The sequence below is a fragment of the Guyparkeria hydrothermalis genome, from assembly GCF_023555375.1.
GTDB classification, from domain to species: Bacteria; Pseudomonadota; Gammaproteobacteria; order Halothiobacillales; family Halothiobacillaceae; genus Guyparkeria; species Guyparkeria hydrothermalis.
This window is the reverse complement of the sequence record NZ_JAJSEE010000009.1, coordinates 1-57,671: the sequence shown is the minus strand read 5'-3', so window position 1 is coordinate 57,671 and position 57,671 is coordinate 1. Positions and strand designations below refer to the sequence as shown.

Genomic DNA, 57,671 nt, shown 5'->3' with positions numbered 1-57,671 from the left:
GTCGATGGTGCCGCTGGTGGTGCCGGAGTAGCCACCGACGCCGCCACCCATGTAGCCACCCATGCTCCAGCCGGCCAGCTGCACCTGGGTGGTGTCGCTGTACTTCTCGGTACGGCCTTCGTTGCGAATGCTGTTACCGATCGACTCCTGGTTGCTGCTCAGGGTGGCGTTGGCTACACGTGCCGTGGAGACCGAGGCCGCCATGGTGTTCTTCTGACCGTTGCCAGTGCCGGCGGCGACGTTGACGCCGATATTGCCCGAGGCGTTCGCGAACGCGCTTTGGCCGATGCTGGCGTTGTTCATCACGCCGCTGTTACGGGTGGTGTTGGCCAGGTTCGTCTGGTCAACGTCGACACTGGCGTAGGACTCACCGAACACGAAACCGGCGTCAACGGCGGCCAGCGCGGCGGCGTTGTCCTGCACGTTGGTGTCACCGGCGGCGACGTTCATGCCGATGTTGCCCGAGGCGCCGTTACCGACGTTGTCACCGATGCTGGCGTTGTTGGTCAGCTTCTTGTTGCGCACGTCGTTGGCGTGAATGAACTGGCGATCGTGTGCCGAGGCACCCGCCGAGGCGTTGATCACGATGTCACGCAACTCACGATCGACGTGGTCGATCTCGTTACGGGTCTTGTTGAGGGTGAGGTTCTTTTCGACGTCCACGGTCTTGTCGACATCGATGTTCTTGTCGACATCGATCTTCACCTTCATGTGGATGTTGTGGTGGCCGCCCTCATGCTCACCGTTGGACTCGGAGGCCATTACCGGGCCAGAGACCAGCGCGGCGACCGCCGAGGCGATCAGGGTCATCTTGAGTTGCGTTTTCATGGCATCTACCTTCTTGTTGGGGTTTCTTCGATCATGAGTTCAGGGTCGGTGGCCGGACATCGAGAAGTGATTTGCCGTCACGTTTCGGCTTCCCGACACCTGATTGATTTGGAGAACCCCTCCGAATCCGCTAAAGGCGGTGTCGGTGACAACCGCGCGATACCGTCCCGAAGAGACCTCCCCCGACTGCCCGTCGTCCCGGGCGGCCGAATCCGACGCCCCAACCGGGTTCACCGGTTCGAGCGTGCGAATCTCCTTGAATCCCTTGCCTGCGGGGGCAAGGGCCATTGAATTGATCTGGGCGTTGCCGTCGCCGGCCACCTGGTTCACTCCCAGCACGCCCTGTCCACGACTGAATGCCTGCCCGTCGATGCGCGTGTTCGTCTCCATCCATGCAGGGCGTGCCTGGCCTGGGTTGTCGATGCGTTGAGTCGCATCGATCGTCCCGTTCAACGCGCGCTGGTTGGTCTGGAGATTTGCCGCGCCGGCGGCCGTATTGACGGACACGTTGCCGGTCGCCCCCTGGGCGAAGTGCTCGCCGATGTGGTTGTCGTTGAGCACGGCGAGCATCCAGTCGTATTCGCCGGGCACGGAGGCCTCGGCGCGGGCGTCGCCGGCAACGATCATCTGGGCGGTCATTGCCAGGGCGAACAGCCCGAGCCCCACCAGCGCAAACCGGATCAGGTGCGTGAAATCGGGCGAATGCTTGCTGCGGCTGGCCATCACCGTGTCCCTCCCTGTCCAAGCAGGCCGGCGCCGGACAGCGCTCCGGTCACGGTCGAGCCAATCGACCCGGTGGCCGAGCCGATCGCCCCGCCGGCTACCGAGGGTGCCGAGTGGCGTCCGTTCGTGGACCCGCCCAGTTGTTGGGTGATCGTGGTGATGGAGCCGCCCATGCCGCCGGCGTGCGACGGGCCGTTACCTGCGCCCGCGGCCACCTGCCCGTAACCGCCCGGGGATATTTCCAGGTGAGACAGGCCCTGTTCCATTTCCGACCTGGGACTCGGATCGATCAGCAAGGCCCGCCCCGGGGGCTGGGCACGGGCGGCATGGCGGGTCGGGACGGCACGCTGGAGCACGATCTCGCCCGGCCTGGCCTCGACCGCGGCCCTTGAGCCGGCGGCAAACGCATCGATCGACCACAGCGAGGCCGCCAGCGTGGCGGTGATGGTCAGGGTCAGCGTGAGGGAGGCCGTAAACGCGGGATTCGGGCGGGACTCGTTAACCGACGAAGGCACGGAGGTCATCCGTGGTGCGGATCGGGTTGGGGTTACCCGAATCCTGTCCCCGGCGATCGAGATGAAATCCTGTTTGCCGAACACGTCGTTCATGACCTGGCTCCCGAAGTGGTGGGGAGCGTCGTGCTCCCACGCCACCCACTGGAGCAAGTCCGGGGCCAAGATTTTGAGTGCCGTAAAATCAGCGGCTTACGAAATAAGCCCCCGTGATCCGGTGCCGAGTGATGCAGGCGTGATACAGCCGGCAATGCGGGGCGCCGCGCGAGTCGCATCCAGGCGTGGTGTCGGCCCGGTCGAACCGTCGCAATCCTGATACAGCGCCAATGGCCGTTGATCCATTCTGGCGCATGGGCGCGTGCACTGACGCCGTTGGCGTTGGGTGCCCGGTGTGACGCGTTAATGCGTGTCGCGTGTTGGAAACGACTCGGCCCCGACCGTGAGCCGAGCGGAAATGACGGGACGGGAACCGGTGAAGGTGGACCTGGCGCCCTCGACGTGGCAACGCCGGGTCAGTCGATCGAGAGGTCGTGCTTGCGGATCAGTCGGTGCAGGGTGCAGCGCGAGACGTCGAGCAGGCGCGCGGCCTCGGTGACGTTGTTGCCCGCGCGGGCGATTGCCTCGGCGATCACCCGTCGTTCGGCCAGTTCCCGGGCGCGGGCCAGGGTGGGGAAATTGCTGTCGTCGTCGTGGTGCGGCCTGATCTCCGGCAGCGAGACCATGTTGCCGTCGGCCAGCACGATGCCGCGGCGCAGCCGGTTCATGAGTTCGCGGATGTTGCCCGGCCAGGCATAGGTACGCAGTGCCGCCTCGGTCGCCGGGGTCAGACGCTTTCGCTTTACTCCCAGCTCGTCGCAAAAACGGGCCAGGTAGTGCTCGGCAAGCTCGAGCACATCGGCACCCCGCTCGGCCAGCGGCGGCATCTCCAGGGGCAGCACGTCGAGGCGGAACAGCAGATCCTCGCGGAACGTGCCCGCGAGCACGGCGCGATTGAGATCGACGTGGGTGGCGGCAATGATGCGGGCATCGACCGCGATCGTGGCGTCCCCGCCAACACGCTGGATCTCGCCCTGTTGCAGGAATCGCAGCAGGTTGACCTGCACGTCCAGTGGCAGATCGCCGATCTCGTCGAGGAACAGGGTCCCGCCCTGGGCCTGCTCCACCCAGCCAATGCGGCGCTTGCTCGCCCCGGTGAACGCGCCCTTTTCGTGGCCGAACAACTCCGACTGGATGAGGTTAGGGCTCAATGTCCCGCAGTTGACCGCAACGAAGGGCTTGTCGGTTCGATCGGACTGATGATGGATCGAGCGTGCGGCCAGTTCCTTGCCGGTGCCGGTGGGCCCGGTGATCAGCACCGGCAGGTGATTGCCGGCATACCGGTGCACCTGGCGCCGGACCGCCTGCATGGCCTCGCTCCTGCCCACCATCTCGTGGGCGCCGTCGCCCAGACCACAGGCGGACTCGTTGGCAACGTGCAGATCGGCCACCCGGGCCATGGTCCAGGCGTGACCGATCGAGAACGTCAGCCGGGTGGGCTCGATCGGGGCAAAGCAGAAATCGAAGAAGTAGGCGTGCAGGAAGCTGGCGTGGGCGGGATTGTCGGCCTGCGGCTTTTCGATGATGGCGACCAGTTGCAGACTGGGAAACTGGTGACAGAAGGCAGGTAGCCAGCTCATTGCCGACTGCATGGCCCCGCGCAGGTCGATCAGTGCCACCCGCACCTGGTCTCGCTTGACCTGGCGGGATAACCGGTCCGGGTCGTCGACGCCCACGATTTCCCAGAAGAACGGCTCGGCGATGCGGCGAACCTCCTCGACCGCCTCCGGCCCGCGCAGGCTCAGCATCGGCAATCGCCGAAACATGCACATCTCGCTACTCATGGCAGCGACGTCCCCAGGGCATATCCATACATCGGTCCCTGCTTGGTCTGGCCCTACCGGTCAGGCGGTGGCCTGACCGGCCCGGCTCACGTGGCGCCCCCTGACCGGGACGCCAAAAAGCCGTTCCCTAACACCCTGACTATATGCCTCTTTTCACAGTTTGCGCATTTTTTGACCACCCTGGCGCCAGGCCATCCCGCCAACGACACCTCCGGTCGCGTTTTCACCGCATGCCCGCTTCCCATACACTTCCCGGCGGACCTCCATTTGCGACCACCGGGAAGACACGACGTCTTGACTGACTCCACGGACGCCCACGCCCCCATCACGCCCGGCTTTATCGTGTTGCAGGGCAATCGCCTCGAGGGCCTGCGCGATCTGCTGGTGGAGTGGCTGCGTCGAGCGCCGCTCGGGCCGCTGGAGGACGAGCGCATCCTCGTGCAGAGCAACGGCATGGCCCAGTGGCTGCGCCTCGCCCTTGGCCGCTCGCAACACGAGGATGGCCGGGGCGGGCTGGGCATCGCCACGGCCATGGACCTGCTGCTCCCGGCCCGCCTGCAGTGGCAGTGCTACCGGGCCGTGCTGGGACGCCAGAACGTGCCCCCCGAGGCCCCGCTGGACAAGGCGCGACTGACCTGGCGCCTGCTCCGGCTGCTGCGAGACCCGGCGATCCGCGCCGATCCGGTCTTCGAACCCCTGGCGCATTACATCGTCGATGACGAACACAGGGCCTACCAGCTCGCCGCCCGCCTGTCCGACCAGTTCGACCAGTACCAGGTCTATCGCGCCGACTGGCTCGAACGCTGGGCGAACGAGGAACTCGCCCTGCCCGGCCCGCTCGGCGAGGCCCCTGACGTTCCGGCCGATTCCCGGTGGCAACCGGCACTCTGGCGTGCGGTGCTCGACGACCTCGTACGCCATCCGCCCGAGACCGAGGACGGCACGGCGCCGGCGGACTTTGCCGGTCGGGCACTGGTGCACCGCGCGTTCCTCGACCGGGCCGCCCAGGCCACCGAACGTCCCCCCGACCTGCCGCGCCGGATCGTCGTCTTCGGTGTCTCCGCCCTGCCGCCGCAGGTCCTCGAGGTCCTCGGCGCCATCTCGCGTTGGACCCAGGTGATCTTCTGTCTGCAGAACCCCTGCCGGCACTACTGGGGCGACATCGTGGAGGACCGTCACCTGTTCCGGCACGCCTACCGACGGATCAGCGCGCGCAAGGTCGACGCGAGCCTCGCCGATCACGACCTCCATCAGCACGCCCACCCCCTGCTCGCCTCCTGGGGAAAGCAGGGGCGTGACCTCGTGCGGCTGGTCGACGCCTTCGACCAGGCACCCGAACGGGCGCGGCACAGCGACCCGCTCAACATCGATCTGTTTACCGAACCGACGACCGACCACCTGCTGGGACAAATCCAGGCCGACCTGCTCGACCTGCGCCCGGTCTCGGAGATGGAGGCGCAAGGACGTCGGCTCGACGCGGCCGACGAGTCGCTGCGGTTCACCATCGCCCACAGCCCGCTGCGCGAGGTCGAGATCCTGCAGGATCAGCTGCTGGCGGCCTTCGATGCCGACCCCGGCCTGCGCCCGCGGGACGTGATCGTCATGGTCCCGGACATGACCGACTACGCCGCCGCCATCAGTGCCGTGTTCGGTCGACTCGACCGCCGTGACCCGCGCTACCTGCCGTTTGCCATCTCCGACCGGCCGGAGCGGGATACCCACCCGATGCTGCGTGCGTTGGAGAGTCTGCTGCATCTGCCGGAGGCGCGACTGACGGCCAGCGAGGTACTGGATCTACTGGAAGTGGACGCGTTGCGCGCGCGTTTCGGGATTGCCGACAGCGAGGTAGCGACCTTGCGTCACTGGATCGACGCGGCCGGCATTCGCTGGGGGCTCGACGGCGATCATCGGCCCGAATTCGGCCTGCCGGCCGGGATCGAGCAGAACACCTGGCATTTCGGCCTCGACCGGTTGCTGTACGGCTACCTCGCCGGCGCGGACGACGACTGGCAAGGCATCGTGCCCGTCGGCGGGATGGAGGGCATGAGCGCGGCGGTCATCGGTCCGTTGCACCACCTGATCGACACCATTGGCCGGTGGCGACACCGATTGGGCGAATGCCGATCCCCCGGCGGGTGGGCCACCCGTTTCGAGGAGCTGGTCGAGGCATTCTTCGATCCCGACGCCATTCCGCCGGGCGAGGATGACCAGGCCAATCCGCTGGCGGCGCGCGAGTCGGCGGTCAACCTGCGTGACCGGGTGCTCGAGGCGATCACGGGCTGGCTCGAGGATTGCCGCTCGGCGGCATTCGATCAGCCCATCGGCATCGAGACGGCCCGCAGCGCCTGGCTGGATCGGCTCGACGAGCACCGCCTCAATCAGCGATTCCTGGTGGGGGCCGTGAACTTCGCCACCCTCATGCCCATGCGTGCGATCCCCTTCCGCCACGTCTACCTGCTCGGCATGAGCGACGAGGCCTACCCCCGGCGCCAGCCGGCCGCCGACTTCGACCTGATGGCCGGTCGCTACCGCCCCGGTGACCGATCGCGTCGCGAGGACGATCGTTACCTGTTTCTCGAGGCCTTGCTCTCCGCGCGCGACCGTTTCTGGATCAGCTGGGTGGGCCGCGACATCCGCGACAACCACGAGCGACCGGCCTCCGTTCTGGTCAATCAGCTGCGCGATCACATCGATCGCGGCTGGTCGCTGACGGACTCGCCCGACGAGACCGCCGCCTCCGATTCACTGACGACCGAGCACCCGCTCCAGCCGTTCAGCCGCGCGTACTTCGGCCCGGAGCGACCGGAGTTGAGCAGTTACGCCACCGAATGGCAGCAGGTGCATGCCGGGCCGAACGTGACCCATACCGCCACATCCGCGCAGACCGAAGACGAGATGGATGCCCCCATCCCCACCCTCGGCGATCTCGCCCAGTTATTGAAACAGCCCTGGCGCGTCTACCTCGGCCGCCACCTGGGGGTGGCACCACGGACCGACATCCGCCTGCCGGAGGACGACGAGCCGTTCGCGCTCGACCCGCTGGGCGAGTCGCAACTCAGCGCCCAATTACTCGAGCTGGTGCGCGCACGTCTGGCCCGCGAGCCGGTCCAATCCCTTTCCGGCGAGCGGCTCGAGGCGATGCTGCCGGAGTGGATCGAGGCCGCCTTTGACCGCCTTGCCGGCACCGGCCAACTGCCGCTGGCCCCGTTCGACGAGGCCCTGCGCCGTGATCATGCTGATCCGCTCGCCCGCCAGCTGACCACCTGGGCGGCGTTCCAGGCCCGGTATCCCGACCTGCTGCCCGCCGTCGATATCGACGCTCGTCTCACCCCCGATGCTGGCAACGATCAAGACACCGTCCTCTCGGGGCAGATCGACGACATCCGGGTCGGCGAGGATCAGGCGGTTCGGCTGCGGTTGCTGCCCGGCGCCCTGCACAAGGGCAAGAACCTCAAGTGGCACCGCCTGGTGGGTGAATGGCCGACCCACCTGGCGGCGCAGTTGAGCGGCCGCCCGGTGACCACCTACCTGATCAGCGAATCCGACGCCCAGCGCGACTCCCTGCTCGAACGCCCGGTCGCAATGGAGCCGGTCGATCCGACCGTCGCGCGCGACCTGTTGACCGCCCTGGTCGGCTGGTGGCACCAGGCCCGCCGCCAGCCGCTACCGGCCGAGGCCCGCACCCAGATCGCCTGGCTCACCGCCAGAGACGACCTCAAGCGCCGCAGCGGCGCACGCGCCGCCTTCGACCACGCCGCCCAGTACGATGCCGACCTGCGTCGATTGTGGCCGGAATTCGCGGCGCTCGAGGCCCACGCCGACTTCGAGGCGGTCGCCAACGCCCTGTACCGGCCACTGCTCAGCGGCACGCGGGGCGAACATCGCAAGGCCCCGGCCACCGAGGGCATGGCAAGCGAGGGAGAGGCATGAACGAACTTGATCCGATCACCTTTCCCCTGCAAGGCAGTCGGCTGATCGAGGCCAGTGCGGGCACGGGCAAGACCTTCACCATCTCGCTGCTCTACCTGCGCCTGGTACTGGGCCACCGCGGACCCGAGCAACGCCACGCGCGTCCGCTCACCCCGCCGGAAATACTGGTCAGCACCTTCACCGAGGCGGCGGTCGCCGAACTGCGTGACCGGATTCGCAGCCGCCTGCAACAGGCCGCCTGGCTGTTTGCGGGCACCCGTGATGAGCACGAGGTCGACCAACCCCTGCGCGATCTGTACGACGAGTTCGATGCCGACGAGCGCGCCCGCGGCGCCTTCCTGCTGCAACGGGCCGCCGAATGGATGGACGAGGCGGCCATCTTCACCATCCACGGGTTCTGCCAACGACAGCTGGCCGAGCACGCCTTCCACAGCGGCGCCCTGTTCGAGCAGGAGCTGATCACCGACCTCGACCCCCTGATCCACGTGGCGGTGCGCGATTTCTGGCGCACGCACGGCTACCCGTTGACCACGAGGGAATCTCTCGCCCGGCAGTTCGCCCGCCTGGTCGACACGCCGGGGGCGCTCAAGGAGAAGGTACGCAACCTGATCAAGCGCGACGGCAGCCGGCTTGCCGTCGGCGAGATCACGGCCGGGTCCACCGGGGAGCTGCCCTCACCCGCCGAGCTACTCGATCGACTGTCCGTCGCGCAAGAGCGCGCGGACACGGCCGAGGGCCGGGCGCGCGAGGCCTGGCTCGCCGATATCGACACCCTGCACGGGTTGTGGAACGGCGTGCGTCCGGGGTTGAGCAAGACGAGTCACGCCGAGGCCAAGACGGAAGACACGTTCGCGGCGTGGCTTGCCGGTGTCGACGACTGGGCTGCCGGTACCGGGACGCTTGGCGAGCCAGACCGGAAGAAGCTCGCGCGCCCGTCAACCAACAAGGGCCACGAACCGCCCGAGCACCCGGCGCTGGATGCCATCGGCGACTGGCACGCCGCCCTTGCCCGCCTGGACGAGCAAGTCGACGAGATCAAGCCCACCGTCCAGGCCTTCGCCGCGCTGTGGATACGCGAACGCATCGCGAGCCTGCTGGCCAGCCGCCGCGCGATGGGATTCGAGGACATGCTGATCCAGATGCGCGATGCGGTCGACCCGGAGCGAAACCCCAACGCCCGGGGCATGATCGAGGCGATCCGTTCCCAGTATCCGGTCGCGATGATCGACGAATTCCAGGACACCGATCCGCTGCAATACGCGATCTTCTCGGCCGTCTACCCGCTCGGGGCGGAGACGCCCGCCTCGGACGAGCACGCCATCGTGCTGATCGGCGATCCCAAGCAGGCGATCTACAGCTTTCGCGGCGCGGACATCCATAGCTACCTCACCGCGCGGCGGGCAACGGCCGGACGACACGCGAGCCTGCCCTGCAACTTCCGCTCGACCGACGCCATGGTCGGCGCGGTCAACGCGATGTTCTCGGTGGCCGATGAACACCCCGACGGCGCGTTTCGCTTCCCCCTCGATGGCGGGGCATCGCCGCTGCCGTTCGAGCCGGTCAAGGCCCAGGGACGCGACGACCGCCTGGTCGACCGGGGCGGTGAACTGCCCGCCGTGACGTTGTGGGCATCGCCTCCCGACGAGGTCTGGACCAGCGGCGCCTTCCGCGACGCGCTGGCCGTCCGGGCGGCCGGGGAAATCGCCGCACTGCTCAATCGCGGCCAGTCGGGCAGCTGCGGCTTTCAAGGCGACGGCGCACTGCGCGGGCTCGAGCCACGCGATATCGCCGTGCTGGTACGAACGCAGGACGAAGGCAAGCTGATGCGCCGGGCACTGGCCGACTTCGGCGTGCCGGCCGTGTTCCTGTCCGAGCGCTCCTCGGTGTTCGCCTCGACCGAGGCGGCCGACATGCTCGTGTGGCTCGAGGCACTGGCCGAGCCGGCGCGCAGCGACCGGATCCGTCAGGCGCTCGCCACGGCCAGCATGGCCCTGCCGCTCGAGGAACTGGAAGCCCTCCTGCGCGACGAGACCCAATTCGACGCCATCTGCCAGCGATTCCACGAATGGCACCGGACCTGGCAATCCCAGGGCGTGCTCGCCGCGATCATGGGCCTGTTGCACCATTTCTCCATCCCGGCTCGTCTGCTCGAGACCGACGCACGCCAGAACCGCCGCGGCGAGCGCCGACTGACCAACCTGCTGCACCTGGCCGAATGGCTGCAACAGACCGACCAGGACGTCGACGGCGAGACCGCCCTGCTCCACCGCCTGCACCTGGCCGTGACCGAGGGGGCCGCCGAGCAGGAGATCCGCCTGGAGCAGGACAACGCCATGGTGCGGATCGTGACCATCCACGGGTCGAAGGGCCTGCAGTACCCAGTGGTGTTCCTGCCTTTCATCGCCCTGCTCGGGGCGGACACGCATCGCCGCGGCGAACCGACCCGCCGTCACCGCGACGATGGCTCGGTCTGGGAGATGGCGCCGACGAAGGAGGCGAACGCGGAGGCCGCCCAGGAGGCGATCGCCGAGTCCATCCGGCTGTTCTACGTGGCCATGACCCGGGCGGAGTACGCCTGTGTGCTCGGTGCCGGGCCGGTCAAGTTCGGTAACGCCAAGGCGTTCAACCCCGGCAAGACGGCCTTCGGGCAATTCCTCGGCTTTTCACCCGACGAGACCTGCGACCGCCCCGGCTACCTCGACAAGCTCGCTCGCTGGGCCGAGCACGCAGCGATCGAGATCGTGGACCTGCCCGAGCCGCTCGATCCTCGCCGCCATCGCTTCACGCCACCGCCGGAACCGGCGCTTCACGGCCCTCGGATACCGCATTTCGAGGCGTTCGAACCGTGGTGGATCTCGAGCTTCTCGGCGCTGACCGCCTCGATCGGCCACCGGGTGCCCCTCCCCGCCCCGGAGGGCGCGCGCGAGGAAGTGCGTCTCGAATCGCAGGCGGAGGCAGTCACCCGGGCCCGGCCGACCGCGGATCACGCGGTGACGGCCAGGACAGACCTCGGGCCAACGGGTCTCCGTACCGACCTGGTGCCGATCGGCATCCACGCGCTGCCACGCGGGGCGCAGATCGGCACCCTGCTGCACGACCTGATCGAGGCGATTGCCGCCGACGGCTTTCATCGTCACGCCCAGCGCCCGGGATCGATCGCCCGTCTGATCTCGCGCACGTCCCACCCGGGGCTGCGATCACTCGACGAGGCGCAGGTCGATGTCGTCGCGCGAAGTCTCGAGACCCTGCTGGCCAGCCGCTGGCGGATGCCGACCGGCGGGGAGCTCGCGCTGGCCGAAACGACCCGATACCAGGCCGAAATGGAATTCTGGCTGGCCGTCGACGACGCCGATCTCGCGCCGCTCGACCGACTCGTGTGCGACCACGTCGCGCCGGGCCGCCCGCGACCGCCCCTGTCCGGGCCGGCCATCAACGGCATGCTCAAGGGCTTTATCGATCTCGCCCTCGAGCGCGACGGCCGGTATTACGTGATCGACTGGAAATCCAACTGGCTGGGTCCGGATGCGGCCGCCTACACGCCCGAGGCACTGGAACAGGCCATGCTCGACTCGCGCTACGACCTGCAATTCGTCCTGTACCTGGTGGCCCTGCATCGCCACCTGCGCGATCGGTTGCCGGACTACGACTACGACCGCCACGTGGGCGGGGCGGCCTACGTGTTCCTGCGCGGGATCGAGGCGGCCACCGACGCCCCCGACAACGCCGGCGTCTACACCTGCCGGCCGGACCGCGTCCTGATCGAGTCGCTCGACCGGCTGTTTGCCGGCGAGGAGGTCGCGGCATGAACCGTCACCCGGCCCTTGCCGACCACGGCAGCCTGCGTGTCCTGCTCGATCGCTGGGTCGGCATCGGCTGGCTGCGCCCGATCGACCGCGCCGTGGCCGATTTCCTGGCCGTTCATGCCCCGACCAATGATCCGTTGGCCGCTTTGGCCGGAGCACTCGCGAGCCACCAGAGCGGCAGCGGGCACGTCTGTCTGGACCTGACCGCGGTGAAGGAAAACCCCGATCTGACGTTGCGGATGCCGCCCGCCGAGCCGACCGGGGCCGGATCGGAAGCCGACACACCGGCAGCCGTGCTCGACGGGGTGAGCGTTGCCGATTGGCAGCAGGCCCTGTCCGAGCACCCGGCGGTGCGCCCGCTGGCCTGGCGGGAGGACCACCAGGCCGGTGATGGCCGACCGCTGGTGCTGGTCGACCCAACGCGCCCCCAACTCTACCTGCGTCGTTACTGGCAGGTGGAGGGACGGGTCGCGGCCGGCCTCGCCGGCCGGACCACGGGTGAACCCGCACCCGCCGCGCGCGTGCGTCCGATTCTCGATGCCCTGTATCCCACCGTCCGGGGCCAGGGATCGGCTCCCGATTGGCAGAAGCTCGCCTGCGCGCTGGCCGCGTACCAGCCGTTCGCGATCATCACCGGCGGCCCCGGTACCGGCAAGACCACGACCGTGGTGCGACTGCTCGCGACACTGACCGCGTTGCATCTCGACGGATCTGACCGCTTGGGCCCGCCCCGCATCGCGCTGTGTGCCCCGACCGGCAAGGCCGCCGCACGCCTGTCGGAATCGATCGGCGACAAGGTGCGCGAGATCGCCGCCCTTGACGACGGGCCAACGAACACCGGGTTCGAAGGCGGATCCTGGGCCCGCGTCGCCGCGCACCTGCCCGATCAGGTCCGGACCATCCATCGCCTGATCGGCACGCGGCCACTGGCCGAACGGCCCCGCCATCACCGCGACAACCCGCTCGATCTCGACATCGTCGTGGTCGACGAGGCCTCGATGATCGGCATGGAACTGATGGCACAGCTCGTCGATGCCCTGCCCGCCCACTGCCGCCTGGTGATGCTGGGCGACAAGGACCAGCTCGCCTCGGTCGAGGCCGGGGCGGTGCTCGGTGAGCTCTGCCGCCATGCCGGTGACAGCGACACCCCGGATTATCCGCGGCCCGTGCACGACTACCTCGAAGCCGCCACGGGGCAATCCCTGCCGGCAGCGCCCCCGCCCGATCTCTTCACCGAGACGACCGACGCGGTCGCCGCCCACATTGCCACCCTGCGCGTCTCGCATCGCTTCGGCGAGGACAGCGCGATCGGGGCGTTGGCGCGGGCAGTAAACCGGGGCGATCCGACCGCCGCGACCGGCGTGCTGGGTCGCCCCGCCGAAGGCCCGATCGCCGAGCGCGAGGTGGCGTGGTTGCTGGACCGAGCCGGCGACGACCCGACCGGCGGTTTCCCCCGGCTGGTCGTCGACGGGCTGCGCCCGTGGCTGTCGATGCTCGCCGAACGGACGGCGGGATTCGATCCGACCGCGCCGGCCGACGAAGCGGACGTGGCCGAACTGTTCCGCCGCCATAACGACTTCCAGCTGCTCTGCGCCCTGCGTCGCGGGCCGGCGGGCGTCGAGGGCCTGAATGCCCGTGTGCAGGACTGTTTGGTCCGCGACGGATTGCTGCCCGCCGCCGAGGGCATGGGCCGATCGACCGGCTGGTACGCGGGCCGTCCGGTGATCGTCACCCGGAACGACGCCCAGCTGAATCTCGCCAACGGCGACATGGGGCTGACCCTGCCCGCGCGTCTGGAAAGCGGGGAGACCGGTCTGCGGGTGGTATTCCCGAACGACGACCCGAATGCCCCGCCGGGACGGCGGTTTCACTGGGTAAGTCCCACGCGCCTGACCGAGGTGGAAACCGCCTTTGCGCTGACCGTTCACAAGTCGCAGGGCTCGGAGTTCACCCGGGTGGCACTGGTGATGCCCGCGTACCGTAACCCGATCCTGACGCGCGAATTGCTCTACACGGCGATCACCCGCGCCAGGCGCCAGTTCACCCTGGTATCGCCCGTTCGCCCGGACGACGGGCACGCGGGCCAGCCGGCGGAGCAGGCGACCATGGTGCTGCGCGCCGCGATCGCCAGCGTCACCCGCCGATCGGGTCACCTGCGTCGTCGGCTGATGTCCCGACTGGCCCTGGACAAGCATAACGACGGGAAGTGGCACGAGAACGGTTGAACCACTAGGGAAGGTCTGCACGCATAGCCAATGTCTCTGGCTTGCCGGCTTGTTCGTCATCAAGGCGCCGATACGAAGGCGGGCTCATGACCCGGCGAGGATCGGAAACACCGATGACGGGCAAGCCGGCCAGCCCCGCAGGGCGGGAACCCTTTGGACCCGCAGAGGCGTTGGATATTCGTGCAGAGTTTCCTTAGTCTAGCGGCCACATCAACCCGGACGGACAGACGCCATGCGCTTGACCCAGGACGATCGCGGCCGCCAATTCGTGATCCGCGGCTTCTCCGAGTCCCACGTGACCGTAAACGACCAGGAGCTGCGGCAGCCCTTCCTGCTCACGCCGGACACGCTGCACGCCGAGGTACCGGTCGACGAGCTCGATGCCCTGTCGGTCGAAGGCGAGTCCCTGCTGCTGCGCGATGAGCCGGAAGTGGTGATCATCGGCACCGGCGCCCGCACCCGGATGGGGCCGGCCAGCCTGTCGGCCGCGCTGATGCGCCAGGGCGTGGGCATCGAGTACATGGACACCGCCGCGGCGCTGCGCACCTACACCGTGCTCGCCTCCGAGCTGCGGCGGGTGAGCCTGCTCGTGTTTCTCTGACCACCCGCTGGTTTCTCCCTTTTCCGCGCCTTTCTCACGGTCCTTTTCACGCCCCACGAGACACGATTCCCGAATGACTGAAACCCTGATCCCCGGCAAGGACGCGCCGCTTGAAGACACCATCGCCCGCGTCCAGGGCCGCCTGAGCGACCTCGGATTCGAGATCGAACCGAGCCTGTGGCGCAACCCGCTACCCAACTGCTGGTCGGTCCATATCAAGGATCGGGGCTGCCCCGCCCTGTTCACCAACGGCAAGGGCGCGACCCGCGAGGCGGCACTCGCCTCGGCGCTGGGCGAGTTCGTCGAGCGACTGGCCTCGCAGTACTTCTTTGCCGACTTCCACTGGCACCAGGAGCTCGCGAGCGTCGATGGCCGCACCCTGCACGACCCGGCCGAACGCTGGTTCACGCTGGGCGCTCCCGGCGAACGCCCCGAGGGGCTGCTCGATGACCGACTGTGGAGTTTCTACGGGGGCGATGCGCTCGAGACCACCGCCGACTGGGCCGATCTCAACAGTGGCGAGGGCGACCGGATCTGCGCGCTGCCGTTCGTCCGCCAACGCGACGGGGCGACGATCTTCTTCCCGGTCAACGTGGTCGGCAACCTGTACGTCTCCAACGGCCTGTCGGCCGGCAACACCCTGGCCGAGACGCACACGCAGGGCCTGTCCGAGGTGTTCGAACGTTCGGTCAAGGAGCAGATCATCACCGAGGGCATTGCCCTGCCGGAAATCCCCGACGAGGTGATGGCCCGCTTCCCGGCCAGCCGGGCGGCACTCGAGGCCCTGAACGAGTCCGGCTTTGCCGCGCGAGCCTTCGATGCGTCCCTGGGTGGGCGCTTCCCGGTGATCTGCGTACTGCTCTACGATCCCGAGACCGGTGGGGTGTTCGCCTCGTTCGGTGCCCATCCGCGCTTCGACGTGGCGCTCGAGCGCACGCTCACCGAGCTGGTCCAGGGCCGTGATCTCGACGACCTGCACGCCTTTCCCGCCCCGACCGCCGACCAGGAACTGGCCGCCGACCCGGACAACATCGAGCTCCATTTCATCGACTCCTCCGGCATCCTGCCGTGGCAGATGCTGCGCGACGAACCGGACTACCCGTTCACCCCCTGGGGCATGGAGCCCGAGGACGTGGCCGAGATGACCCGGCACGAAAAGAACGTCGAGTACGAGAAGGCCTTGATCGCGACGTTCCACGAACTCGGTCACGACGTCTACATCGCCGACTTCGAGCACCTCGGGCTGCCGGCCTGCCGCATCCTGGTGCCCGGGGTCTCCGAGATCTACCCGGTCGAGGAGCTGATCGAGCGCAACAACAACCAGGGGCTTGCCCTGCTGCCCTATTTCCAGCGTCTCGATCGGCTCACCCCCGAGGAAAGCCGCGAGTTCGCCGCGGCCATCGCCGAGCTTGCACTCGACCCGCTCACCCCGGTGTCCGACGTGATCGGCCTGTGCGCCGGGCCGGATTCGGTCTGGGCCGGCACCCGCATTGGCGAGGTGGAGGTGCTCGCCCGCCTGCACGCCCACGCGATCGAGCCACGCGAGAGCGACGAGATCGGCATGGACATCGACTGGCTCGCCAGCGTGCCGCCCCTGCCGGCCGCGCGCCAGCAGCGCTATCGCGCCGCCCAGGTCCTCTGGCAACTCGAGAGCGAGGCGGGCCTCTCCTCCGAGGCGACGCGTCGATCGCTCGAGGCGCTGTTCCCCGGCAAGCGCGTTGACGAGGCCTCCCGGGTGCTGGCCGGTCAATGGGGCTATCATCCCCTCACGCCGCTGGAGCCGGGCTTTCGCAACGAACCCCGCCACGCGGCGCTGATCGATGCCTATCGGCGCGCCTACCAGGCAAAACTGGATCTGGCGGCAACACGACCGCCAAACTGAACCGAAACCGAGCGAGGAGCACCACACCCGCATGGACGCCACCATCTGCCCGAGCATCATCGACCGTACCGCCTCGGTGGTGGTCGGCCAGCGCCCGGCCATTCGCAAGGCATTGACCTGCATCCTCGCCGGCGGGCATCTGTTGATCGAGGACCTGCCGGGCCTGGGCAAGACCACGCTCGCGCACACCCTGGCGCAGGTGCTCGGCCTGTCCTTCAAGCGCGTGCAGTTCACGGCCGACATGCTGCCGGCCGACGTGGTGGGCAGCTCGATCTTCCAGCCCGGGGTCGCCGGCGCGCCCTCGGGCTTTCGTTTCGTGCCGGGGCCGGTCTTCACCCAGATGCTGCTGGCCGACGAGATCAACCGGGCCCCGCCCAAGGTGCAGAGCGCGCTACTCGAGGCCATGGAAGAGCGTCAGGTCACCGTCGACGGCAAGCGCTACCCCTTGCCGGCGGTGTTCTTCGTCATCGCCACCCAGAACCCGCTCGACCAGGCCGGAACCTATCCCCTGCCCGAGTCGCAACTCGACCGCTTCGCCATGGTTATTCGCCTGGGTTACCCGGACGCCCAGACCGAGCGCGAGATGCTGCTCTCCGGTGGCGGGCGGGCTCACCTGAACGAGGTCGAGCCGGTCGTCGATGTGGAGGGATTGCAACACCTGCGAGCCCAGGCGGCGCGGGTACACGTCGCCGATCGGATCGCCGGCTACGTCCAATCGCTGCTGGCGGCGAGCCGCCAGGCGCCGGAATTCCGGGTGGGTCTCTCGCCGCGCGCCGGCTTGACCCTGCTCAACCTCTCGCGGGCCTGGGCGCTGATCGACCAGCGCGATCACGTGCTGCCCGACGACGTCCAGGCCGTCCTGCCGGATCTGGTCAATCACCGCGTCGGGCTGGATGGCCATGACGGACGCGACGCCGCCGACCTGCTGCTCGAGCGCGTGCCGACGCCGTAACGCGGGAGCGATCCGATTCGTGCAGCGCCAGCCCCTGCCCTCATCCCTGCAGATCCGCCCACGCCGTTTTGCCCTCGGGCTGGCGGTGATTACCGCGGCGATGCTGCTGGCCGCGATCAACTACGGCAATAACCTGATCTTCCTGATCGCCTTCATGATGATCGCGCTGATGATCAACAGCGCCTGGCAGGGCTGGCGCGCCCTGTCCGCGGTCACCGCCCGGGTCATGCCCCCCGAGATGCGCCCGGCCGGCGCACCCGGCTCGTTCGCCATCGAACTGGGAACACCCAACCGCAACCTGCCCCCGCTCGTGGTCGATGCGGGCACCGATCGGGTCGAGCCGACCTCGGCGACTGCCGGCAACCGCACCACCCTGTCGCTCGACCTGCCGGGGGAACCACGTGGCTACCTCCCCCTGCCCGAAATCACCCTCGAAACCCCCTACCCGCTGGGGCTCTGGCGGATCAGCCGGCGCCTGTCGCCGGGAATCGGGCAATGGGTCTACCCCAGTCCCGAACCGGGCGAGCAACGGGGGGAGCGGCATTCGAACGAGGCGTCCGGCGCGCAACCCGCGATGGAGGGGGATCCGACCCGCCTGCGTGGCTATCACCCCGGCGACCCGATCCGGCATGTCGTCTTCCGTCACTACGCAAAGTCCGGACAGCTCCTCACGCGGCACCCGGAGAGCGACGAGGAGCAACCCGACCCCGAGCGCATCGATTACGCGGCCTTCGTCGGGCCACGCGAGGTCCGGCTGTCGGCCATGACCGAACGCTTGATGGAGCTCGAGCGAGTCCGGCGCCCATGGGTGCTTTTGCTGCCCGGCAAGGAGGCGATCCGGGCGGACAGCAGCACCAACCGCGCCGGCCGGTATCGCGCCGCGCTGCAGCAACTCGCCCGGTTCGAGCGCCCGCGGGACGCGCAGGGTTTCGATCACGTCCCTCCCGGGGAGTCGTACTGATGCCGGCGCCCCGCCTCGACCCGCTGCTCTGGCTGGTGCTGGTCGGCTCGGTCGGCCTGTTATTGCCGCACCTCCCCGTCGCGGTCCTGCCGATCGTGGTGGCGGCGTTCGTCTGGCGGCGCCTGCACGAAGTCGCCGGCCTGCCGCTGCCGCCGCGCTGGCTGTTGCTGCTGCTTGCCGCTGGCAGCACCGCCGTGGTGGTGCTGCACTTTCACGCCCTCTGGGGCCGGGATGCCGGCGTGGCGCTGCTGGTGGTCGCCGCCGGGCTCAAGTTGCTGGAAACCCACGAGGTCCGCGACCAGGTCAGTGTCCTGCTCCTGACCTTCTTCCTCCTGATCAGCGTGCTCTTGTTCGACCAGGCCATGCCGATCTTTGCCCTGGTGATGCTGCTTTTCTGGCTGCTGGTGGGCGCGTGGATGGGCATTGCCCAGGCGGGCGTGTCGACCGGACAATCCCTTGGTCAGCGCCTGCGCGAGGCCGGCCGGCTGTTGCTGCTCGGGTTGCCCTTTGCCCTGATCCTGTTTGCGCTGTTTCCCCGGCCACCGGGGGCCTTGTGGGGCGTGCAGCAACCCGGTGGGCAGGCGCAGACGGGGCTTTCGGAACAGATGCGCCCGGGGCAATTCGACGAACTCGCCGAGGATCCCACTCCCGCCTTTCGGGTACGCTTCGAGGACTCACCGGTTCCTCCCCGGGAGCGCTACTGGCGCGTGTTCGTGATGAGCGGATTTGCCGAGGACGACCCGGAAAGCTGGGTGGCCGACCCGGCCACCGGCTCGCCCCGCCTGGAAACCCTGGACGACTCCCGGGTGGCCTACGAGATCACCCTCGAGCCGACCGCCTCTCGCCAACTGCCCAGCCTCGCCGCCGCAGTCGAGACACCCCGACGAAGCCGGGTCGACGGCAACCTGGTGGTGCAGCGCGAGCAAGCGGTCGACGATCGATTGCGCTACTCGATGACCTCGGCGCTCGATTACCGGCTGGAGGCCGGCAGCCTGCCGCGTTTCCGTCGGCAGCAGTACCTGGCCCGGGGTGGGCTCAACCCCCTGTTGGCGGACCTTGCCGCCGAGTGGCGTGATCGCCCCCCGGCCGAACGCATCGAGCGGGCGCTGGCCTACTTTCGCGAACAGCCCTTCGAGTACAGCCGCTCGCCCGGGCGACGCGGCGGGGCGGATCGTGCCGATACCTTCCTGTTCGACACGCAACGCGGCTATTGCGCGGACTACGCGGATGCCTTCGTGCGCCTGATGCGCGCGGCCGACGTGCCCGCCCGCGTGGTCACCGGCTACCAGGGGGGCGAGTTCAACGGCGAGTTCCTCGTGGTCCGCCAGTCGGATGCGCATGCCTGGGCCGAGGTCTGGACCGCGGCCGACGGTTGGCAACGGGTCGATCCCACCGCCGCGGTAGCGCCCGAACGCATCGACGAAGGGATCGCCCGTTCGACGGCCGATGATGCCGATCTGCCCGCCACCGTGCGCCGCGACGAAGGCTCGTTCCGGCGACAGATGCGACTGCTGGCCGAACAGCTCGACAACCGCTGGAACCAGTACGTGCTCGGCTACGACGGCGGATTTCAGCAGGATTGGCTCGGCCGGATCGGTCTCGCGATGACCCACCCGGTATGGGGCGCACTGTGGGCACTGGCGATTGCGGCGAGCCTGTGGTGGGGCCTGCTACTGGTCCTCGCCCGCCGTGAACGTCGCCGGCAGGCGGGCAGCGAGGCCGAGTACCTGTGGACCCGACTCCAGGAAGATCTGGCCCGGTTGGGCATCCGGCGGGATACCTCGGAAAGCGAACGGGCCCTGTTGAAGCGCGCGGCCCTGGCCCTGCCGTTTGCCGCCGACGACCTGCGCCGCATCGGGCAGTTGCTCGAGGCGTCGCGTTACGCCCGCTCGACCAGCCGACGGCAGGCCCGCCTGCTCACCAACCGGCTGGCCAACGTCCATCGGCGACTCGCCTGGCGCGGTCGGTGGCCGTGGCGGCGGGCCTGACCGCTAGCCGTTGGAAACCGGCTGGCATGAATCGGCGCGTTAGTGTTATACAATAACGTTTTGTCATCCCCTGTGGTGATGCCCCGACGCGACGACGAGACCCCGAGAGAGCCGCCCATGAACCGCCACCGCTTCAGCCTCTGGTCGATCACCTGCCGCCTTGGCCGCCCGGGATTCGCTGCAACCGGGGCGATCCTCGCCGCTGCGCTCCTGGCGTCACCGGTTCAGGCCGCCACCCTGCCAGTTGCCGTCTCGATCCCGCCGCAGGCCTACCTGGTCGAGGCAATCGGCGGAGATCACGTCGAGGTGCAGGTGATGGTGCCGGCAAACGCCGAACCGGTCACCTACGAGCCCACGCCACGGCAGATGGCCGCGCTGTCCAAGGCCGAGCTGTATTTCTCCGTCGGCGTGCCCTTCGAGAAAGGCTGGTTGCCCCGCTTTCGCGCCAGCAACCCCGACATGGCCGTAATCGACACCACGGCCCGCATTCAACGCCGGGCCATGACGCCCCACGCCGGCCATGACCACGGTGACGACCACGCAGAACCCGACCACGATGACGCCCCCGAGGCGTCCGCCCGCGACCCGCACGTCTGGCTGTCACCGCCGCTGGTCCGCCTGCAGGCCGAAACCATCCGCGACGCGCTCATTGAGGCCAACCCGCAACAGGCTGCGGCATTTCATCGCGGCTTTCGCCAACTCGCCGAGGAAATCAACGACATCGACGGGGCCATTCTGGATGCCCTGACCGACATCGATCCTGGCGCGCGCCGCTTCCTGGTTTTCCATCCAGCCTTCGGCTACTTCGGCGCCAGTTACGGCCTGGAGCAAATGCCCATCGAGGTCGAGGGCAAGGAGCCCGGACCGCGTGAACTGGCCGGTATCATCGAACGGGCCCGAGAGCTCGGTATCCGGGTGATCTTCATCGAGCCCCAGTTCGCCCAGGGCGCCGCGCGCACCATCGCCCGCGAGATCGGTGGCGAGGTGCTCACGCTCGACCCGCTGGCGCGCGACTGGCCGGCGGGTATGCGGGCCATCGCCACGACCCTGGCCGAGGCGCTCCACGGGGACACCGCGTCCGACGTCACCGGCCATAACGGCCACGAGCACTGAGACCCGCATGTCGACTCCCGAGACCGACCAGCCAGCGATCGTCCTCGACGGGGTGAGCTTCGGGTTCGACCGCGAACCCATTCTCGAGCGTATCGATCTCGTCATCCCGCGCGGGGCCTTTGCCGTGATCGTCGGCCCGAACGGGGGCGGCAAGACCACCCTACTCCACCTGATCCTGGGCCTGTATCGCCCCGATGCCGGCACGGTGCGCGTCTTCGGCGACAAGCCGGGCCGGCACCCGGAGCGCATCGGCTACGTCCCGCAACACGGCAATCTCGCCCCGGGGTTTCCGGCCACCGTCGAGCAGGTAGTCCTGATGGGATTGCCGCACGGGCGCCGTCACGGTCCCGGCTTCCATGCCGACGAGCGGGCGCGCGCCCAGTTGGCGCTGGAGCGCACCGGCATTCCTGAACTGGCCCAGCGCCCGTTCGGGGCGCTTTCCGGCGGGCAGCGACAGCGCGTACTGATCGCTCGCGCCCTGATCACGGAGCCCGAGCTGCTGCTGCTCGACGAGCCGTTTTCCAATATCGACCCGTATGGCCGCGCCTGCATCCACGAGACCCTCGACGGGCTGGGCGGCACGCTCACGCGGGTGATGGTCAGCCACGATCTCGGCATCACCCGGCAGGCCGTCTCGCAGGTGCTGGCGGTGAACCGCTGGTTGGTCAGCGGCGATGGGCCGGCGATCACCGAGGAAATGCTGGGCCTGATGTACGGCCAGCATGGCGCGGACTGCCCGATGGGTCACTCGGCGCTCAACGCCCACCTGGCGCCGTCGGCGTCATCGAGCCACCCGGGAGGTGAGGCACGATGAGCCTGCTCGAGCTGCTCGGCCAGGGATTCGTTCAGCACGCGTTGATCGCCGCGGTGCTGATCAGCATTGCCGCCGGCATCGTCGGTGCGCTGGTGGTGGTCAACCGGCTGGTGTTCATGACCGGCGGGATTGCCCACACGGCCTACGGCGGCGTGGGGACCGCCATTTACCTCGGGCTGCCGGTGCTGCCGGTCACGGGGGTGTTCACGGCGGGCGCCGCCCTGCTGTTGGGTGCGCTGACGCGCCGAAAACGCGAACGGACCGATACCCTGATCGGCGTGATCTGGGCGGCGGGCATGGCCCTGGGCCTGATCCTGGTCGAGCTCACGCCCGGCTACCAGGCCGGCCTGATGACCTATCTGTTCGGCTCGATCCTTACCGTTGCGACGGTCGATCTGTGGCTCATGGCGGGCATCGATGCGGTGATCGTCTCCCTGGCGCTCTATTACTACCGCGACCTGCTGTCGTTCTCCTTCGACCCGGTCTACGCACGCACCCGGGGCATCCCGGTGACCGGCCTGTACTTCATGTTGCTGCTGCTGGTCGCCGAGACCGTCGTGATGATGATCCAGGTCGTCGGCCTGTTGCTGGTAATCGCACTGCTGACCCTGCCTCCCTACCTTGCCCAGCGCTATACGCGCACCCTTGGCGGGATGATGCTGCTCTCCGGGGCATTCAGCCTGCTGTTCTGCCTCGCCGGCCTGTACGCGAGTTACTGGTTCGACATCGGCTCGGGACCCGCCATCATTGCCACCGCCTGCGCGATCTACCTGGTGGTGGTCGGCGGCGAGCGGCTGATCGGCATCGCGCGACGATAGGATGGCCGCGGTAACCGAACGGCGCGATACGCGACTGGTCCTCGAGAAATACCAGGTCGTTGTCTACCTGGTCGCCGTGACTGCGGGGCTGGTCATCGGCCTGACAACCCCACCCACCGGCGACTGGCTCGACTGGCTCGACTGGCTTATCTGGCCGCTGTTGGCCGTCTTGCTCTACGTCACCTTTACCCAGACCCACCTGGGGGCCATCGGCCAGGCATTCGGCGATCGCCGCTTTCTGACCGTGATGCTGGCGGTCAACTTCCTGCTGGTGCCGTTGCTCGTCTGGGGCCTGACACGGGTGTTCGTTGATGACCCCGTGCTCGCCCTCGGCGTGTTCCTGGTCCTGCTGGTGCCCTGCACCGACTGGTTCATCAGCTTCTCGCAACTGGGTCGGGCCGACGTGCCGCGCGCGATCGCCGCCACCCCATTGCTGCTGCTCGCCCAGATCCTGCTTCTGCCCGTCTACCTGTGGGCGTTTACGGCAAGCGACATCCGGGCGGACCTGCCCATCGACAGCATGGTCGGCGCGTTCGTCTTGATCATCCTCCTTCCCCTGCTGGCGGCCTGGCTTACCGACATTGGCGAACGACGCCGCCCGACCGGGCCGCGCTGGACCGAGCGGCTCGCCTGGCTGCCGGTGCCGCTGCTGGCCGTGGTGCTCCTCGTGATCATGGTCGGTCACGCCCCGCAGGTAACCGGCGATCTGGCCACGCTCTGGCCGGTCGCGGTGGTCTTCTTGCTCTATGTCCTGAGCGTGCCCTGGATCGCCGAGATGACAGGACGGTTGGCCAACCTGCCGGTTCACGCCCGGCGCACCGTCGCCTTTAGCGCCGGCAGTCGAAACTCCTTCATGGTCCTGCCGATCGCCCTCGCCTTGCCGGGATTACTGCAACCCGCCGTGACCGTGATCATCCTGCAGTCGCTGATCGAACTGGTCGGGCTGATCGCCTACACCCGGGTCATCCCAAGGGTCATTCGCTGAGAGTCGCCCTCTCGACGGTCCGCGCGGAATTACCGGGCGCCGCCACGGTCGAATCCTCTCGATCCGCCAATTGAAGGGAGCCGCGCTTGAAACGATTGATCCACTCGCTGCTTGTCGTCGGCCTCGGTGCCGGTATCCACACGACCGTCATGGCCGATGGCAGAGCCGTGTTTCAGACCGCCGATGCGTCCATGCCGTCGCTGACGTTCAGCTGGCAGGCCCCGGAGCGCAGTCGACTGGACACCCCGAACGAAACCGCCCACGTGATCGCCGTTGACGGCAAGGCCTACGGGGTGGCGAAGGTGGCGGGCCACCCGGTCGCGATGGACCTCGACCAGTTGGCCGCCCTCCTGGGCCAGCACAACGCCCTGGCCCGCCTGGGGCCGGATGCCGTGGTGCCCACCCAGATCACCGCGCTGGAGCCCACCGGCCAGCCGGAAACCGTCGCCGGAGTGGCCGGCGAGCGTTACCGGGTGAGCTGGGTGGACAGCGAAGGACGTGCGCGCATCGACGAGGCGGTGCTGACCGATGATCCCCTGGTCATGGAGATGCAGGACGCCCTGCTTGGCGGCATGACGCGGGCAATCGCCCGAGGCACCGGCGTGAGCGGTCACGAGACCGCCGAGCGCGAGCTCGAGCGACGGGGACTGGCCGTGCTGCGTTTCGGCGACGATTTTCGACTCGAGTCGATCTCGGACGACCCGCAACCCGACGGCCGCTTCGTCATGCCGAGCAAGCCGGTCGATCTGCAGCAGCTGATGCGCGGGGTGATGGGAAACTGAGCGAGGCAGGACTGCCTCAGTCGAAAGTCAGATAGTCGAGGCGTACCAGCGGGGGTCAGCCGTCAGTCGACGACCCCGGCGTCGCACTCTGATCCTCGCGATGGGTCACGTGGGCGGACACGGCGCGGTGAGCCCGGCGGGCAAGCTCGCTGCGTGTCTCGTCGGGGCGCGGGACGATGGGCTCGAGCACGTCGATCCGCGCCTCGAGCCCCTTGCCGGAGAGCACCCGCCACAACGAGGGCCACAGGCTTTCGTTGTCGATGAACGCCGGGGCCGTGCTGCGGTTGCCGGCGACATCGAAGTAACGCAGCGCAATCGGTACCACCGGGCGTTCCAGGCGCACCGCCGCGCCGAGCAGGCGGGCGTGGAACCGACGGACCGTGTGACCGTTCGTGGTGGTGCCTTCGGCGAAAACCACCATCTGGCGGCCGTGCCGAAGCCCCCGCTCCACCGCCTCGCCCGCGGCCTCGCTACCGCGACCGCGCTCGATGAATTCCGTCCCCGCCAGTCGCGCCAGCCGACCGATCACCGGCCAGTGGCGGATCTCGCTCTTGGCCAGAAACACGGTTCCCCCTTGCAGACCGCCCAGCAACGGGATGTCCAGCCAGCTGACGTGATTGGGCAGCCAGAGGCTGCCAGACGGCAGATCGGACAACCGCTCACGGCCCTCGACGCGAACGCGTACGCCGAGCACCCGGGCCGCACCGTCCAGCCAGGCCCGGACCTGCTCCGACCGAGCCGCCTCGTCGAGGCCGGCCAGTCGCCGAGCGTGCCAGAGACCGGCCACCAGGTAGGCCAGCAACCGCAGGCCGCGCGACAGGGCACGCCAGATGGCCGCCATGTCGACGTCAGGTGTCCCGCGCTTGGGATTCCGCCTCGGCCTGCTTGACGGCGACCACCGCGGCGCGGGCGTACTGGGCGCCGGAGACGAAGGTCAGCAGCGCGGCAACCATCAGGAGCCAGTAGCCGATCACGTGGACGTCGATCAGTCCGAACAGGGGGAAGTGGTAAAGCAGGAACAGAATGGCGAACATCTGCGCCGTGGTCTTGAGCTTGCCCAGCGAGGAGACCTTTACCGCCGCGCTGATGCCGCGCCCGGCCATCCATTCGCGCAGGGCCGAGACGAACACCTCCCGACCGATGATCACCGCCGTGGCGATCACGATGGGGAGATCGCCGTCGGTAAAGACCAGCAACACCAGCGCCACGGCGACGATGAGCTTGTCCGCCACCGGGTCGAGGAAGGCACCGAAGGCCGACTGCTGGTTCCAGCGGCGGGCGAGATACCCGTCGAGGAAATCCGTCAGCGAGGCCAGACCGAAAATCCAGGCGGCGGCGGGACGGGCGAACTCCACCGGCGTGAACAGGAACACGACCACGAGCAGCGGGATCGCCGCGATCCGCAACCAGGTCAGCGTCATCGGCAGGTTCATGCGCCCACCTCCCCACGGGTCGGCCAGGCGGCGACGATCTCGCGTTCCTCGGGCGTGAATCGCTCCAGGGTCACGCGATCGTCATCGAGGGCGACCAGCCAACCGCTTTCGCCCCAGTCTCCGGTCACCACCCGCGGGCGACCGTCCTCGAGTCGATGGATGGCCGGACGATGGGTGTGCCCGTGGATCAGGCCGTCGCAGCCGGTGCGTTCGAGGATCTCGTCGACCGCCGCGGCGTTGACGTCCATGATGTCCTCGGGCTTGCTCGAGGAGGCCGTCCTGCTCTGCTTGCGCAGGTCCTCGGCGATCGCGATGCGCTCGGCAAGCGACCGGGCGAGGAAATCGCGCACGAAGGCCGGATCGCGCAGTTGCGCCCGCATCGCCTGGTAGGCGGCATCGTCGATGCAGAGCTCGTCGCCGTGGGTGAGTAGCCAGCGGCGCCCGGCGTGCTCGAGCACGGTCTGGTCGGGCAGCTGTTTGGCACCCAGGCGTTTGAGCAGGTCGTTGCCGACCAGAAAGTCCCGGTTGCCCGGCTGAAACGTCACGCTCGCAGACAGGTCGGCGAAGCGTTCGAGTCGCTCGGCGATCGCCGGATCGATCGGCTGGTCGTCACCGATCCAGTAGTCGAACAGGTCGCCGAGAATGTAGACCGCCTCGGCATCGCGGGCGCGCTCGAGAAAGACGTCCAGCAACGCGAGCGTGCGGGGCTCGGCTCGCGCGAGATGGAGGTCGGCGATGATCAGGGTTTCGGCCATGGACCGGCTCTTCTCCTTGCCCGTGATTTCCGTGCGATTCAGTCGATGCGCTCGGCCTTGTCGATCAGCACGTCGTCAACCGGCACGTCCTGGTGGCCGTAACGCGACCCGGTCTGCAGGGTGGCCATCTTGTCGACCACGTCCATGCCGTTGATCACCTCGCCGAACACCGCGTAGCCCCAACCCTGCGGGGTCTCCGAAGAGAAGTCGAGGAAGGCGTTGTCGGCCAGGTTGATGAAGAACTGGCTGGTCGCCGAATGCGGGTCCGGGGTGCGGGCCATCGACAGCGTGCCGCGCTTGTTCTTCAGCCCGTTATTGGCCTCGTTCTCGATCGGCGCGCGGGTGGCCTTCTGCTCCATCTCCGGGGTCAGGCCGCCGCCCTGGACGACGAAGCCCGGGATCACGCGGTGGAAGGTCGTGCCGGCGAAGTGCCCGGAATCGACATAGGCAAGGATGTTCTCCACGGTCTTGGGGGCCTTGTCGTCGTAGAGGCCGATTTCGATGTCGCCCAGGCGGGTGGAGAAGCGGATCTTGCTCTTGATGTCACTCATGCGTTTTATCTCGTCAGTAGGGACCGTTAAACTACGCGTTTGCTCGATGGCGTGATGCCCTCGGCCCGCGCCTTTGCCAGAATGCGAAACAGTTTAAGGAAACTCAGCACGAATGCCATACCGCTCTGCGCGTCCCGAGCCGGGCAGATGCAAGGCGCTCGTCCGCCGCGGAAGGGTGATTCCCGCATCCTCGGACGACAACGCAGCAGATGCCCGGCTCAAGACGCGCCCTGCGGGGCTTGGCATTCGTGCAGAGTTTCCTTCCCGACCTTCGACCCGGAATCGTAGCCAACATGCTCACAATCTATGACAGCGCCGCCCGCGCCAAGCGCGAGTTCACCCCGATCCGACCCGGTCACGTCGGCATCTACGTCTGCGGGATGACGGTCTACGACCGCTGTCACATCGGGCACGCCCGGGTGCTGGTGGTCTTCGACATGGTGGTGCGCTACCTCAAGGAGCGCGGCTTCGACGTCAACTACGTCCGCAACATCACCGACATCGACGACAAGATCATCGCGCGGGCCGCCGAAAACGCCGAAAGCATCGAGTCGCTCACCGACCGCTTCATCAAGCTGATGCGCCGGGACGCCGAGGCGCTGGGCTGCCTGCCACCGACCTCGCAGCCGCGCGCCACCGAGAACGTCGACGAGATGATCGCGATGATCGAGACGCTGATCGAGCGCGGCAATGCCTACCGCGCCGACAACGGCGACGTCTACTTTGACGTTTCGACCTTTGAGCGCTACGGCTCGCTCTCCGGCCGCGACCCGGACGACCTGCGTGCCGGCGCGCGCGTGGCAGTCGATGAGGCCAAGGACGACCCGCTCGACTTCGTGCTCTGGAAGCACGCCAAGCCGGGCGAGCCGCAGTGGGAGGCCCCCTTCGGTCCGGGGCGGCCCGGCTGGCACATCGAATGCTCGGCCATGTCGACCGACGCGCTCGGCACCACCTTCGACATCCACGGGGGCGGGCACGACCTGATGTTCCCGCACCACGAGAACGAGATTGCCCAGAGCGAGTGCGCCACGGGCTGCCATTTCGTCAACTACTGGATGCACAACGGCTTCGTCCGGGTCGACGACGAGAAGATGTCCAAGTCGCTGGGCAATTTCTTCACCATCGAGGAGGTGACCCAACGCTACCATCCCGAGGTGGTCCGCCTGTTCATCCTCTCCAGCCACTACCGCAGCCCGCTCAACTATTCCGACCAGAACCTCGATGCCGCCCAGGCGAGCCTGTCACGCTGGTACAGCGCCCTGAAGAAGGTGCCGGCGAACGCCGAGCCGATCCCCGAGGTGATGGACGCCTTCCACGAGGCAATGGACGACGACTTCAACACGCCCAAGGCGATCGCCCTGATCCACGAACAACTGAGCCTGGTGCACAAGATCGGCGAGCAGGACAAGGAAGCGGCCGCCCCGCACGCGGCGAGCATCAACGCGATGGGCGCGATCCTCAACCTCGGCCAGCTCGATCCCGACGCCTTCCTGCACTGGAGCGCCGAGGGCGATCGCGAGGACACCTTCGACGACGCCGAGATCAACCAGCTGATCGCCCAGCGTGCCGAGGCCCGCGCGGCCCGGAACTTCGAGGAGTCCGATCGCATCCGTGACCTGTTGCTGGACAACGGCATTACCCTCGAGGATGGGGCGCAGGGCACCACCTGGCGCCGGCAGTAACGCCCCCTCCAGCGACCACCGGGAAACCCTTGAGTTTTCCCGGTCAGTCAACATCCTGCAACCACCCTTTCATTCACGACCGACACCTTGCCGGTCGCTGTCAGCGAGCATCCATGAGCACTCCGAACATCATCCGCCCCGAAGGCTGGCTGTATCACCTGTCGCATACCGATCTCGACGGCTACGGCGCGCAGTACATGGTCGACCAGACCGACCAGCGCTGCCATTTCTTCAACGCCGATTACCGCGACATCAACAACGCGATCGACGAGATCATCGGGCGCATCGTCAAGGGTGGCGAGCCGGCGGGCCTGCTGATCACCGACCTCAACCTCACACTCGACCAGGCGCGCGCCCTGGACAAGCGGGTGACCAAGTGCAAGGTGCCGATCGAGCTGCAGCTGCTCGATCATCACGCCACCGGCGCCGATTGCGCCGAGGCGTTTGACTGGTACTACCTGGACACCGAGCGCTGCGCGAGCCTGCTGGCCTTCGACGCCGTCGCCGACCAGTTCGACGAGGGCAAGCGCGAGCTGATGCGCCAGCGCGCCGAGTTCATCGACGTGGGCGATCGCTGGCTGCGCGATCACGACGACTTCCGCCGTGCGATCTACCTGATCGGCCTGGTCATGCAGGACGACCACCTCGCCCCGCCGCTCAAGGACCTCAAGCGCGCCTACCGCTTCCACGTAATGGAGGCGTTCTTCCGTTCGCACGAGTCCGGCGAGTCGCTGGAGGCCTTCGAGCGCCAGCTGTTCGAGGTGCGCAAGGCCTTCCTCAAGGGTCGGGTGGAAAAGCGCGTCTTCAACGACGAAAACCTGCCGCTCAACGACAAGTTCCACATGCTGTCGGCCTCGGTGCTGGACGAGGATTTCGTGCCGGTGCTGGAGATCGAGGGCGTGCGCACGGGCGTGTTCTTCAACTGGCCGCACGATGTCTGGCGCGGCGTGATCATGGACATGATGGAGGTGCGCGGCCAGATCGACATGGCGATGGGCATCCGCGGCAACGGCCGGCTCTCGCTGCGCGCCAACCCCGGCGTCAACGCCGGGGAGATCTCCGCGCGCTACTTCGGTGGCGGCGGCCACCCGGGCGCGGCCGGCGGCGAGCTCAAGGACACCCGCCTGCGCGATCTCGCGCACGCCGTCAGCGCCATCCAGAAAACCCTCGAGAAGACCCCGGCCGGCGGCGAGCGATGAGCACGCCGATCATCACCCGGCCCGGCTTCAAGGCGCTGGAGGCCGAGCTGGACCGGCTGTGGCGCGTCGAGCGCCGCGAGGTGGTTCAGGCGGTCTCCGAGGCCGCCGCGCTGGGGGATCGATCGGAAAACGCCGAATACATCTACGGCAAGAAGCGCCTGCGCGAGATCGACCGACGCATCCGTTACCTGCAAAAGCGCCTGCCGAACCTCAAGGTGGTCGATCGCGCCCCGGATGACACCGACAAGGTCTATTTCGCGGCCTTCGTCGAGATGGAATGCGAGCCCGAGGCACTCGAACGCACCCTGCGACTGGTGGGGCCCGACGAGATCGATCCGAGCCAGGGCTGGATCAGCATCGACTCGCCGGTGGCCCGCAAGCTGATCGGGCGGCGCCCCGGTGACGTGGTGCGGCTGCCGGCCGGCGACGACCGCGGCCATCTGGCCTGGGAAATCGTCGAGATCCGCTACGGGTGATTGCCACTTCTCTCGCCACCGTACTGTCATGGCAATCGGGGGCGGGATTCCCTAGGCTAGGACGGGCAGACCGGCGACCGACCAACGGCCGCCGGGCCACTGTCTGCCGCCCTTCCCCGACCATCCACACGCTGAGCTGACGGCCCCATGCACGATCTCGAGTACCTGAGGCTGCTCCAGGCCGCCGTGGACCAATCCTTCGACGCCGTGGTGATCACCACGGCCGAACTCGATCGTCCCGGTCCGGAAATCGTCTACGCGAACCCGGCGTTCCTGGCCATGACCGGCTATGAGCTGGACGAGCTGCTGGGCAACTCGCCGCGACTGTTCCAGGGGGAAGGCACTAACCGCCAGATGCTCGATCGCCTGCGGGAAACCCTGGCGGCCGGCGAGCGTTTCTCGGCTCGGACCGTCAACTACCGCAAGGACGGCTCGGCCTATGACGTCGAGTGGAGCATCTCGCCGGTGCGCGGCGAGTCGGGCGACATCACCCACTTCGTCTCGGTCCAGCGCGACATCACCGAGGAGACGCGCGAGCACGAGCGCCGGCAGATGCTGGTCTACGCCCTGGACGCCAGCAGTGACAGCGTGGTGATCACCGACCGGGAAAACCGCATCCTGGACGTCAACCGTGCCTTCGAAGACCACACCGGCTACAGCCGGGCCGAGGTGCGCGGCAAGAACCCCAGCGTGCTCCAATCGGGCATGCACGATCGCAGTTTCTACCAACGCCTCTGGGACACGCTGCAACGCGGCGAGGTGTTCCGCGACACGTTCATCGACAAGCGGAAGAACGGTCAGCTCATCCACATGGAGGAGACCATCACGCCGGTGCGTGACGAGCACGGCGAGCTCACCGGGTACGTGTCCGTAGGCAAGGACATCACCGACCGCGTCCATACGGAAAACGAACTCAAGCGCCTGGCCACCACCGACATGCTCACCGGCCTGATCAACCGGATGCATTTCGAGAAGCTGCTCGACCACGAGCACGAACGGGTCCAGCGCTACGGCCACCCGGCCAGCCTGATCATGATCGACATCGATCACTTCAAGCAGATCAACGACGACTGCGGTCACCCGTGCGGGGACGCGGTTCTCACCCGCTTCGCCCGATTGGTCGGCGAACACGTCCGCACCACCGACAGCTTCGCCCGCTGGGGTGGCGAGGAGTTCATGCTGATCACGCCGGACACGGACGAGGCCGCCGCGATGGTGCTGGCCGAGAAGCTCCGCGAGCTGGTCCGAAGTAGCGAGTTTCCCGAGGTCGGGCGGGTCACGGCCAGCTTCGGCGTGGCGGCCCTGTCGGCCGAACTCTCCCCGGAGGACTCGGTCCACCGCGTCGATCAGCGCCTCTACACGGCCAAGCGACTCGGGCGCGACCGGGTGGTCGGGCCGGAACAACCCGATTCCTGACCGATCTTCGGGGGCCACAATCATGCGCGACCTGACCAGCGCTCGCCTCGCCCGCCTGGGCGATCTCGAGACCGTCGAACTCTCGACCCCGCACGGCCGGGCGACCATCGCCCGCCTCGGCGCCACCGTCGTCGAATACCGGGATGCCAGTGACACCGACGTGCTCTGGTTGAGCCCCACCTCCCGCCTGGACGGCAGTCGACCGATCCGGGGCGGCATCCCGGTCTGCTGGCCGTGGTTCGGCGCCCATCCCAGCGACCCCGACCGCGGTGCCCATGGCTTCGCCCGACACCTGCCCTGGCAGATCGAGCGGATGGACAACGACGAGCGCCAGGCCATTGCCGTGTTCAGCCTCACGGACGACGACACCACGCGAGCGCAGTGGCCCCATCCGTTTCGCCTGACGCTGACCGTCCGCCTCGACGAGCGCCTGCACCTGGAACTGGCCGCGGAGAACCGTGGCGATGCCGAATGGCAGGTATCCGAGGCACTGCACAGCTACTTCCGCGTACGCGATGCGCGCGGCGTCCATATCGACGGGTTGGCGGGCTTGCGCTACTGGGACAAGCAGCAAGGGGGTGTCCGTGGCCGACAATCGTCCGATGTGATCGTCCAGCCACCGATCGACCGGGTGTTCTTCGACCACCGAGGCGAGGCGGTGATCCACGATGCCGGGCGTCGCCTGCGCATCGCCAAGGACGGCAGTGCCACCACCGTTGTCTGGAATCCCGGACCGGAGGGTGTGCGCGGTTTCGATGACATCCCGGATGACGCCTGGTCAACGATGCTGTGCGTGGAGACCGCGAACGCGCTGGACAATGCCTACCGCCTCGGCCCGGGCGAGCGGCACGTCCTGTCTGCCACCATTGCCACCGACGTTGGCACCGGAATCGCCACGGAAAAGGCCGTCACCGACGGCTAGGACCGCTCGTCGGCCGGCGTTTTGCGGCCGAAAACCGCAAGTGTTGCGGTCCGGTCGAGCCAGAAGCCGCGATGGGCGGCAAAACGTTTCGCGACATTGCGTCGCCGAAATCGACGGCAAAAGCGCCCTAGTTCGTGCAACAGGCACCTATTATCGCGTTGTGCCGCATTGCCGCACCGCCCGAGTTGGCGAAAAATCATTGGCTTGGAAAAAAAAGTTAGGGTTTGAGAGGGCGAAGGCGGATAATGCGCTCCGGGAAAACGAAACAACGCTTTCCCGAGAGGAATCGGTTAAGGACTCCTCAATTGCACCAGGCTCGAACCCCGCAGGACCACAGATTGAATTATCCAGTTTGTATTACCCCGCTACGATTTGCAGTTCTCTGACGCTTTTGCAGTCCTTCAGTACCCCCTCGTTTTTCAATCCAAATATGCACATGCATAGCATCAGAGGTATCCATCATGGCTACAGGCACCGTTAAGTGGTTCAGTGACGAGAAAGGCTTTGGCTTCATCGCTCCGAGCGACGGCTCCAAGGACGTATTCGTCCATCACAGCGCCATCCAGGGCGGCGGCTTCAAGTCGCTGGCCGAAGGCCAGACCGTCACCTTCGAGGTCGAGCAAGGCCAGAAGGGCCCGGCCGCGGTAAACGTCCAGATCTAACTCTGGCCGAATCCGGTCGACGCAAAAACCCCGCCTTGTGCGGGGTTTTTTCTTGCCTGGACTATCTGTTTCGAAACCCATGTCCGCCACCTGAGCTGCCCTCGCGTCATCCCGGCGCGGATGTCGGTATCATGCCCGGCTGATGCGTCCCGTTCCCCTCATCGTCCTCGCCCAGCTATTCGGCACCTCGCTCTGGTTCAGCGCGAACGGGGTTGGCGATGCGCTGATGCGCGACTGGGATCTGCTGCCGGCCGATATCGGCACGCTCACCGCGGCGGTCCAGCTGGGCTTTATCGTGGGGACCCTGCTGTTCGCCGTGTCGGGCGTAGCCGATCGTTTCGCGGCCAGCCGGGTGTTCCTGGTCTCGGCGATGACCGGGGCCACGGCGAACCTGGCGCTGGCCTGGCTGGCGCAGGACATGGCAACGGCCACCATCTACCGCTTCCTTACCGGATTTGCCTTGGCGGGGATCTACCCCGTCGGCATGAAGCTGGTGGTGAGCTGGGCGCCGGAGCGTCGCGGCGAGGCCCTGGCCTGGCTGGTCGGCATGCTCACCCTCGGCACCGCCACACCCCACCTGCTGGAGGGGCTGAGCCTGGGGCTGGCCTGGCCCTGGGCGGTCACCTTCGCCTCGCTGTTGGCGGTGACCGGGGGTGGGCTGATCGCCTGGCTCGGTGACGGCCCTCACTTGGCCCGGTCCGCGACGCTGCAATGGGGAGGCGCGTTCCGTGCGTTCGCCCGGCGCGGATTCCGGGCCGCGGCCCTGGGCTACTTTGGCCACATGTGGGAGCTCTATGCCTTCTGGGTGCTCGTGCCCCTGTTTGTCGGCGCGCTCTACCCGCAGGCACCCTCCGCCGTGGTCGCCCTGCTCGCCTTCACCGTGATCGGACTCGGCGCGGCCGGCTGCGTGCTGGCCGGACGGCTTTCCCGCACCCTGGGTAGTGCCCGCGTGGCCGTGATCGCCCTGAGCGTCTCGGGCGCCCTTTGCCTGGTCTACCCGTGGTTGACCGGGGTATCCGCGGGCCTGGCGCTTGCCGCGTTGCTGATCTGGGGAATCGCGGTCATTGCCGATTCCGCCCAGTTCTCTGCCCTGGCCAGCGCGCACGCGCCCCCCGAGGGCGTGGCCAGCGCCCTGGCCATCATGAACAGTATTGGCTTTGGACTAAGTGCACTGGCGATCCCGCTCACCACCGCCCTGTGGCAGGACATGGGGGCCGGGGTGAGCTGGCTGCTGCTCCCCGGCGCGGTACTTGGCGTCGTGGCCATGCGTCCGCTGCTCGCCCGTCGGTCCGCTCCAATTCCGGACAACTCATAAGAGGGCCCACACGATCACCCCGAGGCTGAGCCCGGTCAGGGCGAAGGCAATCAAGGCGAGCAGGCCGTCGCGGGCGATCAGGGCAAGACCGAACACGGTGAGGGTCAGTCCCGCGGCATTGGCCGAGAACGGGATGAACTCCATCATCGGCATCAACAGGGCGACCAGCATGGCAAGCAGCGCCACCCCGTAGCTCGCGCCCCCGTTGACGAGGAAGGTCAAGCGCGGGCGCAGGAATCGATCGATGAACCGGGCGGTGGGCATCATCCAGACCACGGCCTTGTGCAGCGTCCGCCGGCGGATCTCCCGCTCGAGCAGGAACCCCGGCAGCCAGAAGTGCTCCCGCCCCAGCATCAGTTGCAGCGCGATCAGGAACACGAACATGCCGATCAACGTCGGCACCCCGGGGATGTCGCCGATCAGCGGGGCGACGGTGATCAGGCCGGCCAGCAACAGCATCGGCCCGAACGAGCGCCGACCGACCAGGTCAAGCACCGTGCCCAGTCGCACCGAGCCGCCCTCCTCGCGGACATTGGCCAGCAGCTGCAGCAGGGAGACCAGGCCGTCAGGTTCCCTTGCCACCTCATCCGTGGGGTCGGGTTGCGACTGTGTCGAATCGGACATGCTTGCCACCTTGGTCGAAAGGTCTGTCATTGCCGGTCATGGATCACCACCAAGGCGGCAAGACAAAATCATGCGTATCGAGCGCCGCCCTGGGCCGACGATCGGCGCGGCGCCGGCGGGCATTTGTTGTAAACTTGGCCCACGATTTCGCCCGGGGCCCTGCCCCGGGTTTTGCCATTGGCGCGGCACTCTCTCCGACCCGACGAACGGGCTTTGGTTTCGCCGAGACAGCCACCTGCGGATCCCGAGGTTGACCATCCATGATCTTCCGCTTCCCCATCGTCATTATCGACGAGGATTTTCGCTCCGAGAACGTATCGGGCCTGGGCATTCGCGCGCTGGCCGAAGCGATCCGTGCCGAGGGCGAAGAGGTGCTCGGGGTTACTAGCTACGTCGACCTCGCCGCCTTTGCCCAGCAACAGGCCCGCGTATCGGCATTCGTGATCTCGATCGACGACGAGGAATTCCACGGCGGCAATGACCCGGTCGACGAGTCGCTCGAGGTCATCGTCCAGCTGCGCAACTTCATCCAGGAAATCCGCTTTCGCAACGCCGACATTCCCATCTTCCTCTACGGCGAGACGCGCACCAGCCGGCACCTGCCCAACGACGTGTTGAAGGAGCTGCACGGCTTTATTCACATGTTCGAGGACACGCCCGAGTTCGTGGCCCGGCACGTCATCCGCGAGGCGCGCAGCTATCTCAGCTCGCTTGCCCCGCCCTTTTTCCGCGCCCTGACCGGCTACGCCGCCGACGGCTCCTACTCCTGGCATTGCCCGGGGCATTCCGGCGGCGTGGCCTTTCTCAAGAGCCCGGTCGGGCAGATGTTCCACCAGTTCTTTGGCGAGAACCTGCTGCGGGCCGACGTCTGCAACGCCGTCGAGGAACTGGGCCAGCTGCTCGATCACACTGGTCCGGTCGCGGCCTCCGAGCGTAACGCCGCGCGCATCTTCAATGCCGACCACCTGTTCTTCGTGACCAACGGCACCTCGACGTCCAACCGCATGGTCTGGAACTCGAACGTCGCCCCGGGTGACGTGGTGGTGGTCGACCGCAACTGCCACAAGTCGATCCTGCATTCGATCATCCTGACCGGCGCCATCCCGGTGTTCCTGATGCCGACTCGCAACCACTACGGCATCATCGGCCCGATCCCGCGCCGGGAATTCTCCAAGGAGAACATCAAGAAGAAGATCGCCGAGCATCCGTTCGCCGGCCAGGCCGACGACCAGCAGCCCAAGATCCTGACCATCACCCAGTCGACCTACGACGGCATCCTCTACAACGTCGAGGAGATCAAGGACGAGCTCGACGGGTTCGTCGAGGTACTGCACTTCGACGAGGCCTGGTTGCCGCACGCGGCCTTCCACGACTTCTACGGCGACTACCACGCCATCGGTGCCGACCGGCGCCGCTGTGACGACTCGGTGATCTATTCCACCCAGTCGACCCACAAGCTGCTCGCCGGCCTGTCGCAGGCCTCCCAGGTGCTGGTGCAGGACTGCAAGAAGGAGCGCTTCGACCAGGACGTCTTCAACGAGGCCTACCTGATGCACTCCTCGACCTCGCCGCAGTACGCGATCATCGCCTCCTGCGACGTGGCCGCCTCGATGATGGAGCCGCCGGGCGGTACCGCGCTGGTCGAGGAGTCGATCTTCGAGGCAATGGACTTCCGTCGCGCCATGCAGAAGGTGGATGCCGAGTACGGCGACGACTGGTGGTTCAAGGTCTGGGGACCGGACAGCATCCCGGAGGAAGGCATCGGCACGCGCGATGACTGGATGCTGCACGAGGACGACCGCTGGCACGGCTTCGGTCAGGTGCCGACCGGGTTCAACATGCTCGACCCGATCAAGGCGACCATCATCACGCCGGGACTCGACGTCGACGGCGATTTCCACGATTGGGGCATCCCCGCGTCGATCGTCACCCGCTATCTCGCCGAACACGGCGTGGTAGTCGAGAAGGCCGGTCTCTACAGCTTCTTCATCATGTTCACCATCGGCATCACCAAGGGCCGCTGGAACACGCTCCTGACCGCCTTGCAGCAGTTCAAGGACGAGTACCAGCGCAACCAGCCGCTGTGGCGGATCATGCCGGAATTCGTGAACGACCATCCGCGCTACGAGCGCGTCGGCCTGCGCGACCTGTGCGACAAGCTGCACGCGGTGTACCGCGAGCACGACGTCGCCAAGCTGACCACCGAGATGTACCTCTCGGATATCCAACCGGCGATGCGCCCGGCGGATGCCTGGTCGAAGATGGCGAGAAAGCAGATCGATCGCGTCGCGATCGACGATCTGGAGGGACGGATTACCGCGTCATTGGTGACCCCCTACCCGCCGGGTATCCCCCTGCTGGTGCCCGGCGAACGCTTCAACGCGCGCATCGTCGAGTACCTGAAGTTCGTGCGTCACTTCAACAAGCAGGTGCCGGGATTCGAGACCGACGTGCACGGCCTGGTGGCCGAAGAGACCGACGACGGGCTGCGCTATTTCATCGATTGCGTGCGCGACGACTGAGGAAACTCTCGGCGTCGGCCGACAGGCCCGTCAGTTGGCGACCAGGCCGGCCACCGCGAGGCTCGCCACGGTCAACAGGTAGAACAGGCCGAGGATGACGAACAGCCCGTCGATGGCGACCAGCGCCAGTCCGAAGGCCACCACGGCGAGCCCCGCGGCCGTCGCCGAGAAGGGCACGAGTTCCATCACGGGCATGCTCAACCCCAGGAGCAGGCACACGGCAGCGATCACGATCGCGCCACCGTTCGAGGCAAGCAGGGACAGGCGTGGGCGCAGCCACCAGTCGATGAATCGGGCCGGTCGATCGAGCCATTCAAGCGCCCCCTGCAGCCGATGGCTGGCGACGTGGCGCTGGAGCAGCCAGCGGGGCAGCCAGAATGCTTCTCGCCCCATCACCAATTGCAGCGAGATCAACACCAGACCGATGCCCATGGTCGTCGGCATCCCCGGCAGACCACTCAGGGGGGACACGAGTATCACGCCGATCAGGAGCAACACGGGACCGAAGGACCGGGTGCCCAACGCATCCATGATCGTGGCGAGATAGACCTCGTCGCGATCGGAAGCCACCTGGGCGATCCGCTGTAGCAGATCGCCCAGATTGCGGGGCGCTTCGTTTACGGCCAGCGCCTGGTCCGTGGGTGTTCGATCCTCATCACGCGGCATGCCCGCTCTCCCGTTAGCCGGTGGAAAACCCACCTCAATGGGGTTACCGCATTCTGAGACCGTGACCGGACAGACTCGTTCGCAATACGCGCCACGTCAGTCGGGAAATCGCCCCGCGAGTGGCACCGTCGGCCCAGCCATACACGCCCCCCGCCGCCACGGATAGCGCAAGCGTCCTCCAGGGGCGGGACCGCATGCCGACGCGAATCGGCACCCAGACCGCCTCCATCTCGAGACCGAGGCGACGTTCCGAGTCCCGAAGCGCCCACTTGGCCTGTTGCAGTTCCTGCGCAGGCGTCGGCGACGCGGATTGCCCCGGGGCCCGTTCGATCTCGGCGACCCGGGCCCGTTGCTCGAGTCGCCGGGCAGCCACGTTCAGCGCAGCCATCGGTAGGCCCAAACTCCGAGAACGGCGGCAACCGTGAGGCTCAAGGCGGCAATCACGCCGAAGCCGCCGGCCGCGCCCCAGATCGGCGCCACCCAGTGATAGATACCGGCCAAGCCCAGCGCGATGCCGACCATGACCAGCACCCCGACCACGCCCAGCAGCACCACGGCTGCCGCAACTCGCCCGATCTGTTGGCGCAACACCCGTCCCTCGGCCTCGACCAGATTCGTCAGCGCGAGGACATAGTCGGTCAGGGCTTTCAGCGTCGGCCTCCGTCGAGCAGCTTGGCAATCACGAACCCGACGCCGAAGGCGGCGACGACCGAGGTCAACGGATGGTTGCCGACCAGTTGCTCGGCCTCCTCGACGCGTTTCTCGCCGTGCTGACGAGCCTGCTGGTACCCGCGGTTCAGGGTTTCCATGCCTTCGTCGAAGGCCGCCTTGACCTCGTCGCGCGCCTGGCCGGCCCGGTCGCGAACCCGCGCCTCGTTCTGTTCCTTGAAGGCCTTGAGCAGGTCGCCCACGTCACCGCGTAGCTGCGCGAGATCGGCCTTTACCGCCTCGAGCTCGGCGTTGTTGTCTTTCTGAGGTGCCTGTGCCATGTCGATAATCCTCTGTTGAGTGACAAGATCGGTTGCGCCAGCAAAGAGCGTAGTCCTCGCAGCGGACGAATCCAAACGACGCCATGGTGGGGACACGCGTTACCGGCCTCGGTTCCGTCGGTCTCCAAGGGCCACCACCTGAATCCCCCATTTGCGCTCGGGCATTGCAGATAAACTGCAAAGGGGATATAACCCATTGATATACGCTGACCCAAGCCGGTTTTTGCATGACCCCGATCGCCGCCTCACTGCCCAGCCTGGCCCCTGCCCCGCGCTTCATGCCGGGGGGCGCAGGCGGCGTGGCGCCCGAGGCCAGGCCGGCACCCTCCCTGACCTCGGACCCGTCACGCGTACGAGGCGTGGACAAAGCCACCGAGGCGGGCTCGCCGAATCGGCCCACCACTCGCTCCCCAACCGCCAGCGAGGGCATGTCGAACGAGGAGCAGCGCGTGTTGGCCGAACTTAAGGCCCGCGATCAGGAGGTGCGCGCCCATGAAAACGCGCACCGTGCCGCCGGCGGCGACCTGGTGCGTGGTGGCTCGTACGATTATCAGCAGGGACCGGACGGCAAGCGCTACGCGATCGGCGGCGATGTCCAGATCGACACCACGCCCGTTGCCGGGGACCCGCGCGCGACCGCGGAGAAGATGGCGCAGGTCATCCGCGCGGCCCTCGCCCCGGCCGAACCGTCCCCCACCGATCTGGCCGTGGCCGCCCAGGCGACCGCCGAGCGCAACCGCGCCCAGTCGGAGGCGCGCGCCGACAACGGCGACAGCGGCACCGATGATCGGTCGGCGAGCGACAAGGACACCAGTGACCCCACCACCCCCTATCGCCGCGCCGCCGAGCCGGCCAATGCCGGGGCCAACCTCGACGCGATCGCCTGAGTCCGGTGCGGGTTTGAGCGCGGGGCCGTCTTCGGAAGAGTCAGCCCATCAGCAGGTACTTGGTCTCCAGGTACTCGTCGAGGCCTTCGACCGCTCCCTCGCGGCCCAGTCCCGACGCCTTGACCCCGCCGAACGGCGCCGCCGCGTTGGAGATCAGCCCGGTATTGATGCCGATCATCCCCGCCTCGATGCCCTCGGCCACCCGCCAGACGCGGTGGACGTTCTCGCTGTAGAAATACGCGGCCAACCCGAAGGGGGTGTCGTTGGCCAACGCCACGGCCTCGACCTCGTCGGTGAACCGTGACACGGCGACCAGTGGCCCGAAGGTCTCCTCCTGCATCACCCGCATCGATTGCCGGATCTCGGTCAGCAGGGTGGGCACCACGTAATTCTCGCCGCGCGGGTCGCGCTGCCCGCCGGCCATGAGGGTCGCGCCCTGCCCGGTCGCCTCCTCGATCTGGGCCATTACCTTGTCGGCGGCGGCCTTGTCGATCAGGGGCGTGACGTCGGAATCCGGGTCCATCCCGTCACCGAGCCGCAGGCCCTCGATGCGGGCCTTCAGGCGCACGACGAACGGCTCGTAGACGCCGTCCTGAACGTAGAAGCGGTTGACGCAGACGCAGGTCTGGCCGGTGTTGCGAAACTTGGCGGCGATGGCGCCCTCGACCGCCGCGTCGAGATCGGCATCATCGAAGACGATAAACGGCGCATTGCCACCGAGCTCGAGCGAGAGCTTCTGCACGTTCCCGGCCGCCTCGCGCATCAGCTGGCTGCCCACCTCGGTCGAACCGGTAAACGAGATCTTGCGCACGGCCGGGTTGGCGGTCATCTCGCCGGCGATCTCGCTGGCTGAGCCGGTCACCACGTTGAACACGCCGGCCGGCACCCCGGCCTTTTCGGCGAGCGCGGCCAGGGCCAGGGCGGAAAACGGCGTGGCACTCGCCGGCTTGACCAGCATCGGGCAGCCGGCGGCAAGCGCGGCGGCCGCCTTGCGGGTAATCATCGACGAGGGGAAATTCCACGGCGTGATCGCCGCACAGACGCCGATCGGCTGGCGCAGCACGACGATCTGCTGCCCCGGCTTTGCCGCCGGGATAGTCCGCCCATAGGCCCGGCGGGCCTCCTCGGCAAACCACTTGAGAAACGAGGCGGCGTAACGGATCTCGCCGGCCGACTCGGCGAGCGGCTTACCCTGCTCGAGGGTCATGATCCGCGCCAGGATCTCCTCGTTGTCGAGCATGAGCTCGTACCAGCGATAGAGGATCGAACCACGTGCCTCGGCGGTCTGCTCGCGCCAGGCCGGCCAGGCCCGTTCGGCCGCCTCGATCGCCTGGCGGGTCGGCTCGACGCCCAGTCGCGGCACCGAGCCGATGGTCTCGCCATTGGCCGGGTTTACCACCGCCTGCCGTTCGGCCTCCCCGGCCGATACCCACTGTCCGTCGATGAAACACTCCTCCCGGAACAGGGGGGTGGAACGGATTGTTCCCACCAGATCGTCACTCATGCTCGCCTTCCTTCAGACCGTGGGGTTCGGGTAACGGGCATCGATCGCATCGATCGCCTCGAGCAACTCCGACGACAACGACACCTGGGCGGCCGCAATGTTCTCCTCCAACTGCGTCATGGTGGTCGCGCCGATGATGGTGGCCGCCACCTCCGGGCGACGCAGCGTGAAGGCGATCGCCATCTGGGCCGGCGACAGGCCATGCTCGCGCGCCAGCGCCACGTAGGCGCGGGTCGCCGCCGCGGCGTTGGGCTTTTCGTACCGCTGACCGAAGTCCGGGAACTGCGTGATCCGCCCGGGGGCGGCGGGATCGTCCAGGTACTTGCCGGTCAGGTGACCGAAGGCAAGCGGGCTGTACGGCAGCAAGGCCACGTCCAGCTCGTTGCAGACCTCGGCCAGGCCGCCGGTCTCGAAGCTGCGATTCATCAGGTGATAGGCGTTCTGTACCGAGGTAACCACCGGCAGGTGATGGCGACGCGCCGCCTCGACAAACGCCATCACCCCATAGGGGGTCTCGTTGGACAGCCCCAGGTAACGGACCTTGCCCGCCTCGACCTGCTCGGCCAGGGCGTGCAGCTGGTCGTCGATCGACTCGCTCTCCCAGCGTTGTGCGGGATCGTAGTAGACCTGGCCGAACTTCGGCACGTAGCGATCCGGCCAGTGGATCTGGTAGAGGTCGACGTAGTCGGTCTGCAGTCGCTTGAGGCTACCATCGATGGCCTCGCGAACCTGTTCGCGCGTCACCCGCGGGCCGCCGCGCACGTGGTTCAGGCTCGTTCGCCCCGCCCCGGTGATCTTCGTGGCCAGGATCAGCCGGTCGCGCTGTTGGTGACGCAACCAGGAACCGATGAAGCTCTCGGTTCGTCCCTGGGTCTCGGCGCGCGGCGGGACCGGATACATCTCGGCGGTGTCGATGAAGTTGATGCCGGCGGCGACCGCGTGGTCGAGCTGCCGGTGGGCCTCGGCCTCGGTGTTCTGCTCACCGAAGGTCATGGTGCCGAGACAGATTTCGCTGACCCTGAGTCCGCTGTTGCCAAGACGTCGGTATTCCATCGTTACTCCACGCGATTTAGTCTGTGTCGTTAGCCAAACTCTGCACCAATGCCATGCCGCTCCGCGGAGCCTGGCATTCGTGCCGGGTTTCCTTGGCGGAACGAGACCGCCCCAGCCCCGCGCGGAGCGGTTCGGCCACGTCCCATTCAGCCAGCCCAGTAGAGTAGCCGAGATGACAGACGTTTCCAGTCAGGTTGCCGCCGCACACCTTGAGCTGATCGAGGCGGTGGGCGCCGCCCTCGCCGCGACCGCCCCCGACACCCCCACCCGGACCGCCGCCTCGTGCCTGATCGACCGCTACCGGCAGGACGGCTGGCACGCCCTGGCGGACGCGCTCGGCGCACGCCTGGCCGGTGAAGAAGCCGGGAACGGCGAGCGGATCGATGAATCGCGTCTGGACGAGGAGGATCGGATGATCCTCGCGGCGGCGGTTCGGGCCGCGCGTGATCCCGGCTGGCTGTCACAGGTCGCCGAGCAGGCCGAGACGCAGGCCGCCGACCAGATCGCCGCCCTGATACTCGCCGCCACCTGGGGCGAGCGGGAGGCACTCGCGGCACTGAACGAGATGCGCGAGGCCGCGCGCGCGGCGGGGATGGAAGGCTCGACGGCGCACGCCTTCGTGGCCATGGTCGAGGGCGAGCGGAACGCGGATGCCCTGCTCGCGACACACGTCAACGCGCAGGCTGGCCTGATCCAACGCACGCTCGCCGCGCTCGACCGACTCGAGCGGGAAGCGGATTAAACTGCCGAAGGCGCTCGACGCCTACTGCCCCAGAATCGTCGCCTCGGCACGCAACTGGCCGCTGACCTGGCACATCAGTTCGTAGCTGATCGTGCCCGCGGACTGGGCCACCTGGTCGATCGGTAGCCCGCTCCCCCAGCACTCGACCTCGTCGCCGACCTGCGCCTGGATGCCGCGCAGGTCGACCGTGACCAGGTCCATCGATACCCGCCCGACGATCTGGCTGCGCTGACCGTTGACCAGGATCGGCGTGCCATCGGGCGCGTGACGCGGGTAGCCGTCGCCGTACCCGACCGAAGCCAGCCCCACCGGCATGGTCTCGGGCGCCACAAAGCGGCCCCCGTAACCAATCGACTCCCCGCGCGGCACCTGCCGCACGGCGACCAGCACGGTCTTGAGCGTCATCGCGGCCCGCAAATCGAACTGCGCCGCCTCACCGAAAATGAACGGGTTGCCGCCGTAGAGCATCACACCGGGACGCACCCAGTCACCTCCGGCCGCCGTCGCGCCCAGCAGACCGGCCGAGTTGCACAGGCTGGTCTCGCCCGGCCCGCCGGCCGCGATGGCGCGAAACGTCTCGATCTGCTGTTCCGTGGGCCCGAGGTCCGGCTCGTCGGCGCGGGCGAAGTGCGTCATCAACCCGATGGTGCCACCGATCGCCGGGCAGGCCAGCAGTCGCTCACGGGCCGTCGGGACGGTCTCGGGCATCAGACCTTCACGGTGCATGCCGGTGTCCGCCTTGATCCAGGCGCGGATGCGACCCGGCGGCAGCGAGGCGGCGTGCTGGTCGAGCAGATCGAGTTGCGCGAGCTCGTGGAAGACCAGGTCCAGCGACCGCTCGGCGGCAACCGCGAGCTCATCGGCGGTCAACGCGCCCTGCAGGACCAGGATGCGCTCGGTGAGCCCCGCCTCGCGCAGGGCCAGGCCCTCGCCCGGGGTAGCCACCGCGAACCCATCGGTGCCGGCCGCGGAAAACGCCCGGGCGGCCGTCAGCAGCCCGTGGCCGTAGCCATCGGCCTTGACCGCCGCGAAGATCGAACGGGTACCCGCCGCGTCGCGCGCCACGCCGAGGTTGTGACGCATCGCGGCGGTGTCGATCAGCAATCGTGCCCGACGCATCACCGGTAGGCTTCCGGCACGCTCTCGGGGCTGATGAAGTCCTCGAACCGGGTGTTCTGGCCCCGGAACGTCATCGGCACGGTGCCTACCGGCCCATTACGCTGCTTGCCGATGATGATCTCGGCCATGCCCTTCTTCTCGGTGTCGGGCTCGTAGACCTCTTCCCGGTAGATGAACATGATGATGTCGGCATCCTGCTCGATCGCCCCGGATTCACGCAGGTCCGACATCACCGGGCGCTTGTTGGGCCGCTGCTCGAGCGACCGGTTGAGCTGCGAGAGCGCGATCAGGGGGACGTCGAGCTCCTTGGCGACCGCCTTGAGCGAGCGCGAGATCTCCGAGATTTCCGTGGTGCGGTTCTCCTTGGAGCCCGGCACCTGCATCAGCTGCAGGTAGTCGACCACGATCAGGCCGAGATCCTCCTCGCGGGCCAGCCGGCGGGCGCGCGAGCGCAGGTCCGACGGCGAAAGCGCCGGCGTGTCGTCGATGAAGATCTTGGTCTGACTCAACTGACCGACCGCCCCGGAAATCCGGTGCCAGTCGCTGTCCTCGAGCCGACCGGTGCGCACCTTGGTCTGGTCGATGCGACCCAGCGAGGAGAGCATCCGCACGGCGAGCTGGTCGCCGGGCATCTCCATGGAGAACACGGCCACGGCCTTCTTGCTGTAGAGGGCGACGTTCTCGGCGATGTTCATCGAGAACGTGGTCTTGCCCATCGACGGGCGCCCGGCCACGATGACCAGGTCGCCCTTCTGCAGGCCGGTGGTCATCTCGTCGAGATCGCTGAACCCCGTGCTGATGCCGGTGACCTCGCCCTTGTTCTCGTAGAGCTCGGCAATGCGGTCCATTGCCACGGTCAACAGATCCGTGATGCTCCGGAACCCCCGGCGGGTACGCGAGCCCTCGTCGGCGATCGCGAAGATCTCCTTCTCGGCGATCTCCAGCACGTCGTAGGCTGTCTGCCCCTCGGTCTGATAGCTCTTGCGCGAGATCTCGGTGCCCACCTCGATCAGCCGACGCAGCAGCGAGTGCTCGCGGATGATCTCGGCATACGCCGCGATGTTCGCCGCACTCGGCACCGAGTCGACCAGGGCGGCAAGGTAGTCGTTCCCGCCGATGTCCTCGAGCTTTTCCAGCGTCTTGAGGCGCTCGGAGACCACCATCGCGTCGAACGGCTGGTTGCGCTCGGCGAGTTCACCGATTACCTGGAAGATGACGCGGTGGTCGTGGAAATAGAAGTCGGGGGCGGTGAGCTTGTCGCCCACCTGCTCGAAGGCGAGTGGATCGAGCATCAACCCGCCAAGCACCGCCTGTTCGGCCTCCTGTGAATGCGGAGGCACCCGCAGGGCCAGCGGCGAGCCGGACGTCGCGCTCGTGCGGCGTTGGGGCTTGGGCGAGTCGGAATCGTAATCCGGAAGTGACATGAATCTCGTGTACCAGAAGGTGTCAGGGCAGAGGGCGCCGGGACCGGACGCCAGGCGCGCCCGCGTGTGCCGGTGGCGGCGGCCGGGTTCGAGCCCAAGGGAAGAGCCGATGATACGCCTTGCAACCGGCATTGACCACGCCGATACCGGTCGGTTCCCCGGTCGAGTACCGCCCTGTCCTACCGGACCGCGCCGTAATCCCGATCGGCAAAAAGAAAGGCCCGCGCCTCTGTCGAGGGCGGGCCTTGTCGTCGATTGGATGGCCGCCGGGCGCCCGGCGGCCATCCATCGCGGGGATTACTGCTCCGGAACGACGATGACGTTGATTTCGACGTCGACTTCCGAGTGCAGGTGCAGCTGGATCGGGAACTCGCCCAGCGCGCGCAGGGCACCTTCCGGCATCCGGACTTCACGCTTCTCCATCTCGACACCGAACGCCTCGGTGACGGCGGCGGCGATCTCGTCGGTACCGACCGAACCGAACAGCTTGCCTTCCGAACCGGCCTTGACCGGGATGGTGACGCTGGCCTCTTCGCCGATCTTGTCGGCACGGGCCTGGGCCGCGGCCAGTTCTTCGGCGGCCTTCTTCTCGAGCTCGGCGCGACGCGCCTCGAACTCTTCCATGTTGGCCTTGGTGGCCGGCTTGGCCTTGCCGTACGGGATCAGGAAATTACGGGCATAACCCGGGCGGACGCGAACCACGTCGCCCAGCGAGCCCAGGTTCTCGACCTTACTCAACAGAATGACTTGCATGGATATTGACTCCTGGAATCGGGGGACGGACGCGATCAGTGACGGTCGGTGTACGACAGCAGGGCCAGGAAGCGCGCGCGCTTGATGGCGGTCTGCAGCTGACGCTGATAGCGAGCGTTGGTACCGGTCACGCGGCTCGGCACGATCTTGCCGGTTTCGGTGACGTACTGACGCAGGGTGTCAATGTCCTTGTAGTCGATGTGCTTCACGCCCTCGGCGGTGAAACGGCAAAAACGCTTGCGACGGAAAAAACGGGCCATGGATCAAACCTCTTGAAACTTATTCGCTGGAGTCGTCGGACTTCTTGTCGTCGTCACGACGCTCTTCGCGCTTGTTGTCATCGTCACGACGGCGCGGACGGCGCTCGGCCTCGCGCTCCTGCATCATCGGGGAGGCTTCGGTGTAGGCCTCGTCGCAACGGATGGTCATGTGGCGCAGAACCGCGTCGTTGAACTTGAACGCTTCCTCGAGCTCTGCCAGGGCTTCCTGGTCGGTCTCGACGTTCAGCAGGACGTAGTGCGCCTTGACCAGTTTCTTGATCGGGTAGGCCAGTTGACGGCGACCCCAGTCCTCGAGGCGATGGACCGTGCCCTGAGCGGCTTCGATGATGCCGCGGTAGCGCTCGATCATGGCCGGGACCTGGTCGCTCTGGTCCGGGTGGACCATGAAGACGATTTCGTAATGACGCATGGATCAAAACTCCTGTGGATTGAAGGCAGCCTGCCGCATGCGGAACGGTCAGGCAGGAGAAACAAGCGGCGCATTCTACGGCCATTCCGCGGCCACATCAAGGGCTATCATCCGATTACCCTCGACGCCTCTTAATCCTCAAGAGACCACGACCATGCCCTACCCGCCCCGCAGCACCGACGAGTCCGCGTCCGCCAAGGCGTTTGTGGTCGCCTTCGTGATGGCGGGCCTGGCCGGTCACGTCAACAGCGTCATGTTGATGGCCTTCGGCTTGCCCGTCAGCCAGATGACCGGCACGGCATCCCATCTGAGCGAAGGCATGGCCCTGGCCAACCCGATGGTGGTGATCACCGCGGTGATCATCCTTGCCGGGTTCATCGGCGGCGCGACGCTCTCGGGCCTGTTGATCGGGCGGCGGCCCTTTCCCGAGAGCAGCCGGTATGCATGGGCCCTGGGTCTCGAGTCGCTATTGCTGGGGGGCGCGGTGATCGGCGTGGCGTTGGGCAGCGCCATTGCCGCCCTGGCCGCCGCCGCGATCGCCTGTGGCCTGCAGAACGCCCTGGTGGCCAGTTATCGCGGCCTGTTGATCCGCACGACCCACGTGACCGGCATCGCCACCGACCTGGGCGTGTACCTGGCACGCCTGATCCGGCGCCGCGCCTGGTCGTGGCAGGGCTGGCTCCTGCTCACCCTGCTCGGCGGCTACGTGGCCGGCGGCGCCATGGCGGTATTCGCGCAAGGATCACTGGGAACGATCAACAACCTGCTTGTCCCCACCCTCGCGACCGCAGCGATCGCGACGATCGATGCCGTCTATCAACGACGCCGTCGCGGGCTCAACGGCTGATCACGACAAAGGCGAGCGCGTAGGCGCGCTCGTCGCTGACCGACAGCTCGATCGACACCGCTCCCAGGGACTCGAAGCGGTCGAGCGCCTTGCCCGCAAGCAGGACACGCGGTCGCCCGTAGTCGTCATGCCCGGTCTGGATGTCGACCAGGCGCAACCCATCGCGAAACCCGGTGCCCAGGGCCTTGGCCACGGCCTCCTTGGTGGCGAAGCGCTTGGCGAGCCACGGCGCCGGGTGGCGCTCGGGCAACCGGTCACGCTCGTCGGGGCCGAGCACGCGCTCGACCAGCCGAGGACCGTGACGCTCGAGTGCCGCCTCGATGCGCGCGATCTCGACCAGGTCGGTGCCGATGCCGAGGATCATGTGCCCTGGGTCATGTGTCTTGGATCATGCCGATACGTGCCGAACGAGCCCGGTCAGGCGCCGGAACGTCCGAAGCGGGCGGCGTGCATCAGCGTCTTCATCTCGCGCACGGCCGCCGGCAGCCCGGAGAAGACCGACTGGGCGATGATCGCGTGACCGATGTTGAGCTCCTCGATCTGCTCGATCGCCGCGATCGCCGCCACATTGTGGTAATGCAGGCCGTGACCGGCGTTGACCGCCAGGCCCACGTCCGCGGCATCACGCGCGCATTGGCGGATTAGCTCGAGCTGTTCGGCGACGGCGTGGTCGTCGGTCGCATCGGCGTAGTGGCCGGTGTGAATCTCGATCACCGGTGCCTCGCAGGCCACGGCCGCGTCGATCTGGCGCGGGTCGGCATCGACGAACAGGGAGACGCGGATGCCCGCCTCGCCCATCCGGTCGCAGGCGGCGTGGATGCGCTCGATCTGGCCGGCCACGTCCAGACCGCCCTCGGTGGTCAGCTCTTCGCGTCGCTCGGGGACCAGGCAGACGTCGTGCGGACGCAGCCGGCAGGCGAGCTCGATCATCTCGTCGGTCGCGGCCATCTCGAGGTTCATGCGAGTCTGCAGCAGGTCACGCAGCGTGGCCACGTCTCGATCCTGGATGTGGCGACGATCCTCGCGCAGGTGCAGCGTGATGCTGTCGGCGCCGGATTGTTCGGCGAGCAACGCGGCATGGACCGGGTCCGGGTAACGCGTGCCACGTGCCTGACGCAGGGTCGCGACGTGATCGATGTTGAGACCGAGCAAGGGATACTGAGCGGTGACGCGGTTGGTCATGGTCGTCGGCTTCCAGGGCTAAATTGGGCGGTACAGAGACAGAATGGGTTCGGTTTGATCGTCGGCACCCACAGTCTACGGGCTGTGGGAATCGCCTGCATCGCCCGGGCGTACCGTCCGGGTCGCACCGGGCCACAACTGGCGCGAAAGAAACGGGGCGGAACCCACGTGAGGCGCCAGCAGGCCTTGCATCAGGTCGCGGGCCTGGCGGCGCTCCTCGCCGTCCGCGAGCACCTCGTCCCGTGCAATGGCCCGAAGCACGTGCCCCGGCACGCCATTCGTCCCTCCGGCCGGCACGATGCCGATCTGCAGACCGACGCGGTAGCGACCCTCCGCGTCGATCGGTTGCCCGTCAGCGGCGTGTTCCCAGTCCAGCCCGGCACCCAGATGATCCAGCAGGCGACGCTCGAACCGCCGCACGACCACGGACACCGGCATCACGGGGGATTCGAGCATGGCCAGGCTCTTCCAGTAGTCGAGGAACAGGCCCGGCACTGCCTCTTCCGGGCGCAGGGCCCGCAGAATCAACTCGTGCAGGTAGAAGGCCGCGGCCAGCGGCTGACCATGCAGGAAGCGCAATCCCTCCACCGGCTCGGCCCCGGTCAGCACCGGCCAGCCGCCGCGCCCGGCCGTCTCCACCTCGAGGCAGACGAAACTGGGCGGGCGTTGGTTGCCGCGCTTCTTGACCCGCCGGCCGCCGTTCTGGCGTATCCGCACCCAGCCGCGGGTATCGGTCAGCCAGTCGAGCAACAGCCCGTGCTCCTTGAACGGCCGGGCATGGAGCAGGAAACCGCGCACGCCGTCAGTTCACCCGACCGCGCGTCCCGGTCATTCGGGCAGCTGGTAACCGAGCGAGGCGACCGAGCGCTCGTCGTCGGCCCAGTCGTCGGCGACCTTGACCCAGAGATCGAGCATCACCCGCTTTTCCAGCAAATGCTCGATCGCCTCGCGGGCCTGCTGACCGACGACCTTCAGGCGAGAGCCGCGATTGCCGATCACGATCCCCTTCTGCCCGGCACGGGCCACGTAGATCACCGCCCCGATGGTCACCAGGCGATCGGTTTCCTCGAAGCGCTCGATCATCACCGTGGTCTGGTACGGCAGCTCGTCGTGCAGTGAGCGGGCCAGCTTCTCGCGGATGATCTCGGCGGCCATGAAGCGCACCGGCGCGGTGGTGACCTGATCCTCGTCGTAGCCGATCGGCCCCTCGGGCAGATAGGAGAACACCAGGTCGAGCAATCCGTCCAGGCCGCGGCGACGCCGGGCGCTCATCGGGTAGATCTCGGCGAAGTCGCCCTTTTCGCCCACCTTGGCGAGAAACGGCAGCAGGTCGGTCTTGTCGTTGACCAGGTCGACCTTGTTGACCACCAGCACCACCGGCGCCTCGACCTGCGACAACAGGCGCAATACGTCCTCGTCCTCGGGCCCGAACTGGCCGGCCTGCACCATGAACAGGATCAGGTCGACGCCCTCGAGCGCGCTGCGGGCGGTGCGGTTGAGTTGCCGGTTGAGCGCATCCTTGCCGCCCTGGTGAAGCCCCGGGGTATCGATCAGCACGATCTGCCCCCGCGCTTCGGTGATGATGCCGGTGACACGATGGCGGGTGGTCTGCGGCTTGGGCGCGGTAATCGACACCTTCTGCCCCACCAGGCGGTTGACCAGCGTGGACTTGCCCACGTTGGGGCGACCCACGATCGCCACGTGGCCGAAACGGGTGGCGTTGGTCATGTCTGTTTCTCCGACGGGGCGGGTTTGTCGTCTCGATCCTGCAGGGTCTTGAGCATCCGTCGCGCGGCGGTTTGCTCGGCCCGCCGGCGGGACGACCCGCTGGCACGCGTGGCGAACGGCTCGTTCTGGAAGGTGACGCGACAGGCCACCTCAAAGGTCTGCTTGTGCGCCTGACCGGTCTGCTCGAGCACCTCGTACTCCGGCAACGGCTGCCGATCGCGCTGCAGGTACTCCTGCAACTGGGTCTTGGCGTCCTTGAGTTGTTGCGCGTCCGGCAGCGAGGTCAATTCCTCGGCAAACAGGGACTGGACCCAGCCGTGTGCCGGGGTGAACCCCTGGTCGAGGTAAAGGGCGCCGATGATGGCCTCAAGGGCGTCGGCGAGGATCGAATCGCGTCGGTGGCCACCGCTTTTCAACTCGCCGGACCCCATCACCAGGAAGTCGCCCAGCCCGATGCGTCGGGCCACACGCGCCAGGGTCTCCTCGCGGACCACGGACGCCCGCAGACGCGACAGCGCGCCCTCGGAGGCCTCCGGCTTGTGACGGTAGAGGTAGTCCGAAATGGCCAGATTGAGGATCGAATCGCCCAGGAACTCCAGGCGCTCGTTGTTCAGGCGTCCGGACGAGCGGTGACGCAACGCCTGGCCGAGCAGATCGGCATTGTCGAAGGACAGCCCCAGCGATTGGGCCAGGGTGTCCGGATCACGGATCAGGGGGTTGCTGCTTCTAGTTACTGACACGGGTCTGGTGTTTGAACTCGGCGACGAGTGACAGGTTGCCGAACAGGGTGGCACGCCCGTCGTAGTTGTAGGTGACGCTGTAACCGCCGGTGACCGGGCGGATCTCGAATTCCTTGGAATCGAAACGGTCATCGACTTCGTTGATGTCCAGCTGCTTGTCGATCTTGCGGCGAATCTCGGCCGGGCTGCCGGCGGCCTCGCCTTCAAGGCTCTTGAAGATGGTGGTCAGCTTCTGGTCGGCGATGTAGAGCGGCACCACCTGCATCACGACCAGCGCGGCGAAACCGAGCACGATCGCGGCGATGATCAAGCCCACCAGCGACATGCCGCCTTGGCGCCGGCCGACCGCCCCGCCCTGCAACGCGTTTACCGGGTTCACTTCCTTCATCACGCCGTTTTCCATTTCCTTCATCCTCGCCTTGCTCCCCGGTTTGCGCGGGGCAGTCCCTCGTTTGACGTCAGTCGGCATCCACGGTGTCGATCGAGCGGCCAATGCGCCCGGCGTCGAAACCGCCATCCTGCCAGTTCCAGTGCAGCCAGATCATAACCGCTTTGCCCACCAGATTCGATTCCGGCACGAAGCCCCAGAAACGGCTGTCGTTGCTGTGGTTGCGGTTGTCGCCCATGACGAAATAGTGCCCCTCGGGCACGGTCCACTGCGCGGTACCCAGCCGGCGGTCGGTATCCATCAAGATTTCGTGTGGTCCGCCGTCGGGCAGCGTTTCGATCGCCTGGGTCAGGCCGGCGTGCTTGAGGTTGGCATCCCCCTCGTAGCGGCCGTCGATCTCGAGATCGACTTCGTCGCCGTTGATCCACAGCCGTTGGTCATCGACGCGCACGGTGTCGCCCGGCAGACCGATGATGCGCTTGATGTAATCGACCTCGGGCTGCTCGGGATAGCGGAACACCGCCACGTCGCCGCGCGCCGGCTCGCCGATCGGCACGACCTTGGTGTTGATCACCGGCAGGCGCAGGCCGTAGCTGTACTTGTTGACCAGGATGAAGTCGCCGACCAAGAGCGTCGGCATCATCGATCCCGACGGGATCCGAAACGGCTCGAACAGGAACGAACGGATCACCAGCACGGCCAGCAGGATCGGGAAGAACGACTTGGCGTAGTCGACCAGCAGCGGCTCGTTGTCCTTGACCTGGCCGGACTCGATCCCCGCCTCATTGCCGAGTGCACGGGCCTCGTTCGCCAAGCGCGCGCGCCGCCTTGGCCGAAAGGCCAACCGGTCGATCAGCCAGACCAGGCCACTAACGAGGGTGGCGACCACCAGAAGAAGTTCGAAATCCACGACGTGCTCCGCGTTGGGTCTGTCGGGTCGCGCTCGGCGACGATCAGTTGTTCTTGTTGTCCATCTGCAGCACGGCGAGGAAGGCCTCCTGCGGCACCTCGACCTTGCCGATGTTCTTCATGCGCTTCTTGCCGGCCTTCTGTTTTTCGATCAGCTTCTTCTTGCGCGAGACGTCGCCGCCGTAGCACTTGGCCAGGACGTTCTTGCGCAGCGCCTTGACGTTGCTGCGCGCGATGATCTTGCCGCCGATCGCCGCCTGCAGGGCCACCTCGAACATCTGCTGCGGGATCAGTTCCTTGAGCTTTTCGACCAGCTCGCGACCGCGCTGCTCGGCCTTGTCGCGGTGGACGATCAGGGAGAGCGAGTCGACCGCCTCGCCGTTGATCAGGATGTCCATCTTGACCAGGCGCGCGGCCTCGAAGCGGTCGAGGTGGTAGTCGAACGAGGCGTACCCACGCGAGACCGACTTGAGGCGATCGAAGAAGTCGAGCACCACCTCGGCCAGCGGCAGGTCGAAGATCAGCGTGACCTGGTTGCCCGAATAGAGCATGTTCTTCTGCACGCCGCGCTTCTCCATGCAGAGATTCAGCACCGGGCCGACGAAGTCCTGCGGGCAGAGGATGTGCGCCTCGATGATCGGCTCGCGGATCTCGTTGATCAGCGTCGGCTCGGGCAGCTGCGAGGGGTTGTGGATCTGGTAGGTGGTGCCGTCCTTCTCCTCGACCTCGAAGATGACCGTCGGCGCGGTCGTGATCAGGTCGATGTCGTACTCGCGCTCGAGCCGCTCCTGGATGATCTCCATGTGCAAGAGACCCAAGAAACCGCAGCGGAAACCGAAGCCCAACGCAGTCGACACTTCCGGCTCGAAGTGCAGTGCGGCATCGTTGAGACGCAGCTTGCGCAGCGCCTCACGGAGATCGTCGTAATTGTCCGATTCGACCGGGTAAAGGCCGGAGAAGACGCGCGGCTGCATTTCCTTGAAGCCCGGCAACGCCTCGGCGGCCGGGTTCTCGGCGTCCGTGAGGGTGTCGCCCACCTTGGCCGAGTCGATGTCCTTGATCCCGGCGATGACAAAGCCGACTTCGCCGGCGAACAGGCCGTCGCGCGCCAGGGTCTTGGGCGTGAACACGCCGGTCTTGTCCACGGTGAACACGTCGCCGGTGCCCATCGCCTTGATCTTGGCCTTGGGGCGGATCGCGCCGTCGATCACCCGCACCAGCGCGACCACGCCGACGTAGTTGTCGAACCAGGAATCCACGATCAGGGCCTTCAGCGGACCGTCCTCGTTGCCCTCGGGCGGCGGGATCTGCTCGATCAGCCGCTCGACCACCTCGTCGACGCCCTCGCCCGTCTTGGCCGAGCAGGTCACGGCGTTCTGCGCCTCGATGCCGATGATGTCCTCGATCTCGGCCTTGACCCGGTCGGGTTCGGCCGCGGGCAGGTCGATCTTGTTGAGCACCGGCACCACCTCGAGGCCGAGGTCGATCGCGGTATAGCAGTTGGCCACCGATTGCGCCTCGACACCCTGCGAGGCATCCACCACCAGCAGCGCGCCCTCGCAGGCCGCGAGTGAACGGGATACCTCGTAGGAGAAGTCCACGTGCCCCGGCGTGTCGATGAAGTTCAGGCGATAGGTCTCGCCGTCACGGGAGTGATAATCCAGCGAGACGCTCTGCGCCTTGATGGTAATGCCGCGTTCGCGCTCGATGTCCATCGAGTCGAGCACCTGGGCGCTCATCTCGCGTTCCTCCAGGCCTTCGCAGCGCTGGATGATGCGATCGGCCAGGGTCGACTTGCCGTGGTCGATGTGCGCGATGATCGAGAAATTGCGAATCCGGGAGAGTCGCTCGGACGCCATAAGGGGTTAACTTTCGGTTCGTGGGGACGCCCCGCGGCCGACGAGGGCGCCACGGGAGAAGCCGCACAGTATATAGGTCAAGCCGCGCGGCTGCACGAAACCGCGCCCACCGGCCCCGGCCGTCAGCGTGAGCCGTGCGGGTTGCCGGAAAAGGCCGGCATGAAGAAGCGCTGCTCGCCGTCACGTTCGACCAGAAACAGCACCAGGTCGTTACCCTTGCCGGCCCGGTTGTGCGCGATCCGGGCGATCTCGCGGTACGCCTCGGACAGCGTCTCGACGGGTTTTCGATCGATCGAGATCACCCGGTCGCCAGGCATCAGGCCCGCAAGCGTGGCCGGGCCCTTGGGGTCGAGCTCACCGATACGTACCCCCGCCCCGTCCTCGAGCGGACGGAGGATCATGCCGAGGGTCTCGATGACGACCAGTTCCGGCTCCTGTTCGGACTCCGGGATGGTCGTGCTCGCCTGTGACCGTTCCGGCTCGGGCAATTCGCCGAGCGTGACCGCCACGCGCCGCGTTTCGCCGTCACTCAACACGTCCAGGGTGGCCTCGGAACCGGGCGGAAGCGAGCCGAGCGCCTCGGTCAGACCGGCCCCGTCGGCGATCGGGATGTCGTTGACGGCGAGGATGATGTCCCCGTCGATGATGGAGGAGTCCGCCGCGGGCGAGCCCTCGACGATTCGCACCACCTCCGCCCCTCGGGCGGCGTCCAGGCCAAGGCGGTCGGCCAGTTCACGGGTCACGCCGCGCACCTCGACGCCCAGGAACCCGCGCCGCACCTCGCCGTTCTGCTTGATCTGACGGATCACGTCGACGACGTAGTTGATCGGGATCGCGAACGAGATCCCGTTGAACGCGCCCGACTCGGTGAATATCTGCGCGTTGATGCCAACGACCTGACCGCGGGTGTTGAACAGCGGACCACCCGAGTTGCCGGGGTTGATGGCGACATCGCTCTGGATGAACGGCACGTAGGGCTGATTCGCTTGGCCCGGCAGGTGCCGTCCAAGCCCGCTGATGATGCCCGCGGTCACGGTCTGGTCGAAACCGTACGGCGAACCGATCGCCAGGGCCCACTGCCCCGGCCGGACCGCGTCGGAATCGCCCAGCGAGACCGACGGCAGCCCGTCGGCATCCACCTTCAGCAAGGCAATGTCGCCGATCCCGTCGATGCCGACCACGTCGGCGACCAGCTCGCGGCCGTCGATCAGACGCACGAAGACCTTGCTCGCCCCGTCGATCACGTGGGCGTTGGTCACGATGTAGCCATCCTCGCTGAGGATGAAGCCCGACCCGTCATTCTCCTGCGGCAACAGCGGACCGGGCAGTTCGTCGGCCCGCTCGCCGAACAGCCCGCGCAACCAGTCGTGGCGACTGCCCCCGCCCTGCCCGTCGGCGGACAGCGACGGCAGGCTGCTCACGCCGGTGATATTCACCACCGACGCGGCATTCGCCTCCACCAACCGGGTGAAGTCCGGCAGGCCGGTGACCTGCTCGGCCGGGCGCTGGTCCTCCGGATCGGTGCAACCGGCAAGCAACACGACCGCCACCAGCGCGACCAGGGCGAGAACGTGCCAGACGGCGAGGCGCGGAGAGCTCAATCGGAGTGACTGCATGGGGAAATCTGACCGGGGATACGCGAAAAACGTCGGCTGGGGGACGACACCGGGATCGGCGCCATGACCAGGGAAACTCTGCACGAATCGATGGCATCTCTGGCTCGCGGGTTTGTTCGCTTTTCTGGCGCCGGACCGAAGACGGGCTCGTTGCCCGTCGAGGGACGACAACGCCGAGTGCGGGCAAACCCGCGAGCCCCGTCCGGGCGGGCCTCCAAGGG

Annotated in this window: 52 protein-coding genes (1 of these 52 running past the window's edge); 24 read left to right on the top strand and 28 right to left on the bottom strand. The window is 67.2% G+C overall.

Going from position 1 to position 57,671, the window contains the following annotated elements; translation table 11 throughout:
- The 4 genes from LV475_RS10980 to LV475_RS10965 form a co-directional block, all read right to left on the bottom strand.
- Positions 1 to 828, bottom strand: partial view of a hypothetical protein gene (locus LV475_RS10980; protein ID WP_250106312.1) — the 5' portion only. Its footprint begins 444 nt before the window's first position; the window shows 828 of its 1,272 coding nt (coding positions 1-828); its start codon is at positions 826 to 828; its stop codon lies off the left edge, out of view.
- A 39-nt stretch (positions 829 to 867) separates the two neighbouring features.
- Positions 868 to 1,551, bottom strand: a complete 684-nt coding sequence (locus tag LV475_RS10975; protein WP_136866084.1) for a hypothetical protein — start codon at positions 1,549 to 1,551, stop codon at positions 868 to 870.
- Positions 1,551 to 2,159 carry a hypothetical protein gene (locus LV475_RS10970; RefSeq protein ID WP_250106311.1) on the bottom strand — a complete coding sequence of 203 codons (609 nt, stop codon included), beginning with the start codon at positions 2,157 to 2,159 and terminating at the stop codon, positions 1,551 to 1,553. Before LV475_RS10970 ends, LV475_RS10975 begins: the two co-directional genes overlap by 1 nt.
- Positions 2,160 to 2,575: 416 nt before the next feature.
- Complete coding sequence (locus LV475_RS10965; RefSeq protein WP_250106310.1) at positions 2,576 to 3,943, bottom strand: sigma-54 interaction domain-containing protein; 1,368 nt, start codon at positions 3,941 to 3,943, stop codon at positions 2,576 to 2,578.
- A gap of 294 nt (positions 3,944 to 4,237) precedes the next feature.
- Here LV475_RS10965 and recC point away from each other — a divergent pair, with 294 nt between their 5' ends.
- The 13 genes from recC to LV475_RS10900 all read left to right on the top strand — a co-directional run bounded on the left by recC (position 4,238) and on the right by LV475_RS10900 (position 24,797).
- Positions 4,238 to 7,873, top strand: coding sequence for an exodeoxyribonuclease V subunit gamma (gene recC, locus LV475_RS10960; RefSeq protein WP_250106309.1), 3,636 nt, complete (start codon positions 4,238 to 4,240; stop codon positions 7,871 to 7,873).
- Entirely contained in the window at positions 7,870 to 11,679 is a 3,810-nt protein-coding gene (gene recB, locus LV475_RS10955) for an exodeoxyribonuclease V subunit beta (RefSeq protein ID WP_136866213.1), read from the top strand. Before recC ends, recB begins: the two co-directional genes overlap by 4 nt.
- A complete protein-coding gene (gene recD, locus LV475_RS10950; protein ID WP_136866212.1) occupies positions 11,676 to 13,901 on the top strand; it encodes an exodeoxyribonuclease V subunit alpha in 2,226 nt (741 codons plus the stop codon). The genes recB and recD overlap by 4 nt, the downstream gene beginning before the upstream one ends.
- Before the next feature lie 232 nt (positions 13,902 to 14,133).
- Positions 14,134 to 14,502 (top strand): Mth938-like domain-containing protein, encoded by a 369-nt coding sequence (locus LV475_RS10945; RefSeq protein ID WP_136866211.1) that lies wholly within the window; start codon positions 14,134 to 14,136, stop codon positions 14,500 to 14,502.
- Between the two features lie 73 nt (positions 14,503 to 14,575).
- The gene (locus tag LV475_RS10940) at positions 14,576 to 16,384 is read left to right on the top strand and encodes a YcaO-like family protein (protein ID WP_136866210.1); all 1,809 of its coding nucleotides are present in this window, start codon (positions 14,576 to 14,578) and stop codon (positions 16,382 to 16,384) included.
- Between the two features lie 31 nt (positions 16,385 to 16,415).
- On the top strand, positions 16,416 to 17,336 hold the full coding sequence (locus LV475_RS10935) for an AAA family ATPase (protein WP_136866209.1): 921 nt from the start codon (positions 16,416 to 16,418) through the stop codon (positions 17,334 to 17,336).
- A 19-nt stretch (positions 17,337 to 17,355) separates the two neighbouring features.
- Entirely contained in the window at positions 17,356 to 18,297 is a 942-nt protein-coding gene (locus tag LV475_RS11165; RefSeq protein ID WP_169303525.1) for a DUF58 domain-containing protein, read from the top strand.
- A complete protein-coding gene (locus tag LV475_RS10925) occupies positions 18,297 to 20,285 on the top strand; it encodes a transglutaminase TgpA family protein (protein WP_169303524.1) in 1,989 nt (662 codons plus the stop codon). The genes LV475_RS11165 and LV475_RS10925 overlap by 1 nt, the downstream gene beginning before the upstream one ends.
- A 117-nt stretch (positions 20,286 to 20,402) precedes the next feature.
- Positions 20,403 to 21,398 (top strand): metal ABC transporter solute-binding protein, Zn/Mn family, encoded by a 996-nt coding sequence (locus LV475_RS10920; protein WP_136866206.1) that lies wholly within the window; start codon positions 20,403 to 20,405, stop codon positions 21,396 to 21,398.
- Between the two features lie 7 nt (positions 21,399 to 21,405).
- A complete protein-coding gene (locus LV475_RS10915) occupies positions 21,406 to 22,212 on the top strand; it encodes a metal ABC transporter ATP-binding protein (protein ID WP_136866205.1) in 807 nt (268 codons plus the stop codon).
- Positions 22,209 to 23,030, top strand: a complete 822-nt coding sequence (locus LV475_RS10910) for a metal ABC transporter permease (protein WP_136866204.1) — start codon at positions 22,209 to 22,211, stop codon at positions 23,028 to 23,030. The genes LV475_RS10915 and LV475_RS10910 overlap by 4 nt, the downstream gene beginning before the upstream one ends.
- 1 nt (position 23,031) lies before the next feature.
- Positions 23,032 to 24,015 (top strand): arsenic resistance protein, encoded by a 984-nt coding sequence (locus tag LV475_RS10905; RefSeq protein ID WP_136866203.1) that lies wholly within the window; start codon positions 23,032 to 23,034, stop codon positions 24,013 to 24,015.
- 86 nt (positions 24,016 to 24,101) lie between these two features.
- Complete coding sequence (locus tag LV475_RS10900) at positions 24,102 to 24,797, top strand: hypothetical protein (protein WP_136866202.1); 696 nt, start codon at positions 24,102 to 24,104, stop codon at positions 24,795 to 24,797.
- A gap of 55 nt (positions 24,798 to 24,852) precedes the next feature.
- On the opposite strand, the gene LV475_RS10895 is transcribed toward LV475_RS10900, so the two are convergent.
- Genes LV475_RS10895 through LV475_RS10880 form a run of 4 tightly spaced genes read right to left on the bottom strand, consistent with a single transcriptional unit; the run spans position 24,853 to position 27,536 of the window.
- Positions 24,853 to 25,638: a lysophospholipid acyltransferase family protein gene (locus LV475_RS10895; RefSeq protein WP_136866201.1), complete on the bottom strand. Its 786-nt coding sequence runs from the start codon at positions 25,636 to 25,638 to the stop codon at positions 24,853 to 24,855.
- Between the two features lie 7 nt (positions 25,639 to 25,645).
- A complete protein-coding gene (gene pgsA / locus LV475_RS10890) occupies positions 25,646 to 26,230 on the bottom strand; it encodes a CDP-diacylglycerol--glycerol-3-phosphate 3-phosphatidyltransferase (RefSeq protein WP_136866200.1) in 585 nt (194 codons plus the stop codon).
- Positions 26,227 to 26,985, bottom strand: a complete 759-nt coding sequence (locus LV475_RS10885; protein ID WP_250106308.1) for a UDP-2,3-diacylglucosamine diphosphatase — start codon at positions 26,983 to 26,985, stop codon at positions 26,227 to 26,229. Before LV475_RS10885 ends, pgsA begins: the two co-directional genes overlap by 4 nt.
- Positions 26,986 to 27,023: 38 nt before the next feature.
- Complete coding sequence (locus tag LV475_RS10880) at positions 27,024 to 27,536, bottom strand: peptidylprolyl isomerase (protein WP_136866198.1); 513 nt, start codon at positions 27,534 to 27,536, stop codon at positions 27,024 to 27,026.
- Positions 27,537 to 27,829: 293 nt separating this feature from the next.
- Between LV475_RS10880 and cysS the strand changes: the two genes are divergently transcribed.
- From cysS to LV475_RS10845, 7 genes are all read left to right on the top strand, one after another.
- Positions 27,830 to 29,218, top strand: a complete 1,389-nt coding sequence (gene cysS / locus LV475_RS10875; protein WP_156573870.1) for a cysteine--tRNA ligase — start codon at positions 27,830 to 27,832, stop codon at positions 29,216 to 29,218.
- A gap of 113 nt (positions 29,219 to 29,331) precedes the next feature.
- Complete coding sequence (locus LV475_RS10870; protein WP_136866196.1) at positions 29,332 to 30,417, top strand: DHHA1 domain-containing protein; 1,086 nt, start codon at positions 29,332 to 29,334, stop codon at positions 30,415 to 30,417.
- On the top strand, positions 30,414 to 30,893 hold the full coding sequence (greB, locus tag LV475_RS10865) for a transcription elongation factor GreB (RefSeq protein WP_250106307.1): 480 nt from the start codon (positions 30,414 to 30,416) through the stop codon (positions 30,891 to 30,893). Before LV475_RS10870 ends, greB begins: the two co-directional genes overlap by 4 nt.
- A 147-nt stretch (positions 30,894 to 31,040) precedes the next feature.
- Positions 31,041 to 32,309 (top strand): sensor domain-containing diguanylate cyclase, encoded by a 1,269-nt coding sequence (locus LV475_RS10860; RefSeq protein WP_136866194.1) that lies wholly within the window; start codon positions 31,041 to 31,043, stop codon positions 32,307 to 32,309.
- A gap of 22 nt (positions 32,310 to 32,331) precedes the next feature.
- A complete protein-coding gene (locus LV475_RS10855; RefSeq protein ID WP_136866193.1) occupies positions 32,332 to 33,231 on the top strand; it encodes a D-hexose-6-phosphate mutarotase in 900 nt (299 codons plus the stop codon).
- A 461-nt stretch (positions 33,232 to 33,692) separates the two neighbouring features.
- Positions 33,693 to 33,893, top strand: a complete 201-nt coding sequence (locus LV475_RS10850; protein ID WP_125198616.1) for a cold-shock protein — start codon at positions 33,693 to 33,695, stop codon at positions 33,891 to 33,893.
- 142 nt (positions 33,894 to 34,035) lie between these two features.
- Positions 34,036 to 35,208, top strand: a complete 1,173-nt coding sequence (locus LV475_RS10845; RefSeq protein ID WP_250106306.1) for an MFS transporter — start codon at positions 34,036 to 34,038, stop codon at positions 35,206 to 35,208.
- Here the strand turns inward: LV475_RS10845 and LV475_RS10840 are convergent.
- On the bottom strand, positions 35,203 to 35,832 hold the full coding sequence (locus LV475_RS10840) for an exopolysaccharide biosynthesis protein (protein ID WP_136866191.1): 630 nt from the start codon (positions 35,830 to 35,832) through the stop codon (positions 35,203 to 35,205). The genes LV475_RS10845 and LV475_RS10840 overlap by 6 nt on opposite strands.
- 260 nt (positions 35,833 to 36,092) lie before the next feature.
- Between LV475_RS10840 and LV475_RS10835 the strand changes: the two genes are divergently transcribed.
- Positions 36,093 to 38,354: an arginine/lysine/ornithine decarboxylase gene (locus tag LV475_RS10835; RefSeq protein ID WP_250106305.1), complete on the top strand. Its 2,262-nt coding sequence runs from the start codon at positions 36,093 to 36,095 to the stop codon at positions 38,352 to 38,354.
- A 30-nt stretch (positions 38,355 to 38,384) separates the two neighbouring features.
- On the opposite strand, the gene LV475_RS10830 is transcribed toward LV475_RS10835, so the two are convergent.
- From LV475_RS10830 to LV475_RS10820, 3 genes are all read right to left on the bottom strand, one after another.
- On the bottom strand, positions 38,385 to 39,020 hold the full coding sequence (locus tag LV475_RS10830) for an exopolysaccharide biosynthesis protein (RefSeq protein ID WP_136866189.1): 636 nt from the start codon (positions 39,018 to 39,020) through the stop codon (positions 38,385 to 38,387).
- Between the two features lie 375 nt (positions 39,021 to 39,395).
- A complete protein-coding gene (locus tag LV475_RS10825; RefSeq protein ID WP_250106304.1) occupies positions 39,396 to 39,608 on the bottom strand; it encodes a hypothetical protein in 213 nt (70 codons plus the stop codon).
- Positions 39,609 to 39,667: 59 nt separating this feature from the next.
- Complete coding sequence (locus LV475_RS10820) at positions 39,668 to 40,009, bottom strand: ElaB/YgaM/YqjD family protein (protein WP_197039265.1); 342 nt, start codon at positions 40,007 to 40,009, stop codon at positions 39,668 to 39,670.
- A gap of 359 nt (positions 40,010 to 40,368) precedes the next feature.
- Between LV475_RS10820 and LV475_RS10815 the strand changes: the two genes are divergently transcribed.
- Positions 40,369 to 40,896, top strand: a complete 528-nt coding sequence (locus tag LV475_RS10815) for a putative metalloprotease CJM1_0395 family protein (protein WP_250106303.1) — start codon at positions 40,369 to 40,371, stop codon at positions 40,894 to 40,896.
- Between the two features lie 40 nt (positions 40,897 to 40,936).
- Here the strand turns inward: LV475_RS10815 and LV475_RS10810 are convergent, their stop codons facing one another.
- Positions 40,937 to 42,400, bottom strand: coding sequence for an NAD-dependent succinate-semialdehyde dehydrogenase (locus LV475_RS10810; protein ID WP_136866185.1), 1,464 nt, complete (start codon positions 42,398 to 42,400; stop codon positions 40,937 to 40,939).
- Between the two features lie 12 nt (positions 42,401 to 42,412).
- On the bottom strand, positions 42,413 to 43,453 hold the full coding sequence (locus LV475_RS10805) for an aldo/keto reductase (protein ID WP_136866184.1): 1,041 nt from the start codon (positions 43,451 to 43,453) through the stop codon (positions 42,413 to 42,415).
- Between the two features lie 172 nt (positions 43,454 to 43,625).
- On the opposite strand from LV475_RS10805, the gene LV475_RS10800 reads away from it, so the two are divergent.
- Positions 43,626 to 44,195, top strand: coding sequence for a hypothetical protein (locus LV475_RS10800; RefSeq protein WP_136866183.1), 570 nt, complete (start codon positions 43,626 to 43,628; stop codon positions 44,193 to 44,195).
- Positions 44,196 to 44,216: 21 nt separating this feature from the next.
- Here LV475_RS10800 and alr read toward each other — a convergent pair whose 3' ends face one another.
- The 5 genes from alr to rpsF all read right to left on the bottom strand — a co-directional run bounded on the left by alr (position 44,217) and on the right by rpsF (position 48,181).
- Positions 44,217 to 45,314, bottom strand: coding sequence for an alanine racemase (gene alr / locus LV475_RS10795; protein ID WP_136866182.1), 1,098 nt, complete (start codon positions 45,312 to 45,314; stop codon positions 44,217 to 44,219).
- Positions 45,314 to 46,738: a replicative DNA helicase gene (gene dnaB, locus LV475_RS10790; protein WP_156573846.1), complete on the bottom strand. Its 1,425-nt coding sequence runs from the start codon at positions 46,736 to 46,738 to the stop codon at positions 45,314 to 45,316. The genes alr and dnaB overlap by 1 nt, the downstream gene beginning before the upstream one ends.
- Before the next feature lie 297 nt (positions 46,739 to 47,035).
- Entirely contained in the window at positions 47,036 to 47,491 is a 456-nt protein-coding gene (rplI, locus tag LV475_RS10785) for a 50S ribosomal protein L9 (protein ID WP_136866180.1), read from the bottom strand.
- 35 nt (positions 47,492 to 47,526) lie between these two features.
- On the bottom strand, positions 47,527 to 47,751 hold the full coding sequence (gene rpsR, locus LV475_RS10780) for a 30S ribosomal protein S18 (protein WP_125198602.1): 225 nt from the start codon (positions 47,749 to 47,751) through the stop codon (positions 47,527 to 47,529).
- Between the two features lie 19 nt (positions 47,752 to 47,770).
- Positions 47,771 to 48,181, bottom strand: a complete 411-nt coding sequence (gene rpsF, locus LV475_RS10775) for a 30S ribosomal protein S6 (RefSeq protein ID WP_136866179.1) — start codon at positions 48,179 to 48,181, stop codon at positions 47,771 to 47,773.
- Between the two features lie 154 nt (positions 48,182 to 48,335).
- Between rpsF and LV475_RS10770 the strand changes: the two genes are divergently transcribed.
- A complete protein-coding gene (locus LV475_RS10770) occupies positions 48,336 to 49,028 on the top strand; it encodes a YoaK family protein (protein ID WP_169303522.1) in 693 nt (230 codons plus the stop codon).
- Here LV475_RS10770 and acpS read toward each other — a convergent pair.
- The 9 genes from acpS to LV475_RS10725 form a co-directional block, all read right to left on the bottom strand.
- Positions 49,018 to 49,392, bottom strand: a complete 375-nt coding sequence (gene acpS / locus LV475_RS10765; protein ID WP_136866177.1) for a holo-ACP synthase — start codon at positions 49,390 to 49,392, stop codon at positions 49,018 to 49,020. The genes LV475_RS10770 and acpS overlap by 11 nt on opposite strands.
- A 53-nt stretch (positions 49,393 to 49,445) precedes the next feature.
- Complete coding sequence (gene pdxJ, locus LV475_RS10760; RefSeq protein ID WP_136866176.1) at positions 49,446 to 50,210, bottom strand: pyridoxine 5'-phosphate synthase; 765 nt, start codon at positions 50,208 to 50,210, stop codon at positions 49,446 to 49,448.
- 75 nt (positions 50,211 to 50,285) lie between these two features.
- Positions 50,286 to 51,008: a DNA repair protein RecO gene (recO, locus tag LV475_RS10755; protein ID WP_136866175.1), complete on the bottom strand. Its 723-nt coding sequence runs from the start codon at positions 51,006 to 51,008 to the stop codon at positions 50,286 to 50,288.
- A gap of 30 nt (positions 51,009 to 51,038) precedes the next feature.
- Positions 51,039 to 51,938 (bottom strand): GTPase Era, encoded by a 900-nt coding sequence (gene era, locus LV475_RS10750; RefSeq protein WP_136866174.1) that lies wholly within the window; start codon positions 51,936 to 51,938, stop codon positions 51,039 to 51,041.
- Entirely contained in the window at positions 51,935 to 52,678 is a 744-nt protein-coding gene (gene rnc / locus LV475_RS10745; protein WP_247709463.1) for a ribonuclease III, read from the bottom strand. The genes era and rnc overlap by 4 nt, the downstream gene beginning before the upstream one ends.
- Positions 52,665 to 53,090 carry a DUF4845 domain-containing protein gene (locus LV475_RS10740; protein ID WP_247709462.1) on the bottom strand — a complete coding sequence of 142 codons (426 nt, stop codon included), beginning with the start codon at positions 53,088 to 53,090 and terminating at the stop codon, positions 52,665 to 52,667. The genes rnc and LV475_RS10740 overlap by 14 nt, the downstream gene beginning before the upstream one ends.
- Before the next feature lie 46 nt (positions 53,091 to 53,136).
- Positions 53,137 to 53,976: a signal peptidase I gene (gene lepB, locus LV475_RS10735; protein WP_136866171.1), complete on the bottom strand. Its 840-nt coding sequence runs from the start codon at positions 53,974 to 53,976 to the stop codon at positions 53,137 to 53,139.
- 43 nt (positions 53,977 to 54,019) lie between these two features.
- A complete protein-coding gene (gene lepA / locus LV475_RS10730) occupies positions 54,020 to 55,834 on the bottom strand; it encodes a translation elongation factor 4 (RefSeq protein ID WP_136866170.1) in 1,815 nt (604 codons plus the stop codon).
- 122 nt (positions 55,835 to 55,956) lie between these two features.
- Positions 55,957 to 57,450 (bottom strand): trypsin-like peptidase domain-containing protein, encoded by a 1,494-nt coding sequence (locus LV475_RS10725; RefSeq protein WP_169303521.1) that lies wholly within the window; start codon positions 57,448 to 57,450, stop codon positions 55,957 to 55,959.
- Positions 57,451 to 57,671: the final 221 nt, after the last annotated feature.

Coding starts and splice junctions, on each gene's coding strand:
- acpS (WP_136866177.1), bottom strand. CDS start 49,392: ATGATCCTCGGCATCGGCACCGACCTGGTCGAGATCGCGCGCATCGAG.
- LV475_RS10855 (WP_136866193.1), top strand. CDS start 32,332: ATGCGCGACCTGACCAGCGCTCGCCTCGCCCGCCTGGGCGATCTCGAG.
- LV475_RS10910 (WP_136866204.1), top strand. CDS start 22,209: ATGAGCCTGCTCGAGCTGCTCGGCCAGGGATTCGTTCAGCACGCGTTG.
- LV475_RS10725 (WP_169303521.1), bottom strand. CDS start 57,450: ATGCAGTCACTCCGATTGAGCTCTCCGCGCCTCGCCGTCTGGCACGTT.
- era (WP_136866174.1), bottom strand. CDS start 51,938: ATGACCAACGCCACCCGTTTCGGCCACGTGGCGATCGTGGGTCGCCCC.
- LV475_RS10835 (WP_250106305.1), top strand. CDS start 36,093: ATGATCTTCCGCTTCCCCATCGTCATTATCGACGAGGATTTTCGCTCC.
- rplI (WP_136866180.1), bottom strand. CDS start 47,491: ATGCAAGTCATTCTGTTGAGTAAGGTCGAGAACCTGGGCTCGCTGGGC.
- rpsF (WP_136866179.1), bottom strand. CDS start 48,181: ATGCGTCATTACGAAATCGTCTTCATGGTCCACCCGGACCAGAGCGAC.
- recD (WP_136866212.1), top strand. CDS start 11,676: ATGAACCGTCACCCGGCCCTTGCCGACCACGGCAGCCTGCGTGTCCTG.
- LV475_RS10945 (WP_136866211.1), top strand. CDS start 14,134: ATGCGCTTGACCCAGGACGATCGCGGCCGCCAATTCGTGATCCGCGGC.
- LV475_RS10920 (WP_136866206.1), top strand. CDS start 20,403: ATGAACCGCCACCGCTTCAGCCTCTGGTCGATCACCTGCCGCCTTGGC.
- LV475_RS10975 (WP_136866084.1), bottom strand. CDS start 1,551: ATGGCCAGCCGCAGCAAGCATTCGCCCGATTTCACGCACCTGATCCGG.
- LV475_RS10935 (WP_136866209.1), top strand. CDS start 16,416: ATGGACGCCACCATCTGCCCGAGCATCATCGACCGTACCGCCTCGGTG.
- LV475_RS10925 (WP_169303524.1), top strand. CDS start 18,297: ATGCCGGCGCCCCGCCTCGACCCGCTGCTCTGGCTGGTGCTGGTCGGC.
- LV475_RS10870 (WP_136866196.1), top strand. CDS start 29,332: ATGAGCACTCCGAACATCATCCGCCCCGAAGGCTGGCTGTATCACCTG.
- LV475_RS10850 (WP_125198616.1), top strand. CDS start 33,693: ATGGCTACAGGCACCGTTAAGTGGTTCAGTGACGAGAAAGGCTTTGGC.
- LV475_RS10740 (WP_247709462.1), bottom strand. CDS start 53,090: ATGAAGGAAATGGAAAACGGCGTGATGAAGGAAGTGAACCCGGTAAAC.
- LV475_RS10880 (WP_136866198.1), bottom strand. CDS start 27,536: ATGAGTGACATCAAGAGCAAGATCCGCTTCTCCACCCGCCTGGGCGAC.
- pgsA (WP_136866200.1), bottom strand. CDS start 26,230: ATGAACCTGCCGATGACGCTGACCTGGTTGCGGATCGCGGCGATCCCG.
- LV475_RS10810 (WP_136866185.1), bottom strand. CDS start 42,400: ATGAGTGACGATCTGGTGGGAACAATCCGTTCCACCCCCCTGTTCCGG.
- LV475_RS10970 (WP_250106311.1), bottom strand. CDS start 2,159: ATGAACGACGTGTTCGGCAAACAGGATTTCATCTCGATCGCCGGGGAC.
- LV475_RS10905 (WP_136866203.1), top strand. CDS start 23,032: ATGGCCGCGGTAACCGAACGGCGCGATACGCGACTGGTCCTCGAGAAA.
- LV475_RS10805 (WP_136866184.1), bottom strand. CDS start 43,453: ATGGAATACCGACGTCTTGGCAACAGCGGACTCAGGGTCAGCGAAATC.
- LV475_RS10940 (WP_136866210.1), top strand. CDS start 14,576: ATGACTGAAACCCTGATCCCCGGCAAGGACGCGCCGCTTGAAGACACC.
- recB (WP_136866213.1), top strand. CDS start 7,870: ATGAACGAACTTGATCCGATCACCTTTCCCCTGCAAGGCAGTCGGCTG.
- LV475_RS10965 (WP_250106310.1), bottom strand. CDS start 3,943: ATGAGTAGCGAGATGTGCATGTTTCGGCGATTGCCGATGCTGAGCCTG.
- pdxJ (WP_136866176.1), bottom strand. CDS start 50,210: ATGACCAACCGCGTCACCGCTCAGTATCCCTTGCTCGGTCTCAACATC.
- LV475_RS10830 (WP_136866189.1), bottom strand. CDS start 39,020: ATGCCGCGTGATGAGGATCGAACACCCACGGACCAGGCGCTGGCCGTA.
- LV475_RS10800 (WP_136866183.1), top strand. CDS start 43,626: ATGACAGACGTTTCCAGTCAGGTTGCCGCCGCACACCTTGAGCTGATC.
- lepA (WP_136866170.1), bottom strand. CDS start 55,834: ATGGCGTCCGAGCGACTCTCCCGGATTCGCAATTTCTCGATCATCGCG.
- alr (WP_136866182.1), bottom strand. CDS start 45,314: ATGCGTCGGGCACGATTGCTGATCGACACCGCCGCGATGCGTCACAAC.
- greB (WP_250106307.1), top strand. CDS start 30,414: ATGAGCACGCCGATCATCACCCGGCCCGGCTTCAAGGCGCTGGAGGCC.
- LV475_RS10840 (WP_136866191.1), bottom strand. CDS start 35,832: ATGTCCGATTCGACACAGTCGCAACCCGACCCCACGGATGAGGTGGCA.
- LV475_RS10895 (WP_136866201.1), bottom strand. CDS start 25,638: ATGGCGGCCATCTGGCGTGCCCTGTCGCGCGGCCTGCGGTTGCTGGCC.
- LV475_RS10845 (WP_250106306.1), top strand. CDS start 34,036: ATGCGTCCCGTTCCCCTCATCGTCCTCGCCCAGCTATTCGGCACCTCG.
- rpsR (WP_125198602.1), bottom strand. CDS start 47,751: ATGGCCCGTTTTTTCCGTCGCAAGCGTTTTTGCCGTTTCACCGCCGAG.
- LV475_RS10915 (WP_136866205.1), top strand. CDS start 21,406: ATGTCGACTCCCGAGACCGACCAGCCAGCGATCGTCCTCGACGGGGTG.
- LV475_RS10885 (WP_250106308.1), bottom strand. CDS start 26,985: ATGGCCGAAACCCTGATCATCGCCGACCTCCATCTCGCGCGAGCCGAG.
- LV475_RS10820 (WP_197039265.1), bottom strand. CDS start 40,009: ATGGCACAGGCACCTCAGAAAGACAACAACGCCGAGCTCGAGGCGGTA.
- LV475_RS10860 (WP_136866194.1), top strand. CDS start 31,041: ATGCACGATCTCGAGTACCTGAGGCTGCTCCAGGCCGCCGTGGACCAA.
- dnaB (WP_156573846.1), bottom strand. CDS start 46,738: ATGTCACTTCCGGATTACGATTCCGACTCGCCCAAGCCCCAACGCCGC.
- cysS (WP_156573870.1), top strand. CDS start 27,830: ATGCTCACAATCTATGACAGCGCCGCCCGCGCCAAGCGCGAGTTCACC.
- LV475_RS10770 (WP_169303522.1), top strand. CDS start 48,336: ATGCCCTACCCGCCCCGCAGCACCGACGAGTCCGCGTCCGCCAAGGCG.